The organism is Pseudomonas sp. AP19 (assembly GCF_001728855.1).
GTDB lineage: Bacteria > Pseudomonadota > Gammaproteobacteria > Pseudomonadales > Pseudomonadaceae > Aquipseudomonas > Aquipseudomonas fluorescens.
In genome coordinates this window covers 1-56599 of the sequence record NZ_LXJP01000043.1, presented here as the reverse complement: position 1 = coordinate 56599, position 56599 = coordinate 1, and the positions used below count along the sequence as shown (strand labels likewise).

At 59.3% G+C, this 56599-nt stretch carries 52 protein-coding genes, 4 tRNA genes and 1 riboswitch (1 of these 57 cut by a window edge); of the genes, 34 read left to right on the top strand and 22 right to left on the bottom strand.

Going from position 1 to position 56599, the window contains the following annotated elements; all coding sequences use genetic code 11:
- Positions 1–1059 carry the 5' end (the start) of a leucine-rich repeat domain-containing protein gene (locus A7D21_RS24770; protein WP_069552898.1) on the bottom strand. Its footprint begins 4848 nt before the window's first position, so the window shows 1059 of its 5907 coding nt (coding positions 1–1059); the start codon lies at positions 1057–1059; its stop codon lies off the left edge, out of view.
- Positions 1060–1357: 298 nt separating this feature from the next.
- On the opposite strand from A7D21_RS24770, the gene A7D21_RS24765 reads away from it, so the two are divergent.
- From A7D21_RS24765 to astE, 7 genes are all read left to right on the top strand, one after another.
- Positions 1358–2578 carry an aspartate aminotransferase family protein gene (locus A7D21_RS24765; protein ID WP_053257618.1) on the top strand — a complete coding sequence of 407 codons (1221 nt, stop codon included), beginning with the start codon at positions 1358–1360 and terminating at the stop codon, positions 2576–2578.
- Positions 2579–2824: 246 nt separating this feature from the next.
- A complete protein-coding gene (gene aruF, locus A7D21_RS24760) occupies positions 2825–3844 on the top strand; it encodes an arginine/ornithine succinyltransferase subunit alpha (RefSeq protein ID WP_069552897.1) in 1020 nt (339 codons plus the stop codon).
- A gap of 51 nt (positions 3845–3895) precedes the next feature.
- The gene (astA, locus tag A7D21_RS24755; protein WP_069552896.1) at positions 3896–4921 is read left to right on the top strand and encodes an arginine N-succinyltransferase; all 1026 of its coding nucleotides are present in this window, start codon (positions 3896–3898) and stop codon (positions 4919–4921) included.
- A complete protein-coding gene (gene astD, locus A7D21_RS24750; RefSeq protein ID WP_171902635.1) occupies positions 4918–6387 on the top strand; it encodes a succinylglutamate-semialdehyde dehydrogenase in 1470 nt (489 codons plus the stop codon). The genes astA and astD overlap by 4 nt, the downstream gene beginning before the upstream one ends.
- 175 nt (positions 6388–6562) lie before the next feature.
- Positions 6563–7909, top strand: a complete 1347-nt coding sequence (gene astB / locus A7D21_RS24745) for an N-succinylarginine dihydrolase (protein ID WP_069552894.1) — start codon at positions 6563–6565, stop codon at positions 7907–7909.
- A 38-nt stretch (positions 7910–7947) separates the two neighbouring features.
- Complete coding sequence (locus A7D21_RS24740) at positions 7948–8238, top strand: hypothetical protein (protein WP_003214319.1); 291 nt, start codon at positions 7948–7950, stop codon at positions 8236–8238.
- An 11-nt stretch (positions 8239–8249) separates the two neighbouring features.
- Positions 8250–9254 carry a succinylglutamate desuccinylase gene (gene astE / locus A7D21_RS24735; RefSeq protein ID WP_069552893.1) on the top strand — a complete coding sequence of 335 codons (1005 nt, stop codon included), beginning with the start codon at positions 8250–8252 and terminating at the stop codon, positions 9252–9254.
- A 161-nt stretch (positions 9255–9415) separates the two neighbouring features.
- Here astE and A7D21_RS24730 read toward each other — a convergent pair whose 3' ends face one another.
- Entirely contained in the window at positions 9416–9925 is a 510-nt protein-coding gene (locus A7D21_RS24730) for a 6,7-dimethyl-8-ribityllumazine synthase (RefSeq protein ID WP_003233516.1), read from the bottom strand.
- A 113-nt stretch (positions 9926–10038) separates the two neighbouring features.
- A riboswitch (FMN riboswitch) is annotated at positions 10039–10208 on the bottom strand.
- A 190-nt stretch (positions 10209–10398) separates the two neighbouring features.
- Between A7D21_RS24730 and ltaE the strand changes: the two genes are divergently transcribed.
- From ltaE to mgtE, 8 genes are all read left to right on the top strand, one after another.
- Complete coding sequence (ltaE, locus tag A7D21_RS24725; protein WP_053257612.1) at positions 10399–11403, top strand: low-specificity L-threonine aldolase; 1005 nt, start codon at positions 10399–10401, stop codon at positions 11401–11403.
- Between the two features lie 146 nt (positions 11404–11549).
- Positions 11550–14168: an alanine--tRNA ligase gene (gene alaS / locus A7D21_RS24720; RefSeq protein WP_053257611.1), complete on the top strand. Its 2619-nt coding sequence runs from the start codon at positions 11550–11552 to the stop codon at positions 14166–14168.
- A 96-nt stretch (positions 14169–14264) separates the two neighbouring features.
- On the top strand, positions 14265–15506 hold the full coding sequence (locus tag A7D21_RS24715; RefSeq protein WP_053257610.1) for an aspartate kinase: 1242 nt from the start codon (positions 14265–14267) through the stop codon (positions 15504–15506).
- Positions 15507–15680: 174 nt separating this feature from the next.
- Positions 15681–15869, top strand: a complete 189-nt coding sequence (csrA, locus tag A7D21_RS24710) for a carbon storage regulator CsrA (protein ID WP_003175645.1) — start codon at positions 15681–15683, stop codon at positions 15867–15869.
- Between the two features lie 62 nt (positions 15870–15931).
- Positions 15932–16022, top strand: a tRNA-Ser gene (locus A7D21_RS24705).
- Positions 16023–16130: 108 nt separating this feature from the next.
- Positions 16131–16207: transfer RNA gene (locus A7D21_RS24700), tRNA-Arg, on the top strand.
- A gap of 72 nt (positions 16208–16279) precedes the next feature.
- Positions 16280–16356 (top strand) — tRNA-Arg (locus A7D21_RS24695).
- Between the two features lie 349 nt (positions 16357–16705).
- Positions 16706–18148, top strand: coding sequence for a magnesium transporter (mgtE, locus tag A7D21_RS24690; protein ID WP_053257609.1), 1443 nt, complete (start codon positions 16706–16708; stop codon positions 18146–18148).
- 116 nt (positions 18149–18264) lie between these two features.
- Here mgtE and A7D21_RS24685 read toward each other — a convergent pair whose 3' ends face one another.
- The 3 genes from A7D21_RS24685 to A7D21_RS24675 form a co-directional block, all read right to left on the bottom strand.
- Complete coding sequence (locus A7D21_RS24685) at positions 18265–18591, bottom strand: Arc family DNA-binding protein (RefSeq protein ID WP_003193592.1); 327 nt, start codon at positions 18589–18591, stop codon at positions 18265–18267.
- A gap of 391 nt (positions 18592–18982) precedes the next feature.
- On the bottom strand, positions 18983–19162 hold the full coding sequence (locus A7D21_RS24680; RefSeq protein WP_069552892.1) for a PA3371 family protein: 180 nt from the start codon (positions 19160–19162) through the stop codon (positions 18983–18985).
- 11 nt (positions 19163–19173) lie between these two features.
- Positions 19174–19401 (bottom strand): hypothetical protein, encoded by a 228-nt coding sequence (locus tag A7D21_RS24675; protein WP_053257607.1) that lies wholly within the window; start codon positions 19399–19401, stop codon positions 19174–19176.
- A gap of 327 nt (positions 19402–19728) precedes the next feature.
- Here A7D21_RS24675 and A7D21_RS24670 point away from each other — a divergent pair.
- Positions 19729–19805 (top strand) — tRNA-Arg (locus tag A7D21_RS24670).
- Between the two features lie 71 nt (positions 19806–19876).
- On the opposite strand, the gene A7D21_RS24665 is transcribed toward A7D21_RS24670, so the two are convergent.
- The 7 genes from A7D21_RS24665 to A7D21_RS24635 all read right to left on the bottom strand — a co-directional run bounded on the left by A7D21_RS24665 (position 19877) and on the right by A7D21_RS24635 (position 27257).
- Positions 19877–20140, bottom strand: a complete 264-nt coding sequence (locus A7D21_RS24665) for a hypothetical protein (protein WP_069552891.1) — start codon at positions 20138–20140, stop codon at positions 19877–19879.
- Positions 20140–22851 (bottom strand): phage tail tape measure C-terminal domain-containing protein, encoded by a 2712-nt coding sequence (locus A7D21_RS24660; protein WP_069552890.1) that lies wholly within the window; start codon positions 22849–22851, stop codon positions 20140–20142. Before A7D21_RS24660 ends, A7D21_RS24665 begins: the two co-directional genes overlap by 1 nt.
- An 82-nt stretch (positions 22852–22933) precedes the next feature.
- Positions 22934–24124 (bottom strand): phage major capsid protein, encoded by a 1191-nt coding sequence (locus A7D21_RS24655; RefSeq protein ID WP_069552889.1) that lies wholly within the window; start codon positions 24122–24124, stop codon positions 22934–22936.
- 1880 nt (positions 24125–26004) lie between these two features.
- Positions 26005–26409 (bottom strand): helix-turn-helix domain-containing protein, encoded by a 405-nt coding sequence (locus tag A7D21_RS24645; RefSeq protein ID WP_069552887.1) that lies wholly within the window; start codon positions 26407–26409, stop codon positions 26005–26007.
- Between the two features lie 64 nt (positions 26410–26473).
- Positions 26474–26680, bottom strand: a complete 207-nt coding sequence (locus A7D21_RS34645; RefSeq protein ID WP_083272231.1) for a helix-turn-helix domain-containing protein — start codon at positions 26678–26680, stop codon at positions 26474–26476.
- 44 nt (positions 26681–26724) lie between these two features.
- Positions 26725–27042 (bottom strand): hypothetical protein, encoded by a 318-nt coding sequence (locus A7D21_RS24640; RefSeq protein WP_069552886.1) that lies wholly within the window; start codon positions 27040–27042, stop codon positions 26725–26727.
- Complete coding sequence (locus A7D21_RS24635; RefSeq protein WP_256556277.1) at positions 27039–27257, bottom strand: helix-turn-helix domain-containing protein; 219 nt, start codon at positions 27255–27257, stop codon at positions 27039–27041. The genes A7D21_RS24640 and A7D21_RS24635 overlap by 4 nt, the downstream gene beginning before the upstream one ends.
- A 171-nt stretch (positions 27258–27428) precedes the next feature.
- Here A7D21_RS24635 and A7D21_RS24630 point away from each other — a divergent pair, with 171 nt between their 5' ends.
- Positions 27429–27980, top strand: a complete 552-nt coding sequence (locus A7D21_RS24630; RefSeq protein WP_069552885.1) for a hypothetical protein — start codon at positions 27429–27431, stop codon at positions 27978–27980.
- Here A7D21_RS24630 and A7D21_RS24625 read toward each other — a convergent pair whose 3' ends face one another.
- Together A7D21_RS24625 and A7D21_RS24620 are read right to left on the bottom strand one after the other, a co-directional pair.
- A complete protein-coding gene (locus A7D21_RS24625) occupies positions 27981–29195 on the bottom strand; it encodes a site-specific integrase (RefSeq protein WP_069552884.1) in 1215 nt (404 codons plus the stop codon).
- A 398-nt stretch (positions 29196–29593) separates the two neighbouring features.
- On the bottom strand, positions 29594–29902 hold the full coding sequence (locus A7D21_RS24620; RefSeq protein ID WP_053257591.1) for a hypothetical protein: 309 nt from the start codon (positions 29900–29902) through the stop codon (positions 29594–29596).
- A 666-nt stretch (positions 29903–30568) separates the two neighbouring features.
- On the opposite strand from A7D21_RS24620, the gene A7D21_RS24615 reads away from it, so the two are divergent.
- Positions 30569–31960, top strand: coding sequence for an MFS transporter (locus A7D21_RS24615; RefSeq protein ID WP_069552883.1), 1392 nt, complete (start codon positions 30569–30571; stop codon positions 31958–31960).
- 61 nt (positions 31961–32021) lie between these two features.
- On the opposite strand, the gene A7D21_RS24610 is transcribed toward A7D21_RS24615, so the two are convergent.
- From A7D21_RS24610 to flgA, 4 genes are all read right to left on the bottom strand, one after another.
- Entirely contained in the window at positions 32022–32771 is a 750-nt protein-coding gene (locus A7D21_RS24610) for a flagellar brake protein (RefSeq protein ID WP_053257589.1), read from the bottom strand.
- A 96-nt stretch (positions 32772–32867) separates the two neighbouring features.
- The gene (locus tag A7D21_RS24605; RefSeq protein WP_053257588.1) at positions 32868–33338 is read right to left on the bottom strand and encodes a flagella synthesis protein FlgN; all 471 of its coding nucleotides are present in this window, start codon (positions 33336–33338) and stop codon (positions 32868–32870) included.
- 48 nt (positions 33339–33386) lie between these two features.
- A complete protein-coding gene (gene flgM, locus A7D21_RS24600) occupies positions 33387–33710 on the bottom strand; it encodes a flagellar biosynthesis anti-sigma factor FlgM (RefSeq protein WP_053257587.1) in 324 nt (107 codons plus the stop codon).
- Positions 33711–33852: 142 nt separating this feature from the next.
- Positions 33853–34617 (bottom strand): flagellar basal body P-ring formation chaperone FlgA, encoded by a 765-nt coding sequence (flgA, locus tag A7D21_RS24595; RefSeq protein WP_053257586.1) that lies wholly within the window; start codon positions 34615–34617, stop codon positions 33853–33855.
- An 82-nt stretch (positions 34618–34699) separates the two neighbouring features.
- On the opposite strand from flgA, the gene A7D21_RS24590 reads away from it, so the two are divergent.
- Together A7D21_RS24590 and cheR are read left to right on the top strand one after the other, a co-directional pair.
- Entirely contained in the window at positions 34700–35632 is a 933-nt protein-coding gene (locus tag A7D21_RS24590; RefSeq protein WP_053257585.1) for a chemotaxis protein CheV, read from the top strand.
- A gap of 44 nt (positions 35633–35676) precedes the next feature.
- Complete coding sequence (gene cheR / locus A7D21_RS24585; RefSeq protein WP_053257584.1) at positions 35677–36504, top strand: protein-glutamate O-methyltransferase CheR; 828 nt, start codon at positions 35677–35679, stop codon at positions 36502–36504.
- A 90-nt stretch (positions 36505–36594) separates the two neighbouring features.
- Here cheR and A7D21_RS24580 read toward each other — a convergent pair whose 3' ends face one another.
- Positions 36595–37380 carry a hypothetical protein gene (locus A7D21_RS24580; protein WP_069552882.1) on the bottom strand — a complete coding sequence of 262 codons (786 nt, stop codon included), beginning with the start codon at positions 37378–37380 and terminating at the stop codon, positions 36595–36597.
- A 329-nt stretch (positions 37381–37709) separates the two neighbouring features.
- Here A7D21_RS24580 and flgB point away from each other — a divergent pair, with 329 nt between their 5' ends.
- From flgB to A7D21_RS24555, 5 genes are all read left to right on the top strand, one after another.
- Entirely contained in the window at positions 37710–38117 is a 408-nt protein-coding gene (flgB, locus tag A7D21_RS24575; RefSeq protein ID WP_053257582.1) for a flagellar basal body rod protein FlgB, read from the top strand.
- A gap of 3 nt (positions 38118–38120) precedes the next feature.
- Positions 38121–38573 carry a flagellar basal body rod protein FlgC gene (gene flgC, locus A7D21_RS24570; RefSeq protein ID WP_017138385.1) on the top strand — a complete coding sequence of 151 codons (453 nt, stop codon included), beginning with the start codon at positions 38121–38123 and terminating at the stop codon, positions 38571–38573.
- Between the two features lie 16 nt (positions 38574–38589).
- The gene (gene flgD / locus A7D21_RS24565; RefSeq protein ID WP_053257581.1) at positions 38590–39321 is read left to right on the top strand and encodes a flagellar hook assembly protein FlgD; all 732 of its coding nucleotides are present in this window, start codon (positions 38590–38592) and stop codon (positions 39319–39321) included.
- Between the two features lie 31 nt (positions 39322–39352).
- Positions 39353–40663, top strand: a complete 1311-nt coding sequence (flgE, locus tag A7D21_RS24560) for a flagellar hook protein FlgE (RefSeq protein WP_053257580.1) — start codon at positions 39353–39355, stop codon at positions 40661–40663.
- 196 nt (positions 40664–40859) lie between these two features.
- The gene (locus tag A7D21_RS24555; RefSeq protein ID WP_069552881.1) at positions 40860–41993 is read left to right on the top strand and encodes a hypothetical protein; all 1134 of its coding nucleotides are present in this window, start codon (positions 40860–40862) and stop codon (positions 41991–41993) included.
- 82 nt (positions 41994–42075) lie between these two features.
- On the opposite strand, the gene A7D21_RS24550 is transcribed toward A7D21_RS24555, so the two are convergent.
- Entirely contained in the window at positions 42076–44970 is a 2895-nt protein-coding gene (locus A7D21_RS24550) for a ribonucleoside-diphosphate reductase subunit alpha (RefSeq protein WP_053257578.1), read from the bottom strand.
- Between the two features lie 797 nt (positions 44971–45767).
- Between A7D21_RS24550 and A7D21_RS24545 the strand changes: the two genes are divergently transcribed.
- Together A7D21_RS24545 and A7D21_RS24540 are read left to right on the top strand one after the other, a co-directional pair.
- On the top strand, positions 45768–46493 hold the full coding sequence (locus A7D21_RS24545; protein WP_053257577.1) for a response regulator: 726 nt from the start codon (positions 45768–45770) through the stop codon (positions 46491–46493).
- A complete protein-coding gene (locus A7D21_RS24540; protein ID WP_069552880.1) occupies positions 46490–48100 on the top strand; it encodes an ATP-binding protein in 1611 nt (536 codons plus the stop codon). Before A7D21_RS24545 ends, A7D21_RS24540 begins: the two co-directional genes overlap by 4 nt.
- An 81-nt stretch (positions 48101–48181) precedes the next feature.
- Here the strand turns inward: A7D21_RS24540 and A7D21_RS24535 are convergent, their stop codons facing one another.
- Positions 48182–48898 carry a 4'-phosphopantetheinyl transferase gene (locus A7D21_RS24535; protein WP_069552879.1) on the bottom strand — a complete coding sequence of 239 codons (717 nt, stop codon included), beginning with the start codon at positions 48896–48898 and terminating at the stop codon, positions 48182–48184.
- Positions 48899–49034: 136 nt separating this feature from the next.
- Here A7D21_RS24535 and A7D21_RS24530 point away from each other — a divergent pair, with 136 nt between their 5' ends.
- Genes A7D21_RS24530 through A7D21_RS24520 form a run of 3 tightly spaced genes read left to right on the top strand, consistent with a single transcriptional unit; the run spans position 49035 to position 51382 of the window.
- Complete coding sequence (locus tag A7D21_RS24530) at positions 49035–49343, top strand: hypothetical protein (RefSeq protein WP_053257574.1); 309 nt, start codon at positions 49035–49037, stop codon at positions 49341–49343.
- 18 nt (positions 49344–49361) lie between these two features.
- Positions 49362–50039 carry a response regulator gene (locus A7D21_RS24525; RefSeq protein WP_017138377.1) on the top strand — a complete coding sequence of 226 codons (678 nt, stop codon included), beginning with the start codon at positions 49362–49364 and terminating at the stop codon, positions 50037–50039.
- On the top strand, positions 50036–51382 hold the full coding sequence (locus A7D21_RS24520; RefSeq protein WP_069552878.1) for an ATP-binding protein: 1347 nt from the start codon (positions 50036–50038) through the stop codon (positions 51380–51382). Before A7D21_RS24525 ends, A7D21_RS24520 begins: the two co-directional genes overlap by 4 nt.
- A gap of 125 nt (positions 51383–51507) precedes the next feature.
- Here A7D21_RS24520 and A7D21_RS24515 read toward each other — a convergent pair whose 3' ends face one another.
- Positions 51508–52506 (bottom strand): AraC family transcriptional regulator, encoded by a 999-nt coding sequence (locus A7D21_RS24515; RefSeq protein ID WP_053257572.1) that lies wholly within the window; start codon positions 52504–52506, stop codon positions 51508–51510.
- Positions 52507–52850: 344 nt separating this feature from the next.
- Between A7D21_RS24515 and A7D21_RS24510 the strand changes: the two genes are divergently transcribed.
- From A7D21_RS24510 to A7D21_RS24495, 4 genes are all read left to right on the top strand, one after another.
- Positions 52851–54185 carry a dicarboxylate/amino acid:cation symporter gene (locus A7D21_RS24510; RefSeq protein WP_053257571.1) on the top strand — a complete coding sequence of 445 codons (1335 nt, stop codon included), beginning with the start codon at positions 52851–52853 and terminating at the stop codon, positions 54183–54185.
- A gap of 142 nt (positions 54186–54327) precedes the next feature.
- Positions 54328–55314: an XdhC family protein gene (locus tag A7D21_RS24505; protein WP_053257570.1), complete on the top strand. Its 987-nt coding sequence runs from the start codon at positions 54328–54330 to the stop codon at positions 55312–55314.
- A complete protein-coding gene (locus A7D21_RS24500; protein ID WP_053257569.1) occupies positions 55314–55898 on the top strand; it encodes an NTP transferase domain-containing protein in 585 nt (194 codons plus the stop codon). The genes A7D21_RS24505 and A7D21_RS24500 overlap by 1 nt, the downstream gene beginning before the upstream one ends.
- Before the next feature lie 200 nt (positions 55899–56098).
- Positions 56099–56536 (top strand): cupin domain-containing protein, encoded by a 438-nt coding sequence (locus A7D21_RS24495; RefSeq protein WP_069552877.1) that lies wholly within the window; start codon positions 56099–56101, stop codon positions 56534–56536.
- Positions 56537–56599 lie beyond the last annotated feature (63 nt).

Genomic DNA, 56599 nt, shown 5'->3' with positions numbered 1-56599 from the left:
CCAGATAACGTGGGATAAGCGTTGGCTGAGGTCGGCGAAAAAGTAGCCGCGCTCCCCATGGTTCACAAAGCGGCTGAAGAACTGTTGGTACTCAGGTTCGCGCAGCGCGTCGCTCAGCGCCTGCATAAAGGCCTGTGTCGATGCATACGCCTTGAGTGGTTGCTGCGGGTCGTCTGGAATATAGGCGATCACCGGCACTGTGGTGCTGCTGCGCTCCAGGTCGGCGGCGGCAAACAGAATGATGCCGGTCAGTGCGCTCGACATGATGCTCAGGTCATAGCTGAGCAGCACTTTGCAATCCTGCGGGGTCGTCAACAGCGTCTGCAATTGCTGAAATTGCAGCTCGGACACATCACCACTCAGGCGGGCCATCTGCGCGGCGACTTTCAGCTGGGCAAACTCGCAGCGCTCCTGTTTACGTTTCAGGGTGGCCAGTGATACCGGGTTGTCCAGTGCCAGGTATTCGCGAAGATAGGTGTGGTACTGGCCTCCAATGTCCAGCTCGCGGCACAGTCGGGTGAATTGCGGCACGGTGAGGCGGGTGGCGACACTTGGCAGGGTTTCGAAATGCCCGCGGGCCGCAGGCTTGGTAATGAACGTTGAGTGGGGCTCATAGGCGCCGGCGGTTGTTTCGCTGGCCTCAAAGTTGTGCAGAGCAGCGTCGAGCAGTGAAACCGTCCAGGTGGTGGCGGCGCCAAGCGAGGTGGGCACGTAGAGTCGCAGGAAGGTGGTGCGCACATCGCGTTCCACGCCAAAGCGTTGCTTGAGCGCCGGTTGCAACACCTCGGCGGCGAAGTCCTCGGCAGACTTGAGCGGCATCATCACCCGGTCCAGTGCGTTTTGTGCGGTCCAGGCTTCGCTGACCAGTTGCCTGAGTTGAGCGTGCTGTTGGCGGTTGAGACCTGTGTACCAGGCGGGCAGGCTCGGCGCCGTGTCCTTGAGCGCGGCACGCCTGCTCGGCGAAGCCGTAACCAGCCACGCGGGAATGGCCTTGCGGACCAGGCTGAGGTGAACGTCCTGGTGAGGCGTAGGTGGGTTCGTGAGGGTGAGCTGTGTCATGGGATGAAGTCTCCTTGAGTTCAATGGCTGGTCAGCAGACCACTTGGCTCACACTCATCGGTGACAGATAAATAGCGTACGGCGGGCTTGGGCAGAAAACGGCGCTGCCGCTTGGCCTGCACACGGTTTAAACTGCGCGATTGCGACGCTATTTGTCGCATTGGCGTAAACCCTGGAAAATCACGGGTTGGCGCTATAAGAAGTTGTCGCTTGGCGGCAAGGCCGCACTGAAAACTGTCCTTACAATCCCTGCATCGCCTGCCAGTTCCAGGCAGGCGTTCCTCTTCAGGAGACTCCGATGTCCGTTGAGCAAGCCCCGGTGCAACGTGCCGATTTCGACCAGGTCATGGTTCCCAACTACGCACCTGCCGCCTTTATCCCTGTGCGTGGCGCAGGTTCGCGCGTATGGGACCAGGCCGGCCGCGAGCTGATCGACTTTGCCGGCGGCATCGCGGTTAACGTATTGGGCCACGCCCACCCGGCGCTGGTCGGTGCACTGACCGAGCAGGCCAACAAGCTGTGGCATGTCTCCAACGTCTTCACCAATGAGCCGGCCCTGCGCCTGGCGCATAAGCTGATCGACGCCACGTTTGCCGAGCGCGTGTTCTTCTGCAACTCCGGCGCCGAAGCCAACGAGGCCGCCTTCAAGCTGGCCCGTCGCGTCGCGTTCGACCGTTTCGGGACCGAGAAGTACGAGATCATCGCGGCGTTGAACAGCTTTCACGGCCGCACCCTGTTTACCGTTAACGTCGGTGGCCAGTCGAAGTACTCCGATGGTTTCGGGCCTAAAATCACCGGCATCACCCACGTCCCTTATAACGACCTGGCCGCGCTGAAAGCCGCCGTGTCGGACAAGACCTGCGCCGTGGTGCTGGAACCTGTCCAGGGCGAAGGCGGCGTATTGCCGGCCGAACTGGCGTACCTGCAAGGCGCCCGCGAACTGTGCGACGCGAACAACGCGCTGCTGGTATTTGACGAAGTACAAACCGGCATGGGCCGCAGCGGCCATCTGTTCGCTTACCAGCACTACGGCGTGGTGCCGGACATCCTCACCAGCGCCAAGAGCCTGGGCGGCGGTTTCCCGATTGCGGCGATGCTCACCCGTGAAGACCTGGCCAAGCACTTGGTGGTCGGCACTCACGGCACCACCTACGGCGGCAACCCGCTGGCGTGTGCGGTGGCGGAAGCGGTGATCGACGTGATCAACACCCCAGAAGTGCTGGCCGGTGTGAACGCCAAGCACGCCCTGTTCAAGGCACGCCTGGAGCAGATCGGCAAGCAATACGGCATCTTCACCGAAGTGCGCGGCCTGGGCCTGCTGATAGGTTGTGTGCTCAGCGACGCCTTCAAAGGCAAGGCCAAGGACGTGTTCAACGCGGCCGAAAAGCAAAACCTGATGATCCTGCAAGCCGGCCCCGACGTGGTGCGTTTCGCCCCGAGCCTGGTGGTGGACGACGCAGACATCCAGGAAGGCCTGGACCGTTTTGAACGTGCTGTGAAGACGTTGACGCAAGCTTGATACGCCGTTCGGTGCTCAAACCATTGGGCATCGAACCTAAATTTTTGTGCCGGGCCTCTTGATTGGAGCCGTGAAGATCAAAATGTGGGAGCGGACTTGCTCGCGAACGCGGTGTGTCATTCGACCGTACAGGTGACTGAACCACCGCGTTCGCGAACAAGCCCGCTCCCACGCTTGACCTTCGCGGGTTTCAAATGCGTGCCTGGCATTTTTTCCTGTGAGTTTTTCGAGTTAAGGAGTGACACCATGCTGGTGATGCGCCCCGCGCAAATGGCTGATCTGGGCGAGGTACAGCGTCTGGCTGCGGACAGCCCGATTGGTGTCACCTCCTTGCCGGACGATGTGGAACGCCTGAGTGACAAGATCGCCGCCAGCGAAGCGTCCTTCGCGGCTGAGGTCAGTTTCAACGGCGAAGAGAGCTACTTCTTTGTGCTCGAAGACACCGAGACCGGCAAGCTCGCCGGCTGCTCGGCCATCGTCGCGTCGGCGGGTTACTCGGAGCCGTTCTACAGCTTCCGTAACGAAACCTTCGTGCACGCCTCCCGCGAGCTGAAGATCCACAACAAGATTCACGTGCTTTCCCAGTGCCACGACCTCACCGGCAACAGCCTGCTCACCAGTTTCTACGTGGTGCCGGAGCTGGTCGGGTCCGCGTGGTCGGAACTCAACTCCCGTGGCCGCCTGTTGTTCGTCGCCAGCCACCCCGAGCGCTTTGCCGACTCGGTGGTGACCGAAATTGTCGGCTACAGCGACGAGAACGGCGACTCGCCGTTCTGGGACGCCATTGGCCGCAACTTCTTCGACCTCAACTACGCCGCCGCCGAGCGCCTGTGCGGGCTGAAAAGCCGCACGTTCCTCGCCGAGCTGATGCCGCATTATCCGATCTATGTGCCGCTGCTGCCGGACGAAGCCCAGGAAGCCATGGGCCAGGTGCACCCGCGTGCGCAGATCACCTTCGACATCCTGATGCGCGAAGGCTTTGAGACCGACCATTACATCGACATCTTCGACGGCGGCCCGACGCTGCACGCGCGGGTCTCGGGCATTCGCTCGATCGCGCAGAGCCGCGTGGTGCCGGTGAAGATCGGCGAGATGCTCAAGGGTGTCGGCCGCCAGTACCTGGTGAGCAACGCGCAGTTGCAGGATTACCGCGCGGTGATGGTGGACCTGGACTACGCGCCCGGCAAACCGGTGACCCTGGACCTGCAAACCGCTGAAGCCCTGGGCGTCGGTGAAGGTGCCAGCGCGCGTCTGGTTGCGGTTTAAACACAGAGTTTCGCGGGTGGCTGGCAACAGCGGCCTGTTTGAGGAGATAGCATGATCGTTCGTCCCGTACGCAGCAGCGATTTACCGGCCCTGATTGATCTGGCGCGCAGCACCGGCACCGGCCTCACCACCTTGCCGGCCAACGAAGAGCGCCTGACCCACCGGGTTGGCTGGGCGGAAAAAACCTTTCGCGGCGAAGCCGGGCGGGGTGATGCCGACTACCTGTTCGTGCTGGAAAACGACGAAGGCCGCGTGGTGGGTATTTCTGCCATCGCCGGTGCCGTCGGCCTGCGTGAGCCTTGGTATAACTTCCGGGTGGGTCTGACCGTCAGCGCTTCCCAGGAGCTGAACATCTACCGTGAGATCCCGACGCTGTTTTTGGCCAACGACCTCACCGGCAATTCCGAGTTGTGCTCGTTGTTCCTGCATGCCGATTACCGCAACGGCCTCAACGGCCGCATGCTGGCCAAGGCGCGCATGCTGTTTATCGCTGAATTCCCGCAGCTGTTCGGCAACAAGATCATTGCCGAGATGCGTGGTGTGTCCAACGAAGCCGGGCGTTCGCCGTTCTGGGAAAGCCTGGGCCGGCACTTCTTCAAGATGGAATTCAGCCAGGCCGACTACCTGACTGGCGTGGGCAACAAGGCGTTTATCGCCGAGCTGATGCCGAAGTTTCCGCTGTACAGCTGCTTCCTTTCCGAGGACGCGCGCAACGTGATCGGCAAGGTCCACCCGGATACCGAGCCCGCGCTGAGCATGCTCAAGAGCGAAGGTTTCAGCTACCAGGGCTACGTCGACATCTTTGACGCCGGCCCGGCGGTGGAATGTGAGACCAGTAAAATCCGTGCGGTGCGCGACAGCCAGTCGCTGGTGTTGGCCATCGGCACGCCGGGGGACGACGCCACGCCGTTCCTGATCCATAACCGCAAGCGCGAGGAGTGCCGCATTACCGCCGCACCGGCCCGTCTGGCGGCAGGCACGCTGGTGGTCGATCTGTTGACCGCCAAGCGCCTGCAACTGGTGGTGGGTGATCAAGTGCGTGCTGTTCCGTTGTCTGCTGCTCGGGAGTCGAAATAATGAATTCGCTGTACATCGCAGGTAGCTGGCTGGCCGGCCAGGGTGAGCTGTTTGAATCGCGCAACCCGGTGACCCAGCAGGTGCTGTGGGCCGGTAATGGCGCCACCGCCGAGCAGGTCGAGTCCGCCGTGCAGGCTGCACGCCAGGCATTCCCGGGCTGGGCGCGGCGCCCGTTGGAAGAGCGCATCAGCGTGCTGGAAGCCTTCGCCGCCACCTTGAAACGCCGCGCGGATGAGATCGCCCGTTGCATCGGTGAGGAAACCGGCAAGCCACTCTGGGAATCGGCCACCGAAGTCACCAGCATGGCCAACAAGATTGCCATTTCGGTGCAAAGCTACCGTGAACGTACCGGCGAAAAGAGCGGCCCGCTGGGCGATGCCACCGCTGTGTTGCGCCACAAACCCCACGGCGTGGTGGCGGTGTTCGGCCCATACAACTTCCCTGGCCACTTGCCGAACGGGCATATCGTCCCGGCGTTGCTGGCGGGTAACACCGTGCTGTTCAAGCCGAGCGAGCTGACCCCAAAAGTCGCTGAGCTGACCGTGCAATGCTGGATCGAAGCCGGTTTGCCGGCGGGTGTGCTTAACCTGTTGCAAGGCGCGCGGGAAACCGGCATCGCGCTGGCGGCCAACCCGGGCATCGACGGGTTGTTCTTTACCGGTTCGAGCCGCACCGGCAACCACCTGCATCAGCAGTTCTCCGGGCGCCCGGACAAGATCCTGGCCCTGGAAATGGGCGGCAACAACCCGCTGGTCGTCGACGAAGTGGCCGACGTGGATGCGGCGGTCTACACCATCATCCAGTCGGCGTTTATTTCTGCCGGCCAGCGTTGCACCTGTGCACGCCGCTTGCTGGTGCCGCAAGGCGCCTGGGGCGATGCGTTGCTGGCGCGCCTGGTGGCGGTCAGCGCGACGATTGCAGTCGGCGCGTTCGATCAGCAGCCAGCGCCGTTCATGGGCTCGGTGATTTCCCTTGGCGCGGCCAAAGCCTTGATGGACGCCCAGGCGCAGATGCTGGCCAATGGCGCGGTGGCGCTGTTGGAAATGACCCAGCCGCAGGCTCAGGCCGCGCTGCTGACCCCTGGCATCATCGACGTGACCGGTGTGGCCGAGCGCGCAGATGAAGAACTGTTCGGCCCACTGTTGCAGGTGGTCCGCTACGCTGATTTTGCCGGGGCGATTGCCGAGGCCAACAACACCCAGTACGGCCTGGCTGCGGGCTTGTTGTCCGACTCCGAAGCGCGCTACCAGCAGTTCTGGCTGGAAAGCCGTGCCGGTATCGTCAACTGGAACAAACAGTTGACCGGCGCCGCCAGCACCGCGCCGTTCGGCGGTGTGGGCGCCTCGGGCAACCACCGCGCCAGTGCCTATTACGCCGCGGATTATTGCGCGTACCCGGTGGCGTCCCTGGAAACGCCGAGCCTGGTGGTTCCAGCCACGCTGACGCCAGGTATAACGCTGAAGTGAAGCTGACACTGATCTAAATGTGGGAGCTGGCTTGCCTGCGATAGCCTCACCTCGGTTTTACTGAAAGACCGAGTCGCCTGGATCGCAGGCACGCCAGCTCCCACAGTTGAATGGGTTTACAGCTATAGATCTGCACCAGATGCCTATAAAAACAGATGTTCGTGGAGCCTCGCCGATGAAATCCTATGAAGTCAATTTTGACGGTCTAGTGGGGCCGACCCATAACTACGGCGGTTTGTCCTACGGCAACGTCGCGTCCCAGAGCAACAGCCAGCAGTCTTCGAACCCCAAGGAAGCGGCGTTGCAGGGCCTGCAAAAAATGAAAGCCCTGATGGACATGGGCTTTGTGCAAGGCGTGCTCGCGCCGCAGGAACGACCTGACGTGGGCGCCTTGCGTAACCTCGGTTTCAGCGGCACCGACGCTCAGGTGATCCAGCAGGCAGCCAAGCACGCCATGCCGCTGCTGGTTGCCAGTTGCTCGGCATCGAGCATGTGGGTGGCCAACGCCGCCACCGTCAGCCCGAGCGCCGATACGGCAGATGGCCGCGTGCATTTCACCGCCGCCAACCTCAACTGCAAATACCACCGCAGCATCGAACACCCGACCACCAGCCGCGTGCTGGGGGCGATGTTCGCCGACCAGAAGCACTTTGCCCACCACGCTGCGTTGCCGGCGGTGGCGCAGTTCGGCGACGAAGGCGCGGCCAACCACACGCGTTTCTGCCGTGACTATGGCGAAGCCGGTGTCGAGTTCTTCGTGTTTGGCCGCAGTGCGTTCGACACCCGTTACCCGGCCCCGCAGAAATACCCGGCGCGCCAGACCCTTGAAGCCTCCCAGGCCGTCGCGCGCTTGCACGGCTTGAAGGACGACGGCGTGGTCTACGCGCAGCAGAACCCGTCAGTGATCGATGCCGGTGTGTTCCACAACGACGTGATTGCGGTGGGCAACGGCGAGGTGCTGTTCTATCACGAGGACGCCTTCCTCAACACCGAGCAGATGCTCGCCGAGTTGCACGGCAAGTTGGGCAAACTGGGCGGCAACTTCCAGTCGGTGTGCGTACCGCGCGCTCAAGTCAGTGTCGAAGATGCAGTGCGGTCCTACCTGTTCAACAGCCAGTTGCTGACCCGCGCCGACGGCTCGATGCTGCTGATCGTGCCGGAAGAGTGCCGCGCCAACGAGCGCGTCTGGCAATACCTGCAAGGCCTGACGGCGTCCGGTGGGCTGATCCGCGAAGTAAACGTCTTCGACCTCAAGCAAAGCATGCAGAACGGCGGTGGCCCGGCGTGCCTGCGCTTGCGTGTGGCGTTGAACGAAACGGAACTGGCGGCGGTGAATCCAGGCGTTATCATGACGGCGCCGTTGTACGACACGCTGACCCAATGGGTCGACAAGCACTACCGCGACAGCCTGCGTGAAACCGACCTGGCTGACCCGCAGTTGCTGCTTGAGTGCCGGACGGCACTGGATGAACTGACGCAAATCCTTAAACTGGGCTCGGTTTACCCTTTCCAGATCAATTAACGCACCTCTTTTTACACCCTAGGGCTGAGAACTATTTTATGACCACCGACACCCTGAAACTGATCCTTGAAGACACCGACGGCACCCAGCTGGAAACTTCCTGCACCCGCGTCGCCGTGGTGTGGCAGGGCAAGGAAATCTGGATCCAGCACGATGGCCGTGGCCAACTGTTGATCGGTGTGGATGTGGAAGAAGGCGACGCCGAGTACGCCAACCTGCTGATGCGCCCATTGGCGACCAACCTGATGAGCCTGCAACTGGAAATGGAACCGGCCGACGTCGAAGGTGACGACGACGATCACGTCCACGGCCCAGGCTGCAACCACTAAGGAAGCTGCTTATGCTCGCCCTCGGCAAATTGCTTGAACTGACCCTCGCCGGTCGTGAACCGGCGCAAAAAATTCAACTGACTGTCGACGGCGTGCAGATGCGCTGGCTCAGCGAGGGCGCACTTGAAGTGCGCCCGCCGCAGGCCTTGGACAACGGCAGCGACGTGCTGCTGTCATCCGGCATCCATGGCAACGAAACGGCGCCGATCGAACTGCTCGACCGCCTGTTGCATGGCATCGCCCGTGGGGAGATCAAACCCCGCGCCCGTATTCTGTTCCTGTTCGGTAACCCCGAGGCCATGCGCCGCGGCGAGCGTTACCTGGAATTGGACGTCAACCGGCTGTTCAACGGCCGTCATGAACAAAACATCGGCCCGGAGGCCATGCGCGCCGCCGAGCTTGAGCAACTGGCCCGCACCTTTTTCAGCCTGCCCGGCCGTTCGCGCCTGCATTACGACCTGCACACCGCCATTCGCGGTTCGAAGATCGAGCAGTTTGCGCTGTACCCGTGGAAAGACGGGCGACGCCATTCGCGCCACGAACTGGCGCGTCTGTGCGCTGCCGGCATGCAGGCTGTGCTGCTGCAGAGCAAGACCTCCATCACCTTTACGGCGTTTACCTACGAGCAGTTGGAGGCCGAAGCCTTCACGCTGGAACTGGGCAAGGCGCGGCCGTTCGGGCATAACCAGGGCGTGGATGTGTCCCGCCTGGAAACCCGGCTCAAGCAGATCATCGAGGGCACCGAGCCCGAGAGCGAGAGCCTGGATGGCTTGCAGCTGTTTGCCGTGTCCCGGGAAGTCATCAAGCACAGCGATGCATTCCTGCTGCATTTACCGGCGGACGTGGAAAACTTTTCGCCGTTGGCGAAGGGGTATCTGCTGGCCGAAGACGTGGCCAAGACCCGTTGGGTAATCGAGGAGGAGGGCGCCCGCATCATCTTCCCGAACCCGAAGGTGAAGAATGGTTTGCGCGCGGGGATATTGATCGTGCCGACCACGGATGCCGGGTTGGCGTAAATCTTCAGGCTTAACCGGAGCTACAGCTGGGAGCGGGCTTGTGTGGGAGCTGGCTTGCCTGCGATAGCATCACCGCGGTGTGGCTGACACACCGAGGTGACTGCATCGCGGGCAAGCCCGACTCCCACACAAGCCCCTCCCACATTAGTTTGCGGTGTTGCTTAAACGGCTACGGCCCGTGGCTCACTGCGACGGATCGCGCGGACCTTGTGCAGGGTGTCGGCGCAGGTGCGCGCAGCTTCCTGGCCCTTGTGCACGAAGTGCTCGTAGAAGAACGTGTGGTGTTCGCTGCCGGCGTGGAAATGGTGCGGGGTCAGGGACACCGAGAACACCGGCACTTCGGTTTCCAGCTGAACCTGCATCAGGCCGCTGACGACGGACTGGGCAACGAATTCGTGACGGTAGATGCCGCCGTCCACCACCAGCGCGGCGGCAACGATACCGGCGTAACGGCCGGTCTTGGCCAGCAGCTTGGCGTGCAGGGGCATTTCAAAGGCGCCGCCGACTTCGAAGAAATCGATGTCCGATTCCTGGTAGCCCTGGGCGATCATTTCGGCGAGGAAGCCTTTACGGGATTGGTCGACAATATCCTTGTGCCAGCAGGCCTGGATAAACGCGACGCGCTCGCCGTGGTGGTTTTTGCTTTTGCTGTCGATTGCGGTGGGTTGCATGTTCTGACTCCTGTTTAAGAAAAAAACAGGGCGTTATGAATCGAATGGGATTTAAGGGTACGAACAGCCGCGTCATGCAAGCATGAATACGGCGCGCGGCCCTTAGGTGCCAATCCCGTTCTCTCTTCATCCGGACTATGACCGTCGGCCCCGGGATCACACCGGGTCTGCTGACCTTGCCGCCGACCTGCGTGAGCAGTTCAAGGCGCCAAGCGCTCGCGGGCTATGCACGTTGCGTGCAATTACCGCCGGTGGGGAATTACACCCCGCCCTGAGAACGTTGCCGCCAGAACCCTGGCGGCGGAGAGTTTTTAACATGGTTTTTCAAAAACTGCACGATCGCCTTATCGATAACCTATATCGGTTTGTTTGGTTGGTATTCGATTGAAGCTGATGGGGGCTTGATATTCCGTGGCTTTACCCGCAGTAATCAGCCATAAAAGGAACTTACACACCCGTTAGAGGCTTGTTTCATGTCTGTGATCGACCTGCGTAGCGACACCGTGACCCAACCCACCCCCGGCATGCTCGACGCGATGGCCACTGCCGTCAGCGGCGACGATGTCTACGGCGAAGACCCCAGCGTCAACCATTTGGAGGCCGAGTTGGCCGAGCGCCTGGGCTTCGAGGCGGCGTTGTTCGTGCCCACCGGCACCATGAGCAACTTGCTGGCGTTGATGGCCCACTGTGAGCGCGGCGAGGAATACATCGTCGGGCAACAAGCCCATACCTACAAATATGAAGGCGGCGGCGCGGCCGTCCTCGGTTCGATCCAGCCGCAGCCGCTGGAGGTGCAGGCAGACGGCTGTCTTGACCTGGACCAGGTGTTGGCGGCGATCAAACCCGATGACTTCCATTTCGCGCGTACCCGCCTGCTGGCGCTGGAAAACACCATGCAGGGCAAGGTGCTGCCGCTGGAGTACCTGGCGAAGGCGCGTGCGTTCACGCAGGCACACGGCCTTGCGCTGCATCTGGATGGCGCGCGTATTTATAACGCGGCGGTCAAGCTTGGCGTGCCGGCGCGGGAGATTGCCCAGCATTTCGATTCCGTGTCGGTGTGCCTGTCCAAAGGCCTGGGTGCGCCGGTGGGTTCGGTGTTGTGCGGCTCCACGGCCTTGATCGCCAAGGCGCGCCGCTTGCGCAAGATGGTCGGCGGCGGTATGCGTCAGGCCGGTTCCCTGGCGGCAGCGGGGCTGTATGCGCTGGATCATCAGGTGCAGCGCCTGGCCGATGACCACGCCAATGCCCAATGGCTGGGGGATGCGTTGCGCCAGGCCGGTTACGCGGTGGAGCCGGTTCAGACCAACATGGTGTACGTGCAGATCGGTGACCAGGCTCAGGCCTTGAAGGCGTTTGCTGCCGAGCGCGGGATCAAGTTGAGCGCCGCGCCGCGCCTGCGCATGGTCACTCATCTGGACGTCAGCCGGGCGCAGATCGAGCAGGTCGTGCAGACATTTGTCGAGTTTTCCCGAAAATGACAGTGCAGACCGTCTAATTGACTGTTTCTATCACATAAACACGCTGTACCACTGGCAAAGGGCCGATATAATGCGGCCCTTTGCCGTCGCTCCGTCTGATGATGTTGCGCACTGGCCTTTGGCCTCAGACTCCGTGGAAGAACCTAATGAAAAGCGCAGAAATCCGTGAAGCCTTCCTTCGCTTCTTCGAAGAGCAAGGTCACACCCGTGTAGCCTCCAGCTCCTTGATCCCAGGCAACGACCCAACCCTGCTGTTCACTAACGCGGGGATGAACCAGTTCAAGGACTGCTTCCTGGGCCAGGAAAAGCGCGCTTATACCCGCGCGACCAGCAGCCAGAAGTGCGTACGCGCCGGCGGCAAGAACAGCGACCTGGAAAACGTCGGCTACACCGCTCGTCACCACACTTTTTTCGAGATGCTGGGTAACTTCAGCTTCGGCGACTATTTCAAGAAAGACGCGATTACGTTCGCTTGGACCTTCCTGACCGGCGTGTTGAAGCTGCCGAAGGAAAAGCTGTGGGTCACCGTCTACGCGACGGACGACGAAGCGTATGACATCTGGACCAAAGAAGTCGGCGTACCGGTCGAGCGCATGATCCGCATCGGCGATAACAAGGGCGCGCCCTACGCATCCGACAACTTCTGGACCATGGGCGATACCGGCCCGTGCGGCCCCTGCACCGAGATTTTCTACGATCACGGCGCCGACATCTGGGGCGGCCCACCCGGCTCGCCGGAAGAAGATGGCGACCGTTACATTGAAATCTGGAACAACGTGTTCATGCAGTTCAACCGCACCGCCGATGGCGTGTTGCACCCGCTGCCGGCGCCGTCGGTTGACACCGGCATGGGCCTTGAGCGGATCAGTGCGGTGATGCAGCACGTTCACTCCAACTACGAAATCGACCTGTTCACCAACCTGCTGAGCGCTTCGGCCGCAGCCATTGGTTGCGCCAACGACAACCAGTCTTCGCTCAAGGTCGTGTCGGACCATATCCGTTCCTGCAGCTTCCTGATCGCTGACGGTGTACTGCCGTCGAACGAAGGTCGCGGTTACGTGTTGCGCCGTATCATCCGTCGCGCCTGCCGCCACGGTAACAAGCTGGGTGCGACCGGTAGCTTCTTCTACAAAATCGTTGCCGCGCTGGTGGCCGAGATGGGCGATGCCTTCCCGGAACTCAAGCAGCAGCAGGCCAACATCGAGCGCGTGCTCAAGGCTGAAGAAGAGCAGTTCTCCAAGACCCTGGAGCACGGCTTGAAGATTCTGGAGCAGGACCTGGCCGAGCTCAAAGGCACCGTGGTGCCGGGCGACGTGGTGTTCAAGCTGTATGACACCTACGGTTTCCCGATGGACCTGACCGCCGACATCGCCCGTGAGCGGGAGCTGACCGTCGATGAGGCCGGTTTTGAGCGTGAGATGGAGGCCCAGCGTGTACGTGCCCGTTCCGCCAGCTCCTTTGGCCTGGACTACAACACCTTGGTCAAGGTCGATGTGCCCACCGAGTTCATCGGCTACCAGGCAACTGTGGGTTCGGCCAAGATCGTTGCCCTGTATAAAGACGGTAAGTCGGTCGACGTGTTGAATGAAGGCGAGGCAGCGGTGGTGGTGCTTGACCAGACGCCGTTCTACGCCGAGTCCGGTGGCCAGGTGGGTGATTGTGGTTTCCTGAGTTCGACGTCGGGTCGTTTTGAAGTGCGCGATACCACCAAGACCGGCGGTGCATTCCTGCATCACGGCGTGCTGGTACTCGGTAACTTGACGGTCGGTGCGCCGGTCGATACGCAGGTCGATGCCGACGTACGGCATGCAACCGCTCTGAACCATTCGGCCACTCACTTGCTGCACGCCGCGCTGCGTCAGGTACTGGGTGAGCATGTGCAGCAGAAGGGGTCGTTGGTCGATAGCCAGCGCCTGCGTTTTGACTTCAGCCACTTTGAAGCGATCAAGCCTGAGCAGATCAAGGCGCTGGAAGACATCGTCAACGCTGAAATTCGCAAGAACACGCCGGTGGAAACCGAAGAAACCGATATCGAGACCGCCAAGAAAAAAGGCGCCATGGCGCTGTTTGGCGAGAAGTACGGCGACGATGTGCGCGTACTGAGCATGGGCGGCAGCTTCTCCGTGGAGCTGTGTGGCGGTATCCACGCCAGCCGCACCGGCGACATCGGCCTGCTGAAAATCCTCAGCGAAGGCGGTGTGGCGTCCGGCGTGCGTCGTATTGAGGCGGTGACCGGCGCTGCGGCCCTGGCCTACCTCAATGCGGCTGAAGAACAACTCAAGGAAGCGGCCGGCCTGGTCAAGGGCAGCCGCGACAACCTGATCGACAAACTGTCGGCCGTTCTGGAGCGCAACCGTGCGCTGGAGAAACAGCTGGAGCAGTTGCAGGCCAAGGCGGCCAGCGCGGCAGGCGACGATCTGTCGGCTGCGGCTCTGGACGTCAAAGGTGTGAAAGTCCTCGCGGTGCGCCTGGACGGTCAGGATGGCAAGGCGCTGTTGGCCTTGGTCGATCAGTTGAAGAACAAGCTCGGCCGCGCAGTGATCCTGCTCGGCGGTGTCCATGAGGAAAAGGTCGTTCTGGTTGCCGGTGTAACCAAGGACCTGACTGGCCAACTCAAGGCCGGTGATTTGATGAAGCAAGCCGCCGCGGCAGTGGGCGGGAAGGGCGGTGGTCGTCCGGACATGGCGCAAGGCGGTGGTGTAGACGCCGGTGCCCTGGACGCGGCCCTGGCTCTGACCGTGCCGTTCGTCGAGGCTGGCATTTAAGGCGCTGTTAACCGGCCCATGGTCTAGTCATGGGCTTGTTCGGTTGCTGGAAGATTGTTTATTGGGCGCCCCTTTACGGGCTGAGGCGGCTTAGAAATGGCTTTGATCGTACAGAAATTTGGAGGCACCTCGGTCGGCTCTGTCGAAAGAATCGAGCAGGTCGCCGACAAGGTTAAGAAATTCCGCGATGCCGGCGACGACCTGGTGGTGGTGCTGTCGGCCATGAGCGGCGAGACCAATCGCCTGATCGAACTGGCCAAGGCAATCAGTGGTGATCAACAGCCACTGCCGCGTGAGTTGGATGTGATTGTGTCCACCGGCGAGCAGGTGACCATCGCATTGCTGGCCATGGCGCTGAACAAGCGTGGTGTGCCGGCCGTGTCCTACACTGGCAGCCAGGTACGCATCCTGACCGACAGTGCGCATACCAAGGCGCGCATCCTGCAGATCGACGATCAGAAAATCCGCACAGATCTGAAAGCCGGGCGCGTGGTAGTTGTAGCGGGCTTCCAGGGTGTGGATGAGCAGGGCAACATCACCACCCTCGGTCGTGGTGGTTCGGACACTACCGGCGTGGCGCTGGCAGCGGCTCTCAAGGCGGATGAATGCCAGATCTATACCGATGTGGACGGTGTGTACACCACCGACCCGCGTGTGGTGTCCGTGGCCCAGCGTCTGGACAAGATCACCTTTGAAGAGATGCTGGAAATGGCCAGCCTCGGGTCCAAGGTGTTGCAGATCCGCGCGGTGGAGTTCGCCGGCAAGTACAACGTTCCGCTGCGCGTATTGCACAGCTTCAAAGAGGGTCCGGGCACCCTCATTACTATTGATGAAGAGGAATCCATGGAACAGCCGATCATTTCCGGCATCGCTTTCAACCGCGATGAAGCCAAGCTGACGATCCGTGGCGTGCCAGACACCCCGGGCGTGGCTTTCAAGATTCTCGGGCCTATCAGCGACGCGAATGTTGAAGTCGACATGATCGTGCAGAACGTTTCGCACGATAACACCACCGATTTCACCTTCACCGTGCACCGCAACGAGTACGATGCGGCCCATAAGATCCTGGAGAACACCGCGAGCCAGATTGGCGCGCGTGAAGTGATCGGGGATATCAAGATTGCCAAGGTGTCGATCGTGGGTGTCGGCATGCGTTCCCATGCCGGTGTTGCCAGCCGTATGTTCGGGGCGCTGGCCAAGGAAAGCATCAACATCCAGATGATCTCCACCTCGGAAATCAAAGTCTCGGTGGTGATCGAAGAGAAGTACCTGGAGCTGGCTGTGCGCGCGTTGCATACCGCTTTTGAGCTGGACGCTCCGGCCCGACCGGGCGAGTGAGGCGATACCAGGAAGGCGCGGTATACCGCGCCTTTCATTTTTTGTGGAGCGCATGGTCTTTTGCGTGCGCTCGACAATACTTAGGTCGTTAGGGCTATGGCCATCAGGTTGTAGGTCGAACGCCTTTTTTTTGCAGACTGTTGTTCCTGAACTGAAATGCGTGAGGTGAAAGCTATGCTGATTCTGACTCGTCGGTGCGCAGAAAGCCTGATTATCGGTGATGGCGAAATCACCGTGACCGTGCTCGGCGTCAAAGGCAATCAAGTACGTATCGGGGTTAACGCTCCGAAAGAGGTAGCTGTCCACCGCGAGGAAATCTACCTGCGGATCAAGAAAGAGAAGGACGAAGAACCAAGCCTTTAATTTTTATCGTTTTTTATGTTTGCAAACGGGGATGAACGTGGTTAATATACGCCCCGTGTTGCGGAGAGCTGGCCGAGTGGCCGAAGGCGCTCCCCTGCTAAGGGAGTACACCTCAAAAGGGTGTCGGGGGTTCGAATCCCCCGTTCTCCGCCATTATTTGCTTAGTACGTTGCAATCTGGTTTTTTCGGTAAGTTGTTGAAAATACTCGAAAAAATAGCTTTACATAGAGATTGAACGGCCTATAATGCGCGGCAACAAATGCACTCGTAGCTCAGCTGGATAGAGTACTCGGCTACGAACCGAGCGGTCACAGGTTCGAATCCTGTCGAGTGCACCATTTAAGAGTCAATTGCAGCAATGCGGGTGACTCGGCTCCAACCAGTTGTGATCTGGTCTAAAAACACAATCTGCACTCGTAGCTCAGCTGGATAGAGTACTCGGCTACGAACCGAGCGGTCACAGGTTCGAATCCTGTCGAGTGCACCATACAAACAAAAAGCCCGCCTAGTGCGGGCTTTTTGCCGTCTGGGGTTTGTGTAGGATTGATCCTGGGCTTCATCTTTTCTTGCGTTCCATGTGTTTTCCCTTCGAGCTGTGTCGTCGCAGTTCATAAATCCAGCCGATGCTTAGCTTTGGCTCGCAAGCGCTTGTAATTTCCAGTTTTTTAACGTTAAAAGCGTGCGCAGCGTGTATCATTGCGCCCGTCAGCCCCGCCGGGGCTTGTGGAATACCTCCATGGACTTACCCAGTAGTTACTCAGTACCCCGCTTTACCAATCATGAATTGACTGATTGATCCTTCCGGCGTGCCCCGCTGCTGGGAGTGGAGTTCGCCTATGACCGAAGTAGAAGTAAAGAAAACACAAGACAGCCTGCAGGATCGCCTGGCTCAAGTCATCGAGCTGCTGCAGCGTCAGCGCGTGGTCGAAGACCTCACGCACCGCCAGGAAGGTCCGCACCACGACCGCGTTGAAAACCTGGTTCACCGGCAAAACCTCGTCGAGTTGCAGCGCAAACTCGATGACCTGCACTCCGCCGACGTCGCCTATATCCTTGAAGCCTTGCCGTTGGATGATCGACTGACCCTCTGGCAGTTGGTCAAGGCTGACCGTGACGGCGACATCCTCCTTGAAGTATCCGACTCGGTCCGTGAAACCCTGATCGCCGACATGGACGATCATGAGCTCCTGGCCGCCGCCAAGGAGATGGACGCCGACGAACTGGCTGACCTCGCCCCTGAGCTGCCTCGTGATGTTGTCCATGAGCTGATGGAAGCGCTCGACAGTCAGCAACGCGAGCGCGTGCGCTCTGCGCTGTCCTATGACGAGGACCAGGTCGGTGCGCTGATGGACTTCGAGATGGTCACCATCCGCGAAGATGTCAGCCTGGAAGTGGTACTGCGTTATCTGCGTCGCCTCAAAGAGCTGCCTGGCCATACTGACAAATTATTTGTGGTCGACTACGAAGGCATTCTCAAGGGCGTGCTGCCGATCAAGCGCCTGCTGGTAAATGATCCCGACAAGAAAGTTGCGGATTTGATGGCCAGCGATACGGTGAGTTTTCACCCGGATGAAGACGCCTACGAGGCTGCGCAAGCGTTTGAGCGCTATGACTTGATCTCGGCACCGGTGGTCGACAAAAACGGTAAGTTGATAGGCCGTTTGACCATCGATGAAATGGTCGACCTGATTCGTGAAGAGAGTGAAACCGAAGTCCTCAACATGGCGGGTTTGCGTGAAGAGGAAGACATATTTGCCTCGGTCTGGCGTTCTCTGCATAACCGTTGGGCCTGGCTGGCAATCAACCTGATCACAGCCTTCATTGCCTCGCGCGTGATCGGGCTGTTCGAAGGCTCTATCGAGAAGCTGGTGGCCCTGGCGGCGCTGATGCCAATTGTGGCCGGTATCGGCGGCAACTCCGGTAATCAGACCATCACCATGATCGTGCGCGCGATGGCGTTGGACCAGGTGAGTACCGCCAATTCTTCGCGCCTGCTGCGCAAAGAGTTGGCTGTGGGCCTGATTAACGGCCTGGTATGGGGTGGCGTGATCGGTGTGGTGGCCTACTTGCTGTATGGCAGCTGGTCGCTGGGTGTCGTGATGACGGCTGCCATGACCCTTAACTTGCTGTTGGCTGCGCTGATGGGGGTGCTGATCCCCATGACCCTGGCTCGTCTTGGGCGTGACCCGGCCATGGGCGCCAGTGTGATGATTACGGCCATGACCGACAGTGGTGGGTTTTTCATCTTCCTGGGGTTGGCGACCATCTTCCTGCTCTGATCCATTCCTGCGGGAGCAGATCTGCTCCCGCTTTGCTGGCTATTCCTTACCTTCCTTTCCCAAATCGCAGGCAAAAAAAAGCCAGCACATGGCTGGCTTCGGCTTTCAGTTGCAGATCAATTGGCTTCTGCGGCCGCCTCAACGTCGTGCGCAATAAGCGAGACGAGGGCATTTTGCTGGCGGTGGGAGAGCTGACGAAAACGCTGCAGCAGTTCGCGTTCGTGCAGTGACAGCTCGGGGCTGTCCAGGCGCATGCTCAACTCTTCACCCAACGCACCTTCCTGAATAAGGCTCTGTTCCAGGCGCGCGATGATTTCGGAGTTCATGCTGCGGTGATGATTGCGAGCCACCTCGGCAATGCGTTCCCGCATTCCGTCTGGCAGACGTACGACGAACTTGTCAGCCGTACGGCTGGAATAAATTGCCTGTTTCAATGGGCGCATATATTTAACCGGTTAGTTCAGGGGAGCGGTTTTTGGAATTGGCCGCAAGATGAGTGTTAAGACAAGGCTCACGACCAAAGTTCAACCCGAATTGCAAAGAGGCCGCATCATGCCTCAGATTTGACATTTCCTTGGCGTCAATTCTGTGACAAATATTGAACTGCCTAAAGGCTTAATGCCAGCATTCATTTGCATTTTTGCGGACTGGTTTGAAAACTTTCCAATGAGCCATTCTTGAACGGAACTTCCCGTAATTCCAAGGCTGCTCAGGGGTTGAGGCCGCACATCCTATCGCAAAGTGGCATTTTGCCCTCACCTTTAAGACTAGTGGCAATTTGCTGATTTACTAGGGCGGGGCGACGTAAGGTCGAACGAGGGGGAGGAGGTGGGGTCAGCGTAAAACCGGGTCGAATTTGATTTTGCGGCCGACGATGAGCGACAGCAGGAGGAGGCTTGCAAACACGCCAGCGGCAACAAACGCGGTAGTTTGTCCATCTTGCGAATGGGTATTCAGGCCCAGGATGCCTGCGAGAATAGTCAGGCTTAAAAATAGCCAGGCGGATTTGGTCACGAGCGATTTCCTCAGAAAACCCAATGTTCAGATGCGGGTGCGGCCTGGGTGCCTTGGGTCAGGCGTACCGGTGATTGGGCGTTGGGCGTCATCACCGCCAGTTGCGGGCGTTGTTGCAGATGGTGCGGCACTGCCTGGCTGAGCTGGGCTGGATCGTTGCTGCCAGTCGACTGAAAATGGAACATCACCAGTACAGCCAGGGCGATGGTGTTGAGGGCTAACAGAAGGGCACTGTTCATGGTCATGTTCTCCGCTTAACGCCGTGGCTGAATGGGGCTTGTAGGAGAAGTATTGCAGGTCCCGTGCCAATCTATTATTCCAATAAAATCAACGGGTTGAGTCTACTTCAGAGGCTCGATAGGTTGCAATTTGCAATGATGGCATTTTGGGGGAGTGCATTTTGCACGATAGCGCTCAGGGGCCCGTGGTTGCGGGACGAAACCGACATTCTCTGAACAAGGATCGGCCTACACTCAAAAAGCCTACGGACGACATGACAAAACCCACCTCGGCCGTTAACATGCACGCCGTCCGTCGCCGCGCCTTAGGCCTGATGGCTGACATTTGTCCCAGTAGCTCAATTGGATAGAGCATCCCCCTCCTAAGGGGAAGGTTGGCCGTTCGAACCGGCCCTGGGACACCATATAAAATGGGCTTCTGCACGGTTTTCTACGCCAGCAGCAGAGGCCCATACCAGCAGGCTACCAGCGCCAGCTACTTGACCACCTGCAGCGCCGCCGACGCATCATCCGCCCACTGGCCCATCACTGCCTCATACCTCCGCATTCGAAATAGCAGTTCGGTATCTGCCGGGCCTTCATGCAGCGTTGCAGCGGTGACGCGCGCCATAAGGCACAACATCTCTGCGTTTCGTTCCCGCATTTGCTTGCCGGCGCCCGTGCAGAGCTCGGGCGCGAGTGCTTTTCTGATCAGCGCCGCCAATTGATCAGCAAGCGCCACTCTCGTTTGAACGTCCATTATCGCCTCCACAGGACGCCGCCTTGGCGGGTCTCCCGGTCAATCACACGCACTACCATCTGCTCCATGGCGGCGGTAGCTGATTCGCTTGTGCGCTTGGTGTCAGCCTCTGATGCGCCTGGCTGCGCCTGGACTGTTACCTGCATATTGAATATCGGCTGAACCGGCGCCGCCCCTCCCGTGCCTTCGCCCGCGCCAATCATTGCCGGCCTGCCGTTGCTGTTGGCCTCAAGGCTGCCCGCGCCGATCTGCGCATACGGCTGGGCATTGTTCAGGCCGCTGTCGATCCTGGACAACATGGCGTCGAGCTTGGCGCTTGTCTGGGCGGTCGTCACGCGCTCGCCCTCTTGAAGGAACCAAGTGCCGTCCTTCGGTACCGAATCGATACCATCGTGAGCCATACCCGCCAGCGCGGTCATGCCGACCGCCGAGGCCAGGGGTCCGGTTACTGCCATGGCAGTGGCCATCGCAGCTGGCGCTGCGGCCGGGCCAATGATTGGAATGCCGGCGGTGGCGGCGTAGGCATTGAGGCCAGCCGTCAGGGACATGGCTTGCGCATTGGCGCCGAGGGTGCCGGCGGCGCTTGCCTGTGTGGTCTTGCCTACCAGCAGTTGCACGCCTTGATAGATCAGCCATTGGGCAGCCATATCACTCAGCGCGTTCAGCATCGACTTGGCGAAATTGCCCACCATGTCGCCGAGCGCGTCATCCGCGTCCTCGGCGTTGCTGGCCACGTCCGAGAAGAATGTCCCAAGTCCGCTGGTGCCTTCTTGCAAGGCTGTATTTGTGATGTCCGCCGCCTGGGTGGAGTAGTCGCGGCCGGCGGCGGCGTAGTTGGCCCAGGCCTCGTTCACCCCGTTCATCCAGTTGGCCTGGGCCTCATCGAGCATTGCGTAATACTGGTGCTGGTAGCCGATGCGCTCATCGAGAGCGGCCTTGAGGACCGCCGTCTGGCTGGCGTACATCTCGTCGCTGATGTTCTTGGCCTGGAGCTGCTCGTTGAGGTTGGCCACATCAGTCGCGTATTTCTGTTGCAGTGCCAGGTCGGCGCGCATCCGGTCGCGGGCCTTGTCGCCCATCCCGATCCCGGACAGTTCCTGATTGAAGCCGTCCTTAATGGTCTGAGTTCCAACATCCTGGGCACTCTTGAACGCCGACAGCTTGAGCGCGTCTTCGTTGGCCTTCTGGATCTCTTTGAGCCTGTCCAGCTCGGTGGCCATCCCCATGAGCTCTTTCTTGCGCGCTTCGCTCAGGTTGCCAAGTTTCCCCTCCTGCAGCTCGAAGGAAAGCTTCATCACTTCCGTGGCGTCTTTCTGTTTGTCGCCCGTGGTGTTGATGAGCGCAATCTGGCGCTTGTAGCCTTCCTCGGTTGTCTTGAATGCATTGTCTAGCGTCTTCTGCGCGGCCTCGGCGGCCTTATCCGGGCCGTTCTTGCCGAGTAGGCCGGTAATGCTGGTGGTTGGCAGCGTGGTCGCCGGCGCCTCTGGGGCGTCCGACTTGCCGGCATCCCATCCCATTTGCTTGGTATAGCGCTTGTACTGATCCAGCTTCGCCTCGGCGTCACGCTGGGCGGCTTTCCAGTCCTTGTTCAGCAGCGCGTCACCAACGTACAGCGACGGATCGGTCGCGAACTTGCCCATCGGGCCGGAGGCGTTGTTGTACGCGGCCAGGTTGTCGACCAGTTCCTGTTGCTTGGCAACGCCGGCTAGGTGGCGGTCCTTGTCGGAGCCGAACGCCGAAGCCTTGAGCACCTGGTACTGGTTGATCAGGCTCTGTACATCCGCCGGCAGGCGGGCTATGCCCTGGGCGGCGGCCCCCGTTATCTTGAGCACCATAGCCGCCAGGTCGGTCATACCCTGCTGGAACTCGGGGTCGGTGACGATGGCGTGTAGCGAGTCCATCGAGTCTTGCAAGGGACTGATATCAACGCTGGCCAGGCCGGCGGCGAACTCGTTTTTCAGTCCACGAGCTTGGTCTTCCATGTCCTTCAGCAGGTCATAGGTCTTGGTCAGGGCGTCGATCTGTTTCTGATCCATCGCGATGCCGTAGTCACCGGCCTGCTTGGCCAGCTTGCGGAACCCTTCGGCGTTGTTGTCCAGCAGCGGCAGCATCCGCGACAGGTCGTTGCCGAGGCTCTCCAGGATGTTGATCTTTTCTGCCTGGGTGCCGACGTTCTCCAGGCCCTTGGCGATCGCCAACAGTTGCTGATCTGGCGAGAGGGTGGCCAGGGCCTTGGCCGACAACCCCAGCTTGTTGAGCGCGTCTACCGCTTCGCCGCCGTTGGTGATCAGCACGTCACCGATCTTGTCACCTATGTCCTTGAAAATATCGGCCATGTTGTCGCCGGACAGGCCCGCGCGCTCGGCGGCGTACTGCCATTCCTGGAGTGACCGTGTGTTCATGCCCAGCGACTTGGCCCAGCGCTGCGTCTCTGCCGTGGCCTCGGCGGTCTGCTTGAGCATCGCCAGAGAGGCGGCGCCCGCTGCGGCTGTGCCAGTCACCAACCCGGCGACGGCGGTGCCCACGATCTTACCGGCCTGCTGGGCAGAAATACCCATTCGGTCGAAGGCTCGATCCACGACTCCCAAGTTGCCGTCAATTTTACTACTTGCGCCGGCGACGGCGCGGTCTGCGCGGCTCAGTTCGCCACGTAGCTGTTGTGTCGTCGCTTCAATGCGAACCAGCATTCCTTGGATATCAGTGTCAGCCATGGTTTCACCCGATCCTTAAAATCTGAAACGAAAAAGGCCCGCGCCGAATTGTCGGGCGAGCCTTAACGCATAGCCGGCTTAATTAGCCGCCGGCGGGTGGAGTGATGTTGACCGACCGCACTGCACCGGTGGAGAAGACCGCCAGCCCGGCGCGCAGCTCTGCCAGCAGGGTGACCATATTGCTGGTGAAGTTGTTGCCGTCTTCGCGACTTAGCATCAGCGTCGGCTGTTCGCGGTCGAGCATCGCGACTTGGGATGTGTCCAGGAGAAGCACGGTGCCCGCCGGCATCGAACCGGACGTGATCAGTGGCACGCCCCACAGAACTGGCGGCGCCGGATCGCGCGGAGAGCCCAGCACGTATTGGCCGTCAGCATCGCGCTCGCTGGAGATATTGAACCAGTCGTTCGGATTCATGATGATCAGGCGCGCTTGCCAGCCGCTAGTCTTCATGGCGGTAACTGCCTGGCCGATTGCATCTACGGGCAGGAGAGTGCCGACGACAGTGTGCGGTACGGCGTAACCCAGCAAGCCTTTAATCTTGCCCTTACCACCAGGGCCTGAGATCAAGCGGGCTTCCAGCTTCTCCAGCAAGCCATAGTCCAGAAGGTTGCCTATCTGCTGGCCCAGGGCCGGGGTGTCGTCCAGCACCTGCTTCGACGCTCTGGTCCAGTGCGCGACGGTGGCGATATTGGCGGTTTCCAGCTCCGCGTCGATCTTGCTTTCCGCCTTCTGCTGGCCTTCCTCCTCCTGCTCGGTAGCATTGTTCACATAGTCTTTGAGCTGCATATACTCAAAGGTGCTCGAGGTCGCCGGCAGCGACGGAAGGTAGTCCAGCAAGGAGAGGTCACGGCGCGGGTCATTATGCAACCCTGGCTGGCGCTGGGCGGTGGCGTAGTAGCTGGTGGAGCCCGTTACGCCCTGGCCCGCGTTGGTCAGTGCCTTGATGCTTACGCTATCGACGGTGACGCGGCCAGTTGTCGGCCCGCCAGACTTCATTGCGGCGAATTGGCCCGACTTGGTGAACTCCTCGGCCATCTTGCCAACCGCGTCATCGCCACCCGCCGTAACGGTGCTGCCACGGCGCTGACCCTTCTGTTCCAGGTCTTGCAGGCGGTCTTTAAGGGCGGTGATTTCTTTTACAGCGTTCTCGCTGAAATTCTTGATTTCAACGTCGCGGGACTGGAGCTCTTTGAGGATCAGGTCCTCGATTTGATCGCCGCCGCTTTTGGTTTTCAGCTCACGGCGGGCGTTATTGCTCAAAGCGTTAATCATGATGATGGCCTTTATTTCCGGAATGGGGGACGCGCGTTGTCCACGCTGGGTGCGTGATTCTTGCGCTGATGCTTGCTTTCGCGTCCCGCCGGACTCGCTCCGGAACTGGCCTCATCTGTCATCGCACAGCCTCGCGCCGTCGATGATTTCAAAGTTGTCGCGTCGGTGGCAGTTGGCCTCACCGACAAGCCAATTCTAACCGCCCAGCTCTTTAACGCAAGCATAAAGCGGAGCCGCCACGGCAGAAGGCGGCGAACAACATGGTCTGGGACAAGTCCAGTGAATTGCACGGCGAGTGACCTGGGCACTCCAGCCGATCGGAGGTGCCGTTCAAGCGCCCTAAGGCTGGGAATATCTCGTTTCATGTGGGGATCCTGAATTTTTAATTTCGCGGGTGCATGAAAAAGGCCAAGGGGACGGTCTAGCTACCATGGGGCCCAGACTTTCGACCCTCCCCCTCCCGATAGATGGGAATCGCTCTCATTCTTCTGGTCCGGACTGGTTTCCCCTTGCTTTTCTGTTTTCTGCGCTGGGCAACGCCATCTCGGTGGCTATCACGTCCTCTCGAACGCCTCTGTCCAGGGCGCGCTGTGCGTCTCGCACCATCGAGCGAATGGCTTGGTCTTCAAACCTTCCCGCCATGATCGAAGCCTTGAGCGCAATCCGGGCAGCGAGCGCCCTGGGGAAGGGCGCACGCGCTGGGCGGCTGTAGTCGTTCTGTGTCATCTCAAACCTCGCGTATGGTTCTTTCGGTCAAACGCTGCGAGCCCTAGTGGTCGTGGCTTTCAGCGCAATGTCATAGATTTTGTGTAATGGCTCGGCAATGGCTTCAAACCTCCATAAACACAATTTGTGGATGCGGGGTGCAGGCGCCGCACCCCGTGGCCTGTAGCGGAATCTGTGAATCTTGGAATCTAGCGCCCGTCTGTTCGGGATCTGCTCAAAACGCCTTCCGATCTAACTTTCTAGTCCTCGCAGCTGGTGGATCATGGCCTCGCCTGCACGCCATACGCCCCGTGGCCTGTAGCGATAAGCGCTTGCACGCCCATCAAAAGCGGGTCAATGCAGCAATGGCGCAAATCTGCTCCATCACCAATTCCCTCAACTTGAGGAAAACCCACCTGCCGAGGTGTGAGCAGATGTGCTCACATCCGAGTGCATCTCCCGGCTGCTTAACGGTGCTCTAACGGGTTGTTAACGTTAAAGCCGGGGTATCGTTTCCAGGCACGACACCCAAGGTTTTACGAGCGATCCGTAAAAGTGATCCAGGCTCACAATTAGGGGGCCTCAGTTCTGAGGACACCCGCGCCCACGGACTAACAGGGAAGTAACGGTGCGATCGTTACTTGTCCGTTACCCAGCGCCAGCACCGAGATGTGTCCAACTTTGGATGCATCTACCCCCGCAGGATCTGCACCCCGTATCTGGCTCACAACTGAGCTACCCAACGTCATCACTTCAGGATTGCTCTCGACGCGCTTAAACGGCGCTCTCTCAGCGTGATAGATCAGATCCTTTCGCACCTCTTCTGCACACGGTCGGCACATACCGATCAATGTCCAGGGAAGCCACTCAACCACAAGGAAGTGGTAGCCCCCTGCACGCTTGCACTGGCCTGCATAACCATGGCTGCAGCGCATCTGTTTGTAGGTTTGTGGTGCCATGTAATAAACCCCGGTGGTGGTAATTTAATAAGGGTGGGATTTTTTCCGTTTACACCCCCCCTCTGGAGGCCCCGGTTTCATTGAGTGGTAGTGGGATTTTTTCCCAGTACCCCTCTATGCGCCCATCACAACCGGACGCAACGGGACGATTAACCGGTGATGACTGGGATTTTTTCCCACTACCAAGCGGAAAAAATCCCACCGGAGAATTCGAAATCAGACGAACTTGAAGGTCGGCGGTCCTGGCCCGACTTCGAGGTCTTTCCCAGGGCAATCGTCTATGGCCGCCCAGGTGATCGCGTAAAGTGCACAACGCGCTCTTCCGTGCTCGCGCCCTCCCTTCTGGTTTTCCCTAGTGCGAACGATCAGGCCGGCCTCTATCAGCTCTGCAAGTGCTGACGCGAGCGTCTTGGCGTCCATCCCCTTGCCCTTTGCCATGGTCGACGTTGTGCAGGACAGATCGCCGTTGTTGCGGCCGTTGTAGTTCCTGCCCAGCTTGATGAGCACGGCTATCGCTTTGGGCGACAGGTTGTCGAAGGCTGGATGCACAAGCAGTCGGTAGGGCAGGGCGAGCACCCGCCCGCCGCCGAAGTCGACCTTGTGTTTTTTGACTCTGGCCATTACTCAGCTCACAGGCTGGCCGCGAGACTTCCACCAGCGGTGGAAGCCCTTGGCACTATTCAAATCAGGATGGCTCGCTGGCCAGAACGTACAGACCAACCCGATGCGGCCGGCGGCCTGGCTCGGTGGTCTTGTAGATCCATTCCGTTTTGATTGAATACCCGTGGTTGCGCAGCCATCGAACGGACGAAGGCGGGTGAACGATATCGAGAGTCTGGGCCGCGTCGATTGTCGACACTGGCCCTTTCCGAAGGGCGCCAGCAAGACGCATTGCCTGTGCTTTCGTACAGTGATTGTCAGCGTTATGAAGTTCTGTCACGATTGTTTCCTCGCTTTGGTGCTATCCAATGCTGCTTTACCCTGGGGGCGCGCCAACGCCTCCAGAGTTTCACCCTCTAACTGCACTTCGCTTTTGAGCCAAGCCCCTCGGCGGGAGAGTGCATCAGCAACAATCGACAAGCCTCGCATAAGTCCGTCAATACGGAATCCATCTAAGGGCCTGTTCTCCCCCTCGCCCTCCTGTGCCACTAAGTCATCTACCACCAACCTGGATACGGTCGTAATGAACACGGCGGAATCCTCCATAAGCTCGCTTGTCAACTGATTGCTCAGCAATGACGCTAATCTGCTCATCTTGCGTTCTCCCTTGCCACTCGGTTAATCCAGATCTCCAGCTCGCGAACCAAGATCATCCGGCGCTTACCCGCCTTGAATGACAGGAGTTCGCCAGCGGCAATGGCCTTGTAAATTCCGCTGCGACTATGCGCCGTCATCTTGGCGGCCTCATCAGGCCCAACCACCAGGATTGGCGCTTGCGGGGTTTCTGTTTTGGTTGCGTTCTGGTCCACGATTCTCTCCTGCTGGCGATGGTGTATTGCCAGATGTGGCCACCATAACTGACACTAAAATCGCGTGTCCACATTTTTCTTACACGTATCGACACGTGGCGAGACACGTTGACAAATATGGACGCTGTGACATCCTCCACCCACCTCCATACGTCACCACTGAGAACTCAAATGGCAAAGCCCGCCCCCAACAGAGCCAAAGCTGAAACTCTATCGTTGCGCATATCGCCTAACTTGAAGTTCGGCTTGGAGTTGCTTTCGCGGCTGGAAGAGCGATCTTTAACAACCGAGGTTGAAAAGGCACTGGGTGAATTGTTCGACAGGACGCCGGTGGATGTCGGATATTTAGGAACGGCTACGATTGAGAACAATGGAAGATTCGAGGAAATATGTTTCTTCGAGCTTATGACACTTATTTATTCAATTGATGCACCGACCCGACTTATGCGGACAGCAGTTTTGCTGCCGAGAACATTGACCCAGAGGGAGATTGCTCTACTCGACCTGGCTGCCGACCAGCCGCAACTTTTCGGCGAAGTACCGAACTATTTCTCTTTAAATATCGGCCACGAAGATCTAATTGCGGAAGTGATGAAAGAGTACTGCAAGTTCAATCAGCCTCTTGATCTGATTGCTTTGCGACGTAACTGGCAGGCACTAAACGATGCGGTGGATTACGCTCTAGATAACGGTCGGTACCCAGAAAAAATAATGCTTGTGTAGTCACCCGATTAGTTCTACAGCCGCTGCTTTAGTCCCCGGCGCCAGGTGAGCGTAACGAAGGGTCATCTTGATGTCCGAGTGGCCCAGCAGGTCGCGCACGGTGTTGAGCGGCACGCCCGCCATCACCAGGCGTGAAGCGAAGTCGTGGCGCATATCGTGCCAGCGAAAGCCCTGGATCTCGGCGCGCTCAAGTAGCTTGAGCCAGGCGCTTTTCACGTCCTCCATACGCCCGCCGCCCTGGCCGGCGAACACGTAGCCCACGCCATCGCCCTGTTTTTGCCATTCCTGCAGCGTGGCAAGGGCTTCTTTGTTGGCGGGTATGTGTCGCGTTTCGCTGGTCTTGGCGGTGGCGCCCACCACGGTGATCGTCTTGGTGGCTAAGTTCACATCCGACCACTTGAGGCTGAACAGCTCCCCGCGGCGAACGCCAGTGTTCAGCGCCAGCAGGATCATCGGCTTTAGGTGATCGGTGAACGTAACCGCGCGCAGATCCTCCAGCGGCTGCCGATCGCGTTCCTGGCGCCACTTGTTGGCGCTGTCCCTCTCTACGCGCATCTGTTCCTGGCGAGCGTCCAGGGCGCCGCGCAGGCGCTCAGCCTCATCCGTCGACAGATACCGTACCTGGCCCTTTGAATCGACCTTGAGCTGTTTCAGACGATCCAGCGGGTGTTCGCTGATCAGCCCCCACTCAGCCGCGCGACTGAATACGCCGCTGATGGTCCCCATCTTGCGATTTGCGGTCGCCGGTTTGTTCCCGCCGGTGAGCCAGGAGGTGCGTACCAGCTCGAGGTCGCGCCCGGCTATTTCGTTGAGCCGGCGGGCCATGATCGAGGAAAAGTTGTTGTCCAGGGTGTGCAGCGTTTTGTCGTAGCCCTTGTGGTGGGCCTTGAACCACGGCAAATAGGTGTCGTCGAGGAATTCGCGCAGGGTAGGGGTGTTCGCGTTGCGGCGGTTCTGAGTGACCGCCAGCGGTTCGCCGTGTTCGTGCGCGTCCGCCAGGTAGCGGGCGACCTCTGTTCTGGCTTGGGCGAGCGTCAGGGTGCCAACGCGGCCCAGGGACCGCTCGCGGTTGCGTGCCCAGGAAACCATATACGCCATGTGCCCGCTCGGCTGCACCCTGATAAACAGGCCTGGCTGGTCCGTATCGAAGACACGATAATGCTTCTCCTGGGGCTGGAGGCTGTTGATGAGTTTCTGAGTGATCTTGGCTTTCATGTCCGTACCAGCAGGCTACCAGCAGAATGCACAGTACCAGCCAGTTTTGGAATACACAACCACACGCTAGACCCCAGTAACTGCGGGCTTAGGCCCGTATCCATTGGGCTTTGTTTGACCCTCCTAAGGGGAAGGTTGGCCGTTCGAACCGGCCCTGGGACACCATATAAACAAAGACCTCCAGCCGTTTCTGTTGTTGTCGTTGAGTGCTCGTGCATAGCGGGTGCAACAGAAATGGTACAGGCAGCAAAAAGCCCCGTTGAGCCACGTGCTCATGGGGCTTTTTTTTGTCAGCGTTTTAAGCAAGCCCCTTAAGCAGCCTCATCAACGCCTGCCGGTCGGTGGTCCGGAGGCGACGCAGCAAACGCCCCGTCACCCATCGTGACGGAGCTGCGTGCTCAGTCGTTGATGTCCAACTCGAAGGAGGAGTTGAGCGTGGTGCCGGTGATTGAGTAAGACGCGACAGAAGTATCGGCGCTTCTGTAGGTGAAGTTGTCGCCCGAGTCGTGGTTTGGCCCGCCCTGAACGTAGGCTCTCGCCCAGCAGGAGGCGCCCTCGGGAACATTTTGCTCACGAAGGTTGACCTTCGCAACGCCACCGGCGGTGGTCATCTCGGTTCTATCGGGAGGGCATTCGCCGCCGTCCCATTCGACCCTGAAGCTTGAGGCGAAACCTGCTCTGTTATGAAACTCGACGAGATAAGGCACGCTATTTTCCTTTCATAAGTTTGGGTGTTTCTTAATCGTCATATCTCGCCTCTTCCAAGACGAAATGACGACAGCATGAGCATTGCTGTAGGTGCACGAACCAGCACCCGCCCGGCGCATCACGCTGGGTTGGTTCTGAGCCGTTTTCTCATGGTCGCCAAGCAAAACGCAGGACAACGCTCATAATCTGAAACGTTGTGATCGCGGAGCCGTCCATGGGAGGTATTTCCTTTAGTCATTGCTAGCAGAACGAGTAGCGACATCCCTGCCATCGCTACTCGATTACGAGGCTAGCCGTCTTTCACGAATGCGCGCCTTGGTGACTAGACTCGTTGGTTATAAAGGGGTGACCAAGACAAGGAATCGAACCGGCCGTGGGGCGCCAGATTCGTGGCTCCTCTAAAAAGTCCTGCGCAGATTGCTCTGGCGGGGCTTTTTTGTGCGTGCTTGACGAACACCGGTCGAACCTTGCCGGTGATCAGCGTTCACAGCAGGTGCGTGGTTATTTATCGCAACCTTTGTACCTTGCAACCGGCCAGGCAGCGTCTGAGCTATTAAGCAAAATATTCCCGGAAAACAGCCTTTATCGCCTGTCCGGGCCTGGTAACACCGGACTATCATTCCGATAGCCCTGTCCCTCACTGCAAGGAGCCGCTCGGAACGCCGATGCGCCAAATCTGGAAATCTTTTCGAGCCCTTTATTTCGCCTCCTTGATGATGTTGATCGGGTCCGGCCTGCTCAGTACTTACCTTGCCTTGCGCCTGGCGGCCGACCATGTCGACAGTTTATGGGTGGGTGCGCTCATGGCGGCCAACTACTTTGGCCTGGTGCTGGGTGGCAAGATCGGTCACCGCCTGATCGCCCGGGTCGGGCACATTCGTGCATATGCCACCTGCGCCGGGATTGTCGGTGCGGCGGTGCTCGGGCATGGCCTGATCAACTGGCTGCCGGCCTGGATCGTGCTGCGGATGATTGTGGGTCTGGGCATGATGTGCCAATACATGGTCATCGAAAGCTGGCTCAACGAGCAGGCGGATGCCAAGCAGCGAGGCGTGGTGTTCAGCGGCTATATGATCGCGTCCTACCTGGGGTTGGTGTTGGGTCAGTTGATCCTGGTGATGCACCCCGAGCTCGGTCTTGAATTGCTGATGCTGGTCGCTTTGTGCTTTGCGTTGTGCCTGGTGCCCGTGGCCATGACGCGACGGATTCACCCAGCGCCCCTGCATCCCGCCCCGATGGAACCGCGCTTCTTTATCAAGCGGGTGCCACAGTCGCTCAGTACGGTTTTGGGCGCGGGGTTGATCGTGGGTTCGTTCTACGGTTTGGCGCCGCTCTACGCCTCACAGCAGGGGCTGACCACTGAGCAGGTCGGTCTGTTTATGGGTAGCTGCATTTTCGCCGGTCTGCTGGTGCAATGGCCGTTGGGCTGGTTGTCGGACCGTTATGACCGGGCCTTGTTGATTCGCTGCTTTGCCTTGTGTCTGGCGGTGGCGGCGTTGCCGTTGGCGGTGATGACCCACGTGCCTTTGGAAGTGCTGTTCGTGGCTGGGTTCTTGTGTTCGCTGGTGCAATTCTGCCTGTACCCGCTGGCGGTAGCGTTTTCCAACGACCATGTTGAGGGTGATCGCCGAGTGTCGCTGACGGCCATGTTGCTGGTGACTTACGGGGTTGGTGCGAGTGTCGGGCCACTCTTGGCCGGTGTGGTCATGAAGCTGTTCGGCAGCCACATGCTGTATGCGTTTTTCAGCCTGTGTGCGTTGATTCTGGTCTGGCGTATCCGGCCGAAAGCGGTGACCAACCTGCATCAGGTGGATGATGCGCCACTGCACCACGTGGCGATGCCCGACAGCATGTCCAGCTCGCCGCTGGTCGCGTGCCTGGACCCTCGCGTGGACGAGGCGGTGGTGCAGGAGCAGATGCAGACCGTGGTGCCTGACCCGGAACCGGAGCCTGAAGCGGATCCGCAGTCGCCAGCCGATGAACCGGCGTTCGAAGGGCCGCCGGAGCCGCTCGGCCCAGACGACCATCCTCACGATCTGAGCAGGGCGCGCCCCTGATAGCAAAAACGGGCAGATCCCATCAGGATCTGCCCTTTTTTTTTGCCGCGATCGTTAAGGCTTAAAAATCGTCGTCCTTGTCGAACCGCCGCGCTTCGCGCTGTAGCTGGTACACAAAACGTTCCACCTGGCGCTGCACCAGCCCGCTCATGTTGTGGAAGCGCACGCCGGCGAAGGTGGTGTTGATCTTGTCTTCGAAGTGCAGGTAACGCAGTTCGACGGAAGTGGTCATGCTGCCGAAGGGCAGGGCGGCGATAAAGCGGTCATAGACCTGGCCCAGCTGCAGGCGTTCGGAAATATCCCCTTCAAAGCGCAACTTGCAGCCAGTGGCGGATATATCCAGCAACTTGCCGCTGATGGGCGCCTTGAGTTTTTCGCCACCCAGTTCGATGTTGACCAGTTGCGCCAGCTTCAACGCGGCCCGGAAGGCATTGCGGCGCTGATGGTAGACCACCTCGGCAGGCATGCTGCCGGTGTAGATGCGATGGCCGTCTTTTTCGCTGATGGTCAGCGTGCCATTGCTTTCCCAAGCGACGCGCACACCTTCATGGAAGCCTTCGATACGGAACGGCTCACCATTCTCGAGATAACGTTCACCGTCACGGGGGATCATTTCGTCCAGCGCCAGTGTCTTGCTGTCCCGGTCAACGGCCACCAGGTAGCTCTGGAAGCGCTGACTGCGTTCGTGGAAGGTGATGATCAGCGGATCATGACTCTCTTGCAGCATCCGTAATGTGCTGGCGATTTCCAGAGGCGTGGTGAGCACCTTGGGTGGCTGCGGAGCATCTTCCGCATTAAGGGCGTTGAACACGGTTCTTCCATCTCCAGACAAAATACGACTACACGCAAGAACCGGCATTTTGCCAGCATGTTGCGCGCCTTGGATAGGGCGCGCTGTAAACCGGCGTCAGGCTTGGCTGCGGGTGCTTGGCTTGACCAGACGTGAGGTGGAACCTTGGGCGTTATAAAGCGCCGGAGGTTCTCCACCGTGAAGTATACGCAGCTGGTTGGCGGTCGTAGCTTGCTGAAGCTGGATCGACTGGCCATTGAGCAGGTTGGCTTCCTGGCACTGGGCGAGTAACTGATTGAGTGCGGTGCTCTGCGCCAGCAACTGATCGCCAACCGAAGAATGGCTGGCCAGTTGTGCGAGGCCGTCGTGATCAGCCGGCAGGCCAAGGCTGATGAGAATTTCGCTGCGCTTCTTGCCATGCTGCTCCAGCAGCACGATCAGCGACTGCTTGCGCGCCAGAATTTCTTCCAGCAAGCGCATGTCCCGGCCGTACAGGGCCAGGGATTCTTCTTTGAGCAGCTCGAGCAACTGTTGCGTCGGCGCCAGATCATCAATGATCAGTTGGAGCAAATGTTCGTCGTGGTGCATGGCTGGCCTTGGGGTTTAAGCGTCCAAAAGCCCTGCGCAGGCCTTTGCCTAGCGCTCGGCTTCGAAGTTAAGCAGCTTGCTGGCTACACGGTTGCTGTCGACTTTATAGCTGCCATCGGCGACCGCCTGCTTCAATTCGGCCACGCGGGCTTTATTGACAACGGGTTGATCGCGCAGCGAGTCAGTGACCTTCTGCAACTGTTGAGCCTCATTGCTCAGGTGTACCGATTCCCCACTCTGGCTGGCGCCGGCCTGTTCTGCCTTGGCGGGCAGGGGCTGGGCTTTGGCCTCTACGCTGTCCTTGGCACCACTGGTGCGCGTATTGCCGGGCAAAGCCGGGGTGTTATTCAAACGACTGAAATCAATGACCATGATAAAAAAACCTCTGGGTATTTGGACGCTTGCCATGTTTTCGGCCATACCCGAACAAACTTTAGGTTCGATTGACAATAAACCTGCACAGGCCGACATCCAACGCACAGTGTAGGAAAAGCTGGCGTTTGATACCAGTGATCTATAACGCCACCTCAACTTGGCCTGGTGCAGTCACCTGCGCCTTGATGACACGGTTGGAATTGAGGTTCTTGACTCGAATCTGTTCGCTCATGCCGCCGTTGGACAGCGCCTCGCCCGGCATCTTGACGGTCAGCCCGCCACTGCTGGCGGAAATCACCACCTGGTCGCCCTTGCGAATCACTTCAGCCTGTTCCAGGTGGACCAATGTGATGACCTGATCGGTCACCATTGGTCGGGTCAGTTTTTGCCCGACCGCCTGATCCAGCGAGGTGAGGTAGCCCTGATTGATCAGGCTGATATCCCGTTCGCGCAGGGCGACGTCTTCAAAACCGATGATACCCGTGCGTTTGAGCGGGCGAGTGACCACCACGACATCGCGAAACAGTTTGACCTGTGCCGGCACGAACACGGTCCAGGGCGATGCACCTTCGCAGCGCACCTTTACCGTCACGCGGCCGATGGGCTGGGCGGGGCTTTCCAGTGAGGCCGTCAATTCCTTGTCGCACATTGGCATGCGCAGGCGCGGGTCTAACGGGTTGACTTGGATTTCATAACGCCCAGGTGTCTGTGTGGTCGCCAGATAATCTTCTACAGTGAACTCAAGAAAGCCTTGAGTGACGCCGATAAGGAGATCAGGCAAGGTGACGTTATCTGCACGTGCCGTGACGCCCGAGCCCAAGGCGAGCAGTGCCATCGAGACGCAGAGCAATCTGCTATACCGTGGGAGGCGAAGGCGTCGGGAAACTGTCGTTATAAGGTTCATAAATCAATAAATAGCAAAGCTCGTGCCGTTTAGTGTTGGGTACGCGTCGTACCCCCAAAGGTTTTAGCGTAGGAGTCTGGGCATGGCAGGAGTAATGGATTCAGTAAACCAGCGCACACAGCTGGTAGGGCAGAATCGCCTGGAGTTGTTGCTTTTCCGCCTGGATGGCAAACAGCTGTACGGCATCAATGTGTTTAAAGTGCGGGAAGTGTTGCAGTGCCCCAAGCTCACCATAATGCCCAAATCCAGCCCTGTGGTCTGCGGCGTGGCCAACATTCGTGGCGCGACCATACCGATTCTTGACTTGGCCCTGGCCACGAGTTCCGCCGGTCTGCAGGACCGCGAGAACCCGTTCGTGATCATCACCGAGTACAACACCAAGACCCAGGGTTTCCTGGTGCGCTCGGTGGAGCGCATCGTCAACATGAACTGGGAGGAGATCCATCCGCCACCCAAGGGCACCGGGCGCGATCACTACCTCACGGCGGTGACGCGGGTCGATAACCAGTTGGTGGAAATTATCGACGTGGAGAAGATCCTCGCCGAAGTGGCCCCTACCTCGGAATCGATTTCGGTGGGTGTCGTGGACGCCGAGACCGCGCACAAGGCGATTTCCCTGCGTGTGCTCACGGTGGATGACTCCTCGGTGGCACGCAAACAGGTGAGCCGCTGCCTGCAAACCGTCGGTGTTGAAGTGGTGGCGCTCAACGATGGTCGCCAGGCCCTGGATTACCTGCGCAAGCTGGTGGATGAAGGCAAGAAGCCGGAAGAAGAATTCTTGATGATGATTTCCGACATCGAGATGCCAGAAATGGACGGCTATACCCTGACGGCCGAGATACGTAACGATCCACGCATGCAAAAATTGCATATCATCCTGCATACTTCGTTGTCGGGCGTATTCAATCAGGCGATGGTCAAGAAAGTCGGTGCCGATGACTTTTTGGCCAAATTCCGTCCTGATGACCTGGCATCCCGGGTTGTCGACCGGATCAAGGCAGCAGATCACAGCTAGGAGGATTTCCTCCTGGCGGTCACACGATTTAAGAGGCGGTATCATTGTCTACGGGTAATTTGGATTTCGAACAGTTCCGGGTCTTCCTGGAAAAAGCCTGTGGCATATTGCTTGGTGAAAACAAGCAATACCTGGTATCCAGCCGTCTCAACAAGCTGATGGAACAGCAGGGCATCAAGTCCCTGGGTGAGTTGGTTCAGCGTATTCAGGGGCAGCCACGCAGCGGGCTCAAAGAAATGGTGGTCGATGCGATGACCACCAATGAAACCTTATGGTTTCGCGACACCTACCCTTTCGAAGTGCTCAAGAGCAAGGTGCTGCCGGAGGCCATCAAGGCCAGCCCGGGCCAGCGGCTGCGAATCTGGTCGGCTGCCTGCTCTTCGGGGCAGGAACCGTATTCGATTTCGATGTCCATCGACGAGTTCGAGCGGACCAACATGGGGCAACTGAAGGCCGGCGCGCAAATTGTCGCCACCGATCTGTCCGGCACGATGCTCACCAATTGCAAAACGGGTGAGTACGACAGCCTGGCCCTGGGCCGTGGTTTGTCCCAGGAACGCCTGCAGCGTTACTTCGACTCCAAAGGCGCGGGGCGTTGGGCCGTCAAGGCGCCCATCAAGAGCCGGGTGGAGTTTCGTTCGTTCAACTTGCTCGACAGCTACGCCAGCCTGGGCAAGTTCGACATGGTGTTCTGCCGCAACGTGCTGATCTACTTTTCGGCGGAAGTGAAGAAGGACATCCTGTTGCGCATTCACGGCACGCTCAAGCGCGGCGGTTACCTGTTCCTCGGGGCGTCCGAGGCGTTGAACGGCCTGCCGGATCATTACCAGATGGTGCAGTGCAGCCCCGGCATCATTTACCAGGCGAAGTGATGGGGGGTTGAGTCAAAACAAACGGGAGGCCCGCAAGGGCCTCCCGTTTTTCATGGGCTCAAAGTAGGGGTGCCGACGGCTCGGAGTGACTCAGGGCCTGGCGATCATTCGGATATTGCCCAGGGAAAGACGATGAATCCCGTTGGGTACCTTCGCATTGAAAATGCCTAGACGGACGTCGCCCGTCAGGGGCGCCGTGAATGTCCCTGTCCCGGTTTGCCGCTGTGCGCTGGTAATGTTCTGTACGTCGGTGCCGATCCGGCTGCCATTTATCGTCATGTACAGGGTCGAGCCGTCACTGGTGGCCATACCGCCAATGACCTCGAAGCTGCAATCGTACGTGCGCCCTGCAATCACCGGCACTGCGCGGGAAATGATGTGGGCACTGGTTGCTTGGCTGTTGGGGATGTCGGCCACCACGCTGCCATTGCTAATACGCAGCAACCCGCCGACGTAAGGCCCCTGAGGTACCCAGCCTTGGAAAGTGCCATCGCTGAAATCCCATACGGTGGTTGGGGTGGGGGGGACGACGACGGGGCCTTTATTAATGCTCACCGTCGCGGTCGGCGCGGAAGAAATGACCCTGTTACGGCTGATGCGCAACAGTAGTTGTACGTAGTTGCCTATGTTGGCTTCAACAAACGCCCGGGGTATCGAAATGTTGAGAGAGGGCGCATCTGCCCCTACCTCAAAGCTTTGGTTGTACACGCCGCCGGTGATGCTGCTGCTCATGTTTACATTGATGAAATCGGCTCGCAGCACGGGAATAGCGGAGGTCAATTCTGCGTAGTTACCCACCAGCAGGTTGGTGTTCAGGTTCGGGATCGGCTGGGCTGTGTCTTGTAACTTGAAGCCGAGGGTCGGGATGGTCAGCATGTAGAGCCTCTGCGCTATTCAGGAAAGGGTGTCCGCGCAATCAAGCATCCGGGGCGGCAGGCTCCGCAACTGTCAGAAATGACAGTGCGGACCAACGGTCAGGCCTGCCGGTACCCTCGATGTCCTCCTCTGCACCATTGCCGCCCATGTGTAAAAGCGGCAACCGCGGTTGCCGCTTTCCTGGCGCCACGCGGAAGTTCGTTGCCGCTTTTCTGGCATTGCCGCCGGCATTCCCCTCGCAAACCCTTGAATTACGGGCCTTGAACGAATTGGCATGCGCCTTGCTATAACCCAGATACGAAAAGCAGGTCAGCCTAAAGGTTTCCGCCATGAGCATCAGCTTCGATAAAGCGCTCGGTATCCACGAACAAGCCCTGGGCTTCCGCGCCCAGCGTGCTGAAGTCCTGGCCAACAACATTGCCAACGCCGATACCCCGAACTACAAGGCTCGGGACCTGGACTTCTCCGCTGTGCTCGCGGCGCAGCAGGACAAGACCAAGAACGGCACCTTTGCCTTGAACATGACCAACAGCCGTCATATTGAAGCGCAAGGCCTGGGCAGTGGTGACGAGTCGCTGCTGTATCGCACGCCGATGCAACCGTCGATCGATCAGAACACCGTGGATGCCCAACTTGAGCAATCGGCCTACGCCGAGAACTCGGTGAACTTCCAGGCCAGCTTCACCCTGCTCAACAGCAAATTCAAAGGGCTGATGTCAGCCCTGCGTGGAGAATAAGCCATGTCCCTAGCCAGTGTTTTCAATATTGCCGGCAGTGGCATGAGCGCGCAGACCACGCGTTTGAACACCGTCGCCAGTAACATCGCCAACGCCGAGACCGTGTCTTCGAGCATTGACCAGACTTACCGCGCCCGTCACCCGGTGTTCGCCACCATGTTCCAGGGCGGCCAGGCCGGCCAGAGCGGTAGCGGCGATTCGCTGTTCCAGAATCAGGATGCCGCAGGCCAAGGCGTGCAGGTACTCGGTGTGGTCGAAGACCAGAGCAACCTGGAGGCCCGTTACGAGCCTAACCACCCCGCCGCGAACGAAAAGGGTTACGTGTACTACCCCAACGTCAACGTGGTCGAGGAAATGGCCGACATGATTTCCGCCAGCCGCTCGTTCCAGACCAACGCGGAAATGATGAACACCGCCAAAACCATGATGCAGAAGGTCCTGACCCTGGGTCAGTGATAAGGGGCGCCAAATAATGGCCATCGTTGATACCACTTCTACACCCAACACGGCGGTTCAGGACCTGTTCAACACCAAGGTCAAGACCGCGACGGACAACAGCGGCCTCAACTCGGCTGCCAAGGCGGCCACGGGTAACCAGGCGCTGGGCAAAGATGCGTTCCTGCAGCTGCTGGTGACCCAACTGAAAAACCAGAACCCACTGTCGCCTCAGGACAACGGCGCGTTCGTGGCGCAGTTGGCGCAGTTCAGTAGCCTGGAAGGCATCAACACGCTGAACGACTCGGTGAATTCGATCTCCAGCAACTTCAGCTCCTCGCAGGCGCTGCAGGCGTCGTCGCTGGTTGGGCGTTCGATCATCACCCAGACCGATAAGGCGATGGTTGATACCAGCAAGAGCATGACCGGTTCGGTGGCGGTAACGTCGGCGACGGGCAACGTCTCCGTCAAGGTCACCGACAAGGACGGTAATGTGGTGCGCACCATCGATATGGGCACCCAGAGCGCCGGCGATTCCAGTTTTATCTGGGACGGCAAGAACGACAAAGGTGAGGTCGCGCCAGCCGGGACTTACACCTTCGCGGCCAGCACCAAGAATGACAAGGGCGACTCGGTTGCTCTGCTGACGTCGCTGCCGGCAACGGTGACCAGCGTGACGTTGAGCAAGACCGGCGGCGAAATGCTGCTGAACCTGGCTGGCGGCATGGGCAGCGTCAAGCTGTCGCAAATTCAGACTATCGGTACATAGAGCCGGCTCAATACGGCAGAGGGAGAGAAACATGTCTTTTAATATCGGCCTTAGCGGTCTCTATGCGGCCAACAAACAACTGGACGTCACTGGCAACAACATTGCCAACGTTGCGACCACCGGTTTCAAATCGTCCCGCGCGGAGTTTTCGGACATTTACGCGGCGTCCAAGCTCGGCACCGGCCAGAACAGTGTCGGCAGCGGTGTGAACCTGGCGGCAGTGTCACAGCAATTCACCCAGGGCGACGTCAACAACACCGGCGGTCTGCTGGACATGGCGATCCAGGGTGGCGGGTTCTTTGTGCAGAAGGGCAGCGACGGCTCGCTGGAATACACGCGCAACGGTTCGTTCCACTCGGATAAAGACGGCTATATCACCAACAATACCGGCACCTCGCGCCTGCAAGGCTACGCGGCGGACGCCGATGGCAATATCGTCAAAGGTGCACTGACCGACCTGCAATTGAACCTGTCGAACCTGCCGCCGAAGGCTTCCAGCAAGGTGGATTCCACCAGTAACCTGAACTCCTCGTCGCCGGTGATCGACCAAACGCTCAAGCCGTTCGATCCGACCGATTCCACCACCTTCAGCACCCAATACAACACCACGTTGTATGACACCCAGGGTAACGCCCACCCAATGGTGCAATACGTGGTCAAAACGGATTCCAACACCTGGAAGTCCTACACCCTGATCGATGGCCGTAACCCTGACGGTTCGGCACCTACCGGCACGGGTTCGACGCCTCCGGTCGCCTCGACATTGAGCTTCGACGGTTCCGGCAAACTCACCGGGATTATCACCGGTACAACCTCCAGCACCACCTTGCAGCTGACCGGTTGGGTGCCGGGCACCGTGACCAACGGTGTGTGGACCAAAAACGGTGCGAACGCCAACCCTGGCGGGATTGCCATTAACATGGCCAATATTACCCAGTACAACTCGGCCACTTACCGCAACCCGCCGGTCACCGATGGCTACGCCACCGGCCAGATCACCGGCCTGAGCATTGACGGTAACGGTGTGATGTTCGCCACCTTCAGCAACCAGCAGAGCAAGGCCATCGGCCAGCTTTCCCTGGCCAGCTTTAACAACGAGCAGGGCCTGCAGCCGGCGGGCGGCACGGCCTGGAAAGAAACCTTCGCATCGGGCCAGCCGGGTTACGACACCCCGCAATCCGGTACGCTGGGTTCGATCGTGTCCAAATCCCTGGAGAACTCCAACGTCAACCTGACCAACGAGCTGGTGGACCTGATCAAGGCCCAGAGCAACTACCAGGCGAACGCCAAGACGATCTCCACCCAGAGCACCATCATGCAGACCATCATTCAGATGACCTGATGCGTTAGCCCTGACGCGCAAGCGAAGCGAAAGCCCCTCAGTCGAGGGGTTTTTTTTGCCTGTCATTTGGCATTCAGCCCTTTTCTTACCCGCTGCCCGTTCGCCAGACGACACGCGCTGATTGGAACTGACTACATCGTTCTTTCCACACATCAAGCCGAAAGGCGTTGGATCCTGTCTTTAAAAGGGGCTTGGTATGTGGAATTCATCGGTGCCCGGCCATGGGGCTGGGGGCGTGCGTTATGACGTGTTAGGGGCAGGCCAGTATCTGGGCGGCGTAAGCCGAAAAGACCAAAAAAAGGATGATGTAGATACCCATAAGGACAAGGAGACGGTCACCCAGCTTCTCAAAGAGCTTGATGATGCAGAGAAGATGTTCAAGAGCCAGACCGCCCAAGACCTGCGTGACAAGCTGAATGAAAGGCGAAAGGCGCTGGGGGACGAGAAGTTCAAGGCGATCCTTGAACAGCTGAAAAAAGAAGCGTCTGAAGATTGGCTTGCGTTTTTGAAGAGGTTATTTCCGGATCTGTTTCCAGATGAGCAATCTTCCACACCTTCTCCACCCATTGGCAAAGGTAGTGGTAATGGCAGTGGGAGTGGGAATGGCAGTGGCGGATTTGATCGGGGTGGTTTTGGCTCGGTAGAGTCCATGAGTAATAAGCCTTTCACCGCAGGCGCCCATTACTCAAATTACAAGCTGGACAAGAGCAACCCTGGGACTAAGCCAGGAATGGGCAACGAGGCCGGCAATATCTGGTCTGGCTTCAGCCAGGGGCCGGACGGAAATTGCACCACGGTTGCAGCGATAAAGGCCGCAATGATGAAGTTCGGCAACAAACCAACTGACGTATTCATGGACGTTCAACCGAAAGGCGACGGCTTTAGCGTGAAGATGCGCGATGGGTTCGAGCTCGATTTGAGCAAAGCAGAATTGGTGCAGGCGGCGCAACAGGCCAGGTTCCAAGGAACGGATGCCGAAATGATCACCAACGCCAACTTCATGTACGCCGCCAGTGCCAAGCGGGCTCATATGGAGGGTAACGAAGGTTATGGTTATGGTAATGATCACAATGCCAAGAATAGCTATCAGGACGCATTGGTGAGTTTGAACGACGGTGAACGCCCCGATGAAGCGCTGAATCGCCTGGGGCTCAAAAACATGTACCGGAAATCCTCCAGTGATGAGCTTGCCTCGGGTGCATTGGGTGTTGTCGCGTATAAGGAACATACGATGGCGGTGATCGGAGGGCACACAGAGCTATGGGGTGGGCGAGGTGGTCGACCTGAGAGAGAGGATTGGTATTGGGGGGGAGCCTACGCATTTAAATAGCGCAGCAGCGGTGTACGCCCGGCAGTCAATTTAAAAAGCCCGTTAACCTTTCGGTTAACGGGCTTTTCAATAACCGCTCAGCTTATTGGCAAGCTTCGCAATCCGGCTCGTCAATCGCGCAAGCCTTTGGTACTGGCGCCGGGCCGGCTGGAGCAGCCAGAACCGAATCATCACCGTGGTTGCCGCTGGAAACAGCGTTCAGCTTGCCGGTGTTGATGGTCGACTTCTCGGTGCTGGTCGCGGCCAGGGCACGGAGGTAGTAAGTGGTTTTCAGGCCACGGTACCACGCCATGCGGTAGGTCACGTCGAGCTTCTTGCCCGATGCGCCGGCGATGTACAGGTTCAGCGACTGAGCCTGGTCGATCCACTTCTGACGGCGGCTGGCGGCGTCAACGATCCACTTGGTGTCCACTTCGAAAGCGGTCGCGTAGAGCTCTTTGAGTTCTTGCGGGATGCGTTCGATCTGCTGCACGGAACCGTCGTAGTACTTCAGGTCGTTGATCATGACCGAGTCCCACAGGCCGCGGGCTTTAAGGTCGCGAACCAGGTACGGGTTGATCACGGTGAATTCGCCCGACAGGTTCGATTTCACATACAGGTTCTGGTAGGTCGGTTCGATCGACTGCGACACGCCAGTGATGTTGGCGATGGTGGCGGTCGGCGCGATGGCCATGATGTTGGAGTTACGAATACCTTTCTGCACACGGGCACGTACCGGTGCCCAGTCCAGGGATTCGTTCAGGTCAACGTCGATGTACTTCTGGCCACGTTGCTCGATCAGGATCTGTTGCGAATCCAGCGGCAGGATGCCTTTGGACCACAGCGAGCCCTGGAACGTCTCGTAGGCACCACGCTCATCGGCCAGGTCGCAGGAAGCCTGGATCGCGTAGTAGCTGACCGCTTCCATCGACTTGTCGGCAAACTCGACGGCTGCAATGGAACCGTAAGGAATGTGCTGCAGGTACAGCGCGTCCTGGAAGCCCATGATGCCCAGGCCGACCGGACGGTGCTTGAAGTTGGAGTTCTTCGCTTGTGGCACCGAGTAGTAGTTGATGTCGATAACGTTATCGAGCATGCGAACGGCGGTGTTCACGGTGCGTTCCAGCTTGGCGGTGTCCAGCTTGCCGTTGGTGATGTGGTTCGGCAGGTTGATCGAGCCCAGGTTGCAAACGGCGATCTCGTCCTTGTTGGTGTTCAAGGTGATCTCGGTGCACAGGTTCGAGCTATGGACCACGCCCACGTGCTGCTGCGGGCTGCGCAGGTTGCACGGGTCTTTGAAGGTCAGCCATGGGTGGCCGGTTTCAAACAGCATGGAGAGCATTTTGCGCCACAGGTCTTTGGCCTGGATGGTCTTGAACAGCTTGATCTTGCCCGGGTACTGGGACAGGGCTTCGTAGTACTCGTAACGCTCTTCGAAGGCCTTGCCGGTCAGGTCGTGCAGGTCCGGTACTTCGGATGGCGAGAACAGGGTCCACGGGCCGTCATCGAAGACGCGCTTCATGAACAGGTCCGGGATCCAGTTGGCGGTGTTCATGTCGTGGGTACGACGACGATCATCACCGGTGTTCTTGCGCAGCTCGATGAACTCTTCAATGTCCATGTGCCAGGTTTCCAGGTAGGCACAGACAGCGCCTTTGCGCTTGCCGCCCTGGTTGACCGCTACGGCGGTGTCGTTCACCACTTTCAGGAACGGTACTACGCCCTGGGACTTGCCGTTGGTGCCCTTGATGTACGAACCCAAGGCACGCACCGGGGTCCAGTCGTTGCCCAGGCCGCCAGCGAATTTGGACAACATGGCGTTGTCGTGGATCGCGTGGTAGATGCCCGACAGGTCATCCGGCACGGTGGTCAGGTAGCAGCTGGACAGCTGTGGACGCAGGGTGCCGGCGTTGAACAGGGTCGGCGTCGACGACATGTAGTCGAAGGACGACAACAGGTTGTAGAACTCGATGGCACGGTCTTCTTTGTGCTTCTCTTCAATCGCCAGGCCCATGGCCACGCGCATGAAAAACACTTGCGGCAGTTCGAAGCGGATACCGTCCTTGTGGATGAAGTAACGGTCGTACAGGGTTTGCAGGCCCAGGTACGTGAACTGCTGGTCGCGCTCGTGGTTGATCGCCTTGCCGAGTTTTTCCAGGTCGAAGGTGGCCAGGATCGGGTTCAGCAATTCGAATTCGATACCCTTGGCGATGTAGGCAGGCAGGGCCTTGGCGTACAGGTCGGCCATTTCGTGGTGGGTGGCGCTGTCGGCGACGCCGAGGAAGCCCAGGCCTTCGGCACGCAGGGTGTCCATGAGCAGGCGCGCGGTCACGAACGAGTAGTTCGGCTCACGTTCAACCAGGGTACGGGCAGTCATCACCAGCGCTGTGTTGACGTCGGTCAGGGCTACGCCGTCGTACAGGTTTTTCAGGGTTTCGCGCTGGATCAGGTCACCGTCGACTTCTTCCAGGCCTTCGCAGGCCTCGGTGATGATGGTGTTCAGGCGGCCCAGGTCCAGCGGCGCAAACGTGCCGTCAGCCAGGGTGATACGGATCGAGGGGTGAGCTTGCACGGCCGCTTCTTCAGCCGGGGTGCGTACGGCGCGTTCCTTGGAACGGGCGTCACGGTAGATCACGTAGTCGCGCGCCACTTTCTGCTCGCCGGCACGCATCAGGGCCAGTTCAACCTGGTCCTGGATTTCTTCGATGTGGATGGTGCCGCCCGAGGGCATGCGACGCTTGAAGGTTGCGGTGACTTGTTCGGTCAGGCGGGCAACGGTGTCGTGGATGCGCGACGAGGCAGCAGCGGTGCCGCCTTCAACTGCAAGAAACGCTTTGGTGATGGCGACGGTGATTTTGTCATCGGTGTAAGGAACGACAGTGCCGTTACGCTTGATCACGCGCAATTGGCCAGGTGCGGTGGCGGACAGATCCAGGTTCGAATCAGCGGCCTGCGGCACGGAGCCCTGCGGGTTCTCGCGAGTTGTGTCGGTTTGCATGGGGGGTTGTCTCCACATTCTATATTTATTTGGGCACCATCACGGTGCCCACCGTTCCGTCCTGAAGCACTTACAACAGGCCTTGGCCTGGCATAACAACTTCGGGACAGGAGGAAGGGAGCTCATCGCGCCGCTTCCATGCCGAAGTCTTCGGCTCGGGCCATTAAAGAACCCTGCGCCGTATTCCTGTTGGGTGACAGTTGCTCGCTCCAAGCACTGCAACACCCGTACCGTTTTTCGCCCTTGTGGCGGGAAAACGGCTGCCATCCGCGTGCGCGGTTTGGGCTTTCAAAAAATGCGTTGGTTCAACCAAACGGGAGCAAGAAAGCACTTGAGTTTCTTGTCTGATCTGTGTTTGGTTTTTCGCTTGAAACCCTACATGTAGGGTTTTTTTAGCGCCGAGGTACAAGATAATGCGTTTTGGGGGTCTTAGCAACGCACTACCTGTGGATAACGCTGTGGGTAAAATGTGTATGAAACATGGAACGCCCGTGTAGGCCGCAGTGCGGCTGGATTGCGCCGTTTGTCACTGAATATTCCAAGGTAAAAACAGCTGATTGGAATTTTGGGGGCGCGAACCCTATCACAAAAAAACGCGATCACCGAATGGATTTCCCGGCTTGTGCTGGAGGGCTGGCCCGTGGCTACAATCGGCCTACTGACAGTCAGTGTTATGCCCGCACAACATTACAAACAGGCTATGACCGGTGAACATCAAACTGGGCGAACAGGCAAGCCAGCCCACCGATTTGATCGCCGTGTCATGACCACTCTCTAGAGCGCGACGAGGATCACCCGTGGAGCAAGAAGCCTGGCAAATATTGATTGTCGAGGACGACGAGCGATTGGCCGAGTTGACCCGTGAATACTTGGAGAGCAACGGCTTGCAGGTGTCGGTGGAGAGCGATGGCGCCCAGGCCGCGGCGCGCATCATCGCCGAACAGCCTGATCTGGTGATCCTCGACCTGATGCTGCCGGGGGAAGATGGCCTGAGCATCTGCCGCAACGTCCGCGAGCGCTATGACGGTGTGATTCTGATGCTCACTGCGCGCACCGACGACATGGACCAGGTGCTTGGCCTGGACATGGGCGCCGACGACTATGTGTGTAAGCCCGTGCGCCCGCGCTTGTTGCTGGCACGTATCCAGGCCTTGCTGCGGCGCAGCGAGCCCGCGGAGCCTGCTGCCGTGGAAAACCAGCGCCGCCTGCAATTCGGCCCATTGGTGGTGGACAACGCCCTGCGCGAAGCCTGGCTGCATGAGGGCGGCATCGAGTTGACCAGCGCCGAATTCGACCTGTTGTGGCTGCTGGTCGCCAATGCCGGGCGCATTCTGTCGCGCGAAGAAATCTTTATCGCCTTGCGCGGTATTGGCTACGACGGCCAGGACCGCTCCATTGACGTGCGTATCTCACGCATTCGACCGAAGATCGGCGACGACCCGATCCACCCACGGCTGATCAAGACCATCCGCAGCAAAGGCTACCTGTTCGTCCCCGAAGCCGCTGCCGATATGCCGCTGTGAACTCGATCTTTCTGCGCATCTACGGCGGCATGTGCGCGGCCCTGGTGTTAGTGGCGTTATTGGGCGTGCTGGCCTTGCACCTGCTCAACGAAGTGCGCAGCGGCCAGTACCGTGAGCGCCTGGCCCACGGCACTTTCGCGTTGATGGGCGACAACCTGCAGCCCATGAGCCCGATCGAGCGCCAGCGTGCCCTGGCGGTGTGGGAACGCTTGTTGGGCATTCCCCTGGAATTGCGCCCGCTGGCCGACGCGCAGTTGGACCTGGGCCAGCGCACTCGCCTGCAACGCGGCCAGGTGCTGGTGGAGCAGACCGGGCCGCATGCGGCGCGCGTGCTGCGCCTGGTCAGTGAGCAGTCGCAACTGGTACTCAGCGGCGAAGTCCAGCAGATCAGCGAACAACTGGCCCGCGCGACTATTTACCTGCTGGCGGACGAACTGGTGCGCTTCCCGGTCGCCGAGCAGCCGCAGAAACTGGCCGATATCAAGGAAGCCAAGGGTTTTGGTTTTGACATGCACCTCATGACCCTGGACGCGGCCGACATGGACGACGACCAGCGCCGTCGGGTGTCGGAAGGCGATACGGTGATGGCGTTGGGCAAGGGCGGCGATTCAATCCGCGTGTTTGCCGGCATGGTCGGTACGCCGTGGGTACTGGAAATCGGCCCGCTGTATCAAATGAGCCCTTACCCGCCGCAATGGCTGATCCTGATCGCGCTGATCAGCCTGACCCTGATCGGCCTGATCGTCTATTTATTGGTGCGTCAGCTTGAGCGACGCCTTAAAGGCCTGGAAGCGGCGGCCACCCGCATCGCCAAAGGCAACCTTGAGGTGCGTGTCCCGGCTCGGGGTGCCGACTCGGTGGGGCGCTTGGCCGCGGCCTTTAATGGCATGGCCGAGCACTTGCAGCAATTGCTGGCGATCCAGCGCGAGCTGGTGCGTGCGGTGTCCCACGAGCTGCGCACCCCGGTGGCACGCCTGCGCTTTGGTCTGGAGATGATCGGCGATGCCGCCACTCCCGAGGCGCGGCGCAAATATCTGGAAGGCATGGACAGCGATATCCAGGACTTGGATGGCCTGGTCGACGAAATGCTCACCTATGCCCGCCTGGAGCAAGGCGCACCGGCGCTGAATTTCCAGCGGGTCGACCTCAATGCGTTACTGGATCAGGTGATCGGCGAATTATCGCCACTGCGCCCGCAGGTCAACGTCGCCCGGGGCATCTGCCTGTCTTCGGCACATTGGGATGACGCCTGGGTCGACGCCGAGCCGCGCTACTTGCACCGGGCCCTGCAAAACCTGGTGAGCAATGCCATGCGCCATGCCCAGGGCCAGGTGTTGATCAGCTATCAGGTGGGCCAGGTGCGTTGTCGCATCGATGTGGAAGACGACGGCCCCGGTGTGCCGGAAAGCGCCTGGGAGCGGATCTTTACGCCTTTCCTGCGTCTGGACGACAGCCGCACCCGTGCATCGGGCGGGCATGGCCTGGGTTTGTCGATTGTGCGACGGATTATCTATTGGCACGGCGGACGGGCGTTGATCAGCAAGAGCAACAATTTGGGCGGGGCGTGCTTTAGCCTGAGTTGGCCGCGGGATCAGGATAAACCCTGACACTGCTGTCGCGGGCAAGCCCACGCCCACCGTTGGAATGCATTCTCCTGCGGGCGCTGGCTTGCCTGCGATAACGCTGGATCAGGCGCTGATAGCCACCAGGCTCAACAACTGCTCCCCATCCACCACAAACTGCGCCTCCAACTCCGTGCCATGGCACCACTGTGCAGACAAATCCGTCAGCAACCGCAGCCGCACATACCCGGCCGCCGACCACTCCAGCACCTCGGCATGCTCGAAGTAAAAGCGCTTCTGCACGATCGGGTAGAGCGCCTTGAACAGGCTTTCCTTGACCGAAAAGGTCAGCGTTACCAGTAAGGCGATCTGCTCGCGCGGCAGCGCGGCCATGCGCTGCAATTCATCGGTGGTGAGAATTTCCCCGGCCAGGCGCTCCGCGCGTTCCAGTGTCAGCAGATTCTCCAGGTCCATGCCCAGCCCGCGCCATTGTGCCTTGTGCCCGACTATCGCTGCCGCATGCCCAGTGCTGTGGGTGATCGAGCCGCTGATATGCCCGGGCCACACCGGCGCGCGGTCTTCGCCGATGGCCGGTACGCAATCGAGCTGATCAAGCTGTTGCAATGCCGCGCGGGCGCACAGGCGGCCGGCGAGGAATTCTGCCTGGCGCTTGGCCACCGAGCGCTGGATGCTGGGCGGCGGCGGCACGGCACTGCGCTGAAAATCGTCGGCGATCAATAAGGCCGGGTCGAATCGCGTGCTGAGGAACACCGTGCCTGGTAATGGAACGGGCAGCGGCCAGTGGGCATCGAGTGGGGTGCAGCAAGCGGGTAAGGGCGTCATGTGCGGTATTTTGCCGAGTTGGCACGCCAGTGGATAGCCCGCAACGGTTCAGGCCAGGTTCAGAGCCTGTTCAGGGGGAGTTCAGGGGCGCCTGCGTAGTCTGGCTTCAACAGCCAAACGCGTAGAGGTAAGCACCATGACTGTGATCAAAAAGCTGATGTTGGCGTTAACCATGCTCAGTGCTACAGCCGGGGTCCAGGCTTCGGACGGCGCATTTGCGGCATTTGGTGGCGAAAAAACCAAAAAATCCAGCAACCTGATCCATCGTGTCAGCTTCGACGACGCGGGCAGTCAGGCCGCGCCGTGGGGGCAGTTTCTGGGGCAAGTCACGCCGCAGCCCGCTTATCGCACCGGCTACACACACCTGACGGGCCAATACAATGGCATTAAACTGCGCCCGCAAGACTTGCAGGGCCGCTATGATATTCCCCTGTCGGACAGTTGAATCGCCTTGGAGAGCCTTATGAAATTGCTGGTCGTGGAAGATGAGGCGCTGCTGCGTCATCACCTGTTCACTCGCCTGACTGACAGCGGTCACGTGGTCGAAGCCGTGGCCAATGCCGAGGAAGCCCTGTACCAGACCGGGCAATTCAACCACGACCTGGCGATTATCGACCTGGGCCTGCCCGGCATGGGCGGCCTGGACCTGATCCGCCAACTGCGCAGCCAGGCGAAGACCTTCCCGATCTTGATCCTCACCGCGCGCGGCAACTGGCAGGACAAGGTCGAAGGCCTGGCCGCCGGCGCCGACGATTATGTGGTCAAGCCGTTCCAGTTCGAAGAACTGGAAGCGCGGATGAACGCCTTGCTGCGCCGCTCCAGCGGGTTTACCCAGTCGACCATCGTCGCCGGGCCGCTGCTGCTGGACCTGAATCGCAAGCAAGCCTCCCTGGATGAGCAACCGCTGGCGTTGACTGCCTACGAGTATCGGATTCTCGAATACTTGATGCGTCACCATCAGCAGGTGGTGGCCAAGGACCGCTTGATGGAACAGCTCTACCCCGATGACGACGAGCGTGATCCGAACGTGATCGAAGTGCTGGTCGGGCGCCTGCGCCGCAAGCTGGAAGGCCCGGCCGGGTTCAAGCCGATCGACACCGTGCGTGGCCTGGGCTACCTGTTCAATGAGCGCTGCCGTTGATTCGCTCGCTACGTGTGCGCTTGATGCTCGCGGCCACCACCCTGGCCGTGCTGTTTATGCTGGGCTTGTTGCCGGCCATGCAAGGCGCGTTCAGCCTGGCGCTGCAGGATTCCATCGAGCAGCGCCTGGCGTCGGACGTCACCACCCTGATTTCCGCCGCGCGGGTCGAAAACAACCGCCTGCTGATGCCGGCGCAGTTGCCGGACGAGCGCTTCAACCTCACTGACAGCCGTCTGCTCGGTTATATCTACGACCGAGAAGGCCATCTGGTGTGGCGCTCACGGGCGACCCAGGAAGAGAACATCAACTACAAGCCGCGCTATGACGGGCGTGGCAACGAGTTTGCGCGTATCCGCGAAGCCAGTGGCCAGGAGTTCTTCGTGTATGACGTGGAGGTCAAGCTGTTGGGCGGCAAGAGTGCGGCGTTCAGTATCGTGGCGTTGCAACCGGTGCGCGAATACCAATTGACCCTTGAAGGCCTGCAGGAAAACCTCTACCTCGGGTTTGGCGCGGCCTTGCTCGTATTGCTGACCCTGCTGTGGCTGGGCCTGACCTGGGGCTTGCAAGCCCTGCGGCGCCTGAGCCAGGAACTTGACCAGATCGAAGGCGGCACCCGCGAAAGCCTGACCGAAGAACACCCCCGCGAACTGCTGCGCCTGACCGGCTCCCTCAACCGTTTGCTGCACAGCGAGCGTGAGCAACGTGCGCGTTACCGCGATTCCCTCGACGATCTGGCCCACAGCCTGAAAACCCCGCTGGCCGTGCTGCAGGGGGTGAGTGAAGACATGGCCCAGCGGCCGGAGGAGCGTGGTCAGGCCTGGGTCTTGCAATCGCAGATCGAACGCATGAGCCAGCAGATCGGCTATCAATTGCAGCGCGCCAGCTTGCGCAAAAGTGGCCTGGTGCGTCACCAGGTACGTCTTGAGCCAGTGTTGCAAAGCCTGTGTGACACCCTCGATAAGGTTTACCGCGACAAACGCGTCACCGTGTCTTTTGACTTGCCGCCGGAATGCGATGTACCCATCGAGAAGGGCGCCTTGCTCGAAATGCTCGGCAACCTGCTGGAAAACGCTTATCGCCTGTGCCTGAGTGAAGTGCGCATCAGCCTGGTGGAAAACCTCGAAGGCACCGAGTTGTGCATTGAAGATGACGGCCCAGGCGTGCCGCCCGATCAGCGTGCGCGGATTCTGCAACGGGGCGAACGGCTGGATCGCCAGCACCCGGGGCAGGGCATCGGCCTGGCAGTGGTCAAGGACATCATCGAAAGCTATGGTGCGCGCCTGACGCTTGGCGATTCACCGCTGGGTGGCGCGGCGTTCCGGATTCACTTCCCGGGTATTTGATGTGCAGCGGCTCTACCAGCCTCATCGCTGGCAAGCCAGCGCCCACATTTTGAAGGTATTCACCCATTACAGGTGGGAGCCGGGCTTGTCCGCGATGAGCCCCGCCCCGCCCAGCTAATACCCCGCTAGCTTTCCTGTGCCCGATACGCCCCTGGCGTCAGCCCCGTCCACTTCTTGAACGCCCGATGAAACGCTGACGGTTCGGAAAAACCCAGCTGCTCGGCGATCGCCTGCAAAGACAAATTTGCGCGGCCCAAATGGTAGATGGCGATGTCTCGGCGCAACTCATCCTTGAGCGCCTGAAAGCTGGTGCCTTCTTCACGCAAATGCCGGCGCAGGGTTTGCGCGCTGATGTGCAGGTGCTGCGCGACAGCTTCAAGGTCAGGCCAAGGGCTGCGGTCGCGGCTGAGCAAACGGCGTAACTGGCTGCTCAAGCTGTCGCCTTCATCCGGCCGCGACAGCAGGTCGGCGGGGGAGCGCTCCAGAAAGTGCTTGAGGGTCCGCTCGTCCTGCAGCAACGGCAGGCTCAGGTAGCGACTGGGAAACACCAGGCTGCTGCGCGGCGCACCGAAGACCTGAGGGCAGGGGAAGAGCAGGTCGTATTCGCCGGCATGGGTCGGCATTGAGTAGCTGAACGTTGCCTGATGGAGCCGGATGCGCTGGCCGATCAACCAACTGCCCAGGCGATGCCAGATCACCAGGAGGCATTCGCTGAGGAAGTGGTCCGGGTCCCACAGTTGCGAATCGTCCAGGCTCAAGCGAGCCATCTCGCCTTCTTTTGTCAGCTGCCAGCGCGGACCCTGTGGGAATAGGCTATAAAATAATAAACCGCGTTCCAGAGCCTTCTCCAGGGTGCGGCAATGAATCAGCGCGTGGCACATCATGGCGAAGGTGCCGCGCTTACTCGGGCCTTCGGCAAACCCCAGGTATTCGTCGTCCAGCGCCAGCCAGAGCATTTGCAGGAGCCGGGTGAATTGTTCCGGGGCGATTCGGGCGCGGGGTTCGGTGAGCAGCTCCGGCGTGATGCCCACCTGCAGCAACAAACCCGAATAGTCGTAACCCGCCCGGCGCGCACCGCCGAGGGCGGCTCGGGCGTAGTGGCTGGCGATGGTACGTTCACGCATGTGAGGGCCTCGTCCATGGAGTGACGGATGTTAGTCATCACCGAGCGGGGCGACAAGGCGGATATCCGCCAAATTGTAGGACGGGATTTGGTGAGTGGGCGGATTTCCGCCACGTTATGCGCGGCCCTGGCGAGGCCATGAAAACCCCCAGCCCTGATGTCTAAAGGCCTTCAGGGATTTTAAGCAAAGTGGCACGACGTTTGCGATAAGGATTACAGCGCAGGCTTGTTCCTACAGACCCGGCCTCGCAAACAACAAATCCCTCCAGTGCAGGAGGGTTCGCAATTCAAGTGTCGTTGGCAATGGCGGATCTTTGCCACACGGTGCGATTGAGGAACTTTGCAATGACGACTCGTCAGCCAATCTACAAATCCCTGTATTTCCAGGTGATCGTTGCAATCGTTATCGGTATTTTGCTCGGTCACTTCTACCCGCAGACCGGCGTGGCCCTCAAGCCACTGGGTGACGGCTTTATCAAGCTGATCAAAATGGTCATTGCCCCGATCATCTTCTGCACCGTTGTCAGCGGCATCGCTGGCATGCAAAGCATGAAATCGGTGGGCAAAACCGGCGGCTACGCGCTGCTCTACTTCGAAGTGGTCTCCACCATCGCCCTGCTGATCGGCCTGGTCGTCGTCAACGTTGTGCAACCGGGCGCCGGCATGCACATCGACGTAGCGACCCTGGACGCCTCTAAAGTCGCGGCCTACGTGACCGCTGGTGCAGACCAGAGCGTGGTTGGCTTTATCCTCAATGTGATCCCGAACACCATCGTCGGTGCCTTCGCCAACGGCGACATCCTGCAAGTGCTGATGTTCTCGGTGATCTTCGGTTTCGCCCTGCATCGCCTGGGTGCCTACGGCAAGCCGGTGCTGGACTTCATCGATCGCTTCGCCCACGTGATGTTCAACATCATCAACATGATCATGAAGCTCGCCCCCATCGGTGCCCTGGGCGCCATGGCGTTCACCATCGGTGCCTACGGTGTAGGTTCCCTGGTGCAACTGGGCCAGCTGATGATCTGCTTCTACATCACCTGCATCCTGTTTGTGGTGGTGGTGCTGGGCGCCATCTGCCGCGCGCACGGTTTCAGCGTGTTGAAGCTGGTTCGCTACATCCGTGAAGAGCTGTTGATCGTACTGGGTACTTCCTCCTCCGAATCCGCACTGCCACGCATGCTGATCAAGATGGAGCGTCTGGGCGCGAAGAAATCCGTAGTAGGCCTGGTGATTCCGACGGGCTACTCCTTCAACCTCGACGGTACTTCGATCTACCTGACCATGGCTGCCGTGTTCATCGCCCAGGCGACCGACACCCACATGGACATCACCCACCAGATCACCCTGTTGCTGGTGCTGCTGCTGTCCTCCAAAGGCGCTGCAGGCGTGACCGGCTCGGGCTTCATCGTGCTGGCCGCGACCCTGTCGGCCGTTGGTCACCTGCCGGTTGCCGGCCTGGCGCTGATCCTGGGTATCGACCGCTTCATGTCCGAAGCCCGCGCACTGACCAACCTGGTGGGTAACGCCGTTGCCACCATCGTTGTGGCCAAGTGGGTCAACGAACTGGACACCGACAAGCTGCAGAGCGAGTTGGCATCCGGCGGTACCGGCATCTCCGACACCCGTCCGGAAGATGACCTGGGTGTGGCCGAAGGTCCTGCGCCTGCTGCAGTGAAGTAACAGGTTGATGGCGTGAACTGACGCCGAAGCCACTCACAAACGCCCCGACTTGTTCGGGGCGTTTGCGTTTGTACCCGATCACTTTTGGAATCTTTTGCTTTACAGTCAATCAATAGCTCTTCAATAACGCGGCGGAGGTTGGATGGATAGCGTGGATCTGAATGTCCTGCGCAGCGTGCTCCAATGGCGCCGCGCCGGGCAGCGAGTGCTGTTGTACAGCGTGGTTCAGACTTGGGGCAGTGCACCGCGTCCACCGGGGGCGATGTTGGCCTTGCGCGGCGATGGTGTGGTGATCGGATCGGTGTCCGGCGGTTGTATCGAGGATGACTTGATTGCGCGGTTGCAGGACGGCCGCTGGGTGGATGACGGCCCGCCGGTGCAGTTGGTGACCTACGGCGTTACCCGCGATGAAGCGGCGCGTTTTGGCCTGCCGTGTGGCGGCACGTTGCGCTTGACGGAAGAGCGGGTGGACGACTGGCGTTGGGTCGCTGAGCTGCTGCAGCGTTGCGAAGCGCATGAAATCGTCGCCCGCGAGCTGGACCTGGCCACCGGCCACGTGAGCCTGGGTGCGGCGAGCAAGACCGACACGGTGACGTTCGATGGCGAACGCTTACGCGCTATCTACGGCCCACGCTGGCGCTTGTTGTTGATCGGTGCCGGGCAACTGTCGCGTTATGTGGCCGAGATGGCGCGCTTGCTGGATTTCGAAGTGCTGATCTGTGACCCGCGCGAAGAGTTCGTCTACGGCTGGGAAGAACAACATGGCCGCTTTGTGCCCGGCATGCCGGATGAGGCGGTATTGAATATCCAGACGGATGAGCGCACGGCCATCGTCTGCCTGACTCACGACCCTCGATTGGACGATATGGCGCTGCTGACGGCGCTGAACTCATCGGCGTTCTACATTGGCGCCCTCGGTTCGCGGGTTAATACGCAGAAACGTCGGGAAACCCTGGCCGCGCTGGGTTTGTCGGCGGAGGCGATTGCACGTCTGCATGGGCCGATCGGTCTGCATATCGGTAGCCACACACCGGCCGAAATTGCCTTGTCACTGATGGCGGAAATTGTCGCGATCAAAAATGGCGTGGCACCGGTGCAGAAGAAACCGCTGCCGGTGGCGGCTGAGTAATGGTTACGGCGATTGTGCTGGCAGCGGGGCAGGGCAGCCGCTTTCGTGCTGAAGCCGGCGTTGATCAGGATAAGTTACTGGCCCGTTGCGTGGGGCGCGATGGCGTGACGCGGCCGGTCATCGAGCAAGTGCTGATGACCTTGCCTGAGCGTGTCGTAGCGCGGTGGGTGGTGACCACGCCAGAGCGGCTTGAAGTGATTCGCCTGGCGCAGCTCTACGGGTGTGAGGTGTTGTTGCTGCATTCATCCGGCATGGGCGACAGTATTGCGGCAGCTGTCGCGGCCAGCGCTGCGGCTGAGGGGTGGCTGATAGTGCTGGGAGACATGCCGTTTATCTTGCCTTCCAGTATTGAGCAAGTGATCGCCGCGCTGGAGGAGGCTGACATCAGCGCGCCTGTGCATTGCGGTCAGTATGGGCATCCCGTCGCGTTTGGACGTTCGTTCGGCCCTGCTTTGATGGCGCTGACCGGAGACCGTGGGGCCAAGCCGCTGTTTGCCAGTGCGGGCCTGCGAGAAGTTGCCGTCGATGACCCAGGGATCCTGTGGGATGTAGATGTGCCCACGTTGTTGCACTACGGGATGTGATCGACAGTGGCGTTTGTTTTTTCCTCTTCTAGACTTCCAGGTGACTAATGAAGCGGGCCGCTGGCAAGCTCTGTTATTAGTCATACTTCCTGCCGTCAGTTCAGAGGCGGAAAGCTTTTATTGTCTGACTGTCCAGGGTCTGAAGTGGCAGTATTTCCCCGTTTAGGCTGAGGCGTAATTAATTTACGGTGAGTGCCTTCATGACAAAAATTAAAGTAGCTATCGCAACCCTCATGCTCTCTACGGCGGCATGGGCTTATATACCGCCCCCGGAACCGAACGACCCTATTTCTGAGCCCGTCTCTGCTCTTGTGTGGAAGGAGGTTCCGGGTAGCCAGGGGATTTATTATGCCAATGTGAAAGGCGATCTCTTGGGCAATGGGCCTTATGAGGCCTTCGTAAGGTTTCCCGGTGGCAGAGATAATCCTTACCATCGTCACACGCAAGCGCTGCCGACAGTGGTGCTTCAGGGGACGTTCTACGCAATTATCGACGGCAAAACAGTTGACTATCCCCCAGGCTCTTATTACTGGCTGCCTGCGGGGCTAAAGCACTTCAGTGGGTGTAGAGCGGGGCCGGATTGTTTGCTTTTTCAATACCAGATCAATCGTTTCGACTTGGTGCCTGTGAATAAGTAGTGCCTGTCGCTCAGTCGCGTGATCAACCCTTGCGTGCATTAGAGCAGTAGCCAAAAAAAAAGG

What these genes read in the sequence shown, in the direction of transcription:
- A7D21_RS24500 (WP_053257569.1), top strand. Translation starts at nt 55,314, where the DNA reads ATGGTTACGGCGATTGTGCTGGCAGCGGGGCAGGGCAGCCGCTTTCGT.
- A7D21_RS24580 (WP_069552882.1), bottom strand. Translation starts at nt 37,380, where the DNA reads ATGCTGACCATCCCGACCCTCGGCTTCAAGTTACAAGACACAGCCCAG.
- A7D21_RS24765 (WP_053257618.1), top strand. Translation starts at nt 1,358, where the DNA reads ATGTCCGTTGAGCAAGCCCCGGTGCAACGTGCCGATTTCGACCAGGTC.
- A7D21_RS24495 (WP_069552877.1), top strand. Translation starts at nt 56,099, where the DNA reads ATGACAAAAATTAAAGTAGCTATCGCAACCCTCATGCTCTCTACGGCG.
- flgC (WP_017138385.1), top strand. Translation starts at nt 38,121, where the DNA reads ATGTCCCTAGCCAGTGTTTTCAATATTGCCGGCAGTGGCATGAGCGCG.
- A7D21_RS24730 (WP_003233516.1), bottom strand. Translation starts at nt 9,925, where the DNA reads ATGCAACCCACCGCAATCGACAGCAAAAGCAAAAACCACCACGGCGAG.
- A7D21_RS24505 (WP_053257570.1), top strand. Translation starts at nt 54,328, where the DNA reads ATGGATAGCGTGGATCTGAATGTCCTGCGCAGCGTGCTCCAATGGCGC.
- aruF (WP_069552897.1), top strand. Translation starts at nt 2,825, where the DNA reads ATGCTGGTGATGCGCCCCGCGCAAATGGCTGATCTGGGCGAGGTACAG.
- A7D21_RS24630 (WP_069552885.1), top strand. Translation starts at nt 27,429, where the DNA reads ATGGCAAAGCCCGCCCCCAACAGAGCCAAAGCTGAAACTCTATCGTTG.
- flgD (WP_053257581.1), top strand. Translation starts at nt 38,590, where the DNA reads ATGGCCATCGTTGATACCACTTCTACACCCAACACGGCGGTTCAGGAC.
- flgB (WP_053257582.1), top strand. Translation starts at nt 37,710, where the DNA reads ATGAGCATCAGCTTCGATAAAGCGCTCGGTATCCACGAACAAGCCCTG.
- A7D21_RS24675 (WP_053257607.1), bottom strand. Translation starts at nt 19,401, where the DNA reads ATGAACAGTGCCCTTCTGTTAGCCCTCAACACCATCGCCCTGGCTGTA.
- A7D21_RS24640 (WP_069552886.1), bottom strand. Translation starts at nt 27,042, where the DNA reads ATGAGCAGATTAGCGTCATTGCTGAGCAATCAGTTGACAAGCGAGCTT.
- A7D21_RS24625 (WP_069552884.1), bottom strand. Translation starts at nt 29,195, where the DNA reads ATGAAAGCCAAGATCACTCAGAAACTCATCAACAGCCTCCAGCCCCAG.
- flgM (WP_053257587.1), bottom strand. Translation starts at nt 33,710, where the DNA reads ATGGTCATTGATTTCAGTCGTTTGAATAACACCCCGGCTTTGCCCGGC.
- A7D21_RS24525 (WP_017138377.1), top strand. Translation starts at nt 49,362, where the DNA reads ATGAAATTGCTGGTCGTGGAAGATGAGGCGCTGCTGCGTCATCACCTG.
- astA (WP_069552896.1), top strand. Translation starts at nt 3,896, where the DNA reads ATGATCGTTCGTCCCGTACGCAGCAGCGATTTACCGGCCCTGATTGAT.
- A7D21_RS24550 (WP_053257578.1), bottom strand. Translation starts at nt 44,970, where the DNA reads ATGCAAACCGACACAACTCGCGAGAACCCGCAGGGCTCCGTGCCGCAG.
- A7D21_RS24685 (WP_003193592.1), bottom strand. Translation starts at nt 18,591, where the DNA reads ATGCGCCCATTGAAACAGGCAATTTATTCCAGCCGTACGGCTGACAAG.
- A7D21_RS24715 (WP_053257610.1), top strand. Translation starts at nt 14,265, where the DNA reads ATGGCTTTGATCGTACAGAAATTTGGAGGCACCTCGGTCGGCTCTGTC.
- flgA (WP_053257586.1), bottom strand. Translation starts at nt 34,617, where the DNA reads ATGAACCTTATAACGACAGTTTCCCGACGCCTTCGCCTCCCACGGTAT.
- A7D21_RS24665 (WP_069552891.1), bottom strand. Translation starts at nt 20,140, where the DNA reads ATGGACGTTCAAACGAGAGTGGCGCTTGCTGATCAATTGGCGGCGCTG.
- A7D21_RS24660 (WP_069552890.1), bottom strand. Translation starts at nt 22,851, where the DNA reads ATGGCTGACACTGATATCCAAGGAATGCTGGTTCGCATTGAAGCGACG.
- ltaE (WP_053257612.1), top strand. Translation starts at nt 10,399, where the DNA reads ATGTCTGTGATCGACCTGCGTAGCGACACCGTGACCCAACCCACCCCC.
- mgtE (WP_053257609.1), top strand. Translation starts at nt 16,706, where the DNA reads ATGACCGAAGTAGAAGTAAAGAAAACACAAGACAGCCTGCAGGATCGC.
- A7D21_RS24515 (WP_053257572.1), bottom strand. Translation starts at nt 52,506, where the DNA reads ATGCGTGAACGTACCATCGCCAGCCACTACGCCCGAGCCGCCCTCGGC.
- csrA (WP_003175645.1), top strand. Translation starts at nt 15,681, where the DNA reads ATGCTGATTCTGACTCGTCGGTGCGCAGAAAGCCTGATTATCGGTGAT.
- A7D21_RS24535 (WP_069552879.1), bottom strand. Translation starts at nt 48,898, where the DNA reads ATGACGCCCTTACCCGCTTGCTGCACCCCACTCGATGCCCACTGGCCG.
- A7D21_RS24615 (WP_069552883.1), top strand. Translation starts at nt 30,569, where the DNA reads ATGCGCCAAATCTGGAAATCTTTTCGAGCCCTTTATTTCGCCTCCTTG.
- alaS (WP_053257611.1), top strand. Translation starts at nt 11,550, where the DNA reads ATGAAAAGCGCAGAAATCCGTGAAGCCTTCCTTCGCTTCTTCGAAGAG.
- flgE (WP_053257580.1), top strand. Translation starts at nt 39,353, where the DNA reads ATGTCTTTTAATATCGGCCTTAGCGGTCTCTATGCGGCCAACAAACAA.
- A7D21_RS24530 (WP_053257574.1), top strand. Translation starts at nt 49,035, where the DNA reads ATGACTGTGATCAAAAAGCTGATGTTGGCGTTAACCATGCTCAGTGCT.
- A7D21_RS24605 (WP_053257588.1), bottom strand. Translation starts at nt 33,338, where the DNA reads ATGCACCACGACGAACATTTGCTCCAACTGATCATTGATGATCTGGCG.
- A7D21_RS24645 (WP_069552887.1), bottom strand. Translation starts at nt 26,409, where the DNA reads ATGGCCAGAGTCAAAAAACACAAGGTCGACTTCGGCGGCGGGCGGGTG.
- A7D21_RS34645 (WP_083272231.1), bottom strand. Translation starts at nt 26,680, where the DNA reads ATGCGTCTTGCTGGCGCCCTTCGGAAAGGGCCAGTGTCGACAATCGAC.
- A7D21_RS24510 (WP_053257571.1), top strand. Translation starts at nt 52,851, where the DNA reads ATGACGACTCGTCAGCCAATCTACAAATCCCTGTATTTCCAGGTGATC.
- A7D21_RS24590 (WP_053257585.1), top strand. Translation starts at nt 34,700, where the DNA reads ATGGCAGGAGTAATGGATTCAGTAAACCAGCGCACACAGCTGGTAGGG.
- astB (WP_069552894.1), top strand. Translation starts at nt 6,563, where the DNA reads ATGAAATCCTATGAAGTCAATTTTGACGGTCTAGTGGGGCCGACCCAT.
- A7D21_RS24555 (WP_069552881.1), top strand. Translation starts at nt 40,860, where the DNA reads ATGTGGAATTCATCGGTGCCCGGCCATGGGGCTGGGGGCGTGCGTTAT.
- A7D21_RS24655 (WP_069552889.1), bottom strand. Translation starts at nt 24,124, where the DNA reads ATGATTAACGCTTTGAGCAATAACGCCCGCCGTGAGCTGAAAACCAAA.
- astE (WP_069552893.1), top strand. Translation starts at nt 8,250, where the DNA reads ATGCTCGCCCTCGGCAAATTGCTTGAACTGACCCTCGCCGGTCGTGAA.
- A7D21_RS24740 (WP_003214319.1), top strand. Translation starts at nt 7,948, where the DNA reads ATGACCACCGACACCCTGAAACTGATCCTTGAAGACACCGACGGCACC.